At 45.7% G+C, this 47,686-nt stretch carries 51 protein-coding genes, 1 tRNA gene and 1 pseudogene; 28 read left to right on the plus strand and 25 right to left on the minus strand.

Annotated features, from left to right (window positions below; all coding sequences use genetic code 11):
- The 5 genes and pseudogenes from B0H50_RS13340 to B0H50_RS08725 form a co-directional block, all read left to right on the plus strand.
- A pseudogene (locus tag B0H50_RS13340) lies at positions 1 to 579 on the plus strand (IS5/IS1182 family transposase); the annotation flags it as partial.
- A gap of 23 nt (positions 580 to 602) precedes the next feature.
- The gene (locus B0H50_RS08710; protein ID WP_106198302.1) at positions 603 to 1,370 is read left to right on the plus strand and encodes an ABC transporter ATP-binding protein; all 768 of its coding nucleotides are present in this window, start codon (positions 603 to 605) and stop codon (positions 1,368 to 1,370) included.
- On the plus strand, positions 1,367 to 2,581 hold the full coding sequence (locus tag B0H50_RS08715; RefSeq protein WP_106198301.1) for an ABC transporter permease: 1,215 nt from the start codon (positions 1,367 to 1,369) through the stop codon (positions 2,579 to 2,581). Before B0H50_RS08710 ends, B0H50_RS08715 begins: the two co-directional genes overlap by 4 nt.
- Positions 2,582 to 2,653: 72 nt before the next feature.
- Entirely contained in the window at positions 2,654 to 3,163 is a 510-nt protein-coding gene (locus B0H50_RS08720) for a DivIVA domain-containing protein (protein WP_233244669.1), read from the plus strand.
- Between the two features lie 8 nt (positions 3,164 to 3,171).
- Positions 3,172 to 3,390 (plus strand): DUF167 domain-containing protein, encoded by a 219-nt coding sequence (locus B0H50_RS08725; RefSeq protein ID WP_106198299.1) that lies wholly within the window; start codon positions 3,172 to 3,174, stop codon positions 3,388 to 3,390.
- A gap of 5 nt (positions 3,391 to 3,395) precedes the next feature.
- On the opposite strand, the gene B0H50_RS08730 is transcribed toward B0H50_RS08725, so the two are convergent.
- Positions 3,396 to 4,844: a hypothetical protein gene (locus tag B0H50_RS08730; protein WP_106198298.1), complete on the minus strand. Its 1,449-nt coding sequence runs from the start codon at positions 4,842 to 4,844 to the stop codon at positions 3,396 to 3,398.
- A gap of 109 nt (positions 4,845 to 4,953) precedes the next feature.
- Here B0H50_RS08730 and B0H50_RS08735 point away from each other — a divergent pair, with 109 nt between their 5' ends.
- From B0H50_RS08735 to B0H50_RS13345, 3 genes are all read left to right on the plus strand, one after another.
- The gene (locus tag B0H50_RS08735; protein WP_106198297.1) at positions 4,954 to 5,463 is read left to right on the plus strand and encodes a RidA family protein; all 510 of its coding nucleotides are present in this window, start codon (positions 4,954 to 4,956) and stop codon (positions 5,461 to 5,463) included.
- Positions 5,460 to 6,461, plus strand: coding sequence for a dihydroorotase (gene pyrC, locus B0H50_RS08740; protein ID WP_106198296.1), 1,002 nt, complete (start codon positions 5,460 to 5,462; stop codon positions 6,459 to 6,461). The genes B0H50_RS08735 and pyrC overlap by 4 nt, the downstream gene beginning before the upstream one ends.
- Positions 6,462 to 6,542: 81 nt before the next feature.
- The gene (locus B0H50_RS13345; protein WP_158275896.1) at positions 6,543 to 6,719 is read left to right on the plus strand and encodes a hypothetical protein; all 177 of its coding nucleotides are present in this window, start codon (positions 6,543 to 6,545) and stop codon (positions 6,717 to 6,719) included.
- A gap of 412 nt (positions 6,720 to 7,131) precedes the next feature.
- Here the strand turns inward: B0H50_RS13345 and B0H50_RS08745 are convergent, their stop codons facing one another.
- The 7 genes from B0H50_RS08745 to B0H50_RS08775 all read right to left on the minus strand — a co-directional run bounded on the left by B0H50_RS08745 (position 7,132) and on the right by B0H50_RS08775 (position 12,732).
- A complete protein-coding gene (locus B0H50_RS08745) occupies positions 7,132 to 8,730 on the minus strand; it encodes a biotin attachment protein (protein ID WP_106198294.1) in 1,599 nt (532 codons plus the stop codon).
- A gap of 64 nt (positions 8,731 to 8,794) precedes the next feature.
- Complete coding sequence (locus B0H50_RS08750; protein WP_106198293.1) at positions 8,795 to 8,986, minus strand: hypothetical protein; 192 nt, start codon at positions 8,984 to 8,986, stop codon at positions 8,795 to 8,797.
- Between the two features lie 200 nt (positions 8,987 to 9,186).
- The gene (locus B0H50_RS08755) at positions 9,187 to 9,483 is read right to left on the minus strand and encodes an HU family DNA-binding protein (RefSeq protein WP_106198292.1); all 297 of its coding nucleotides are present in this window, start codon (positions 9,481 to 9,483) and stop codon (positions 9,187 to 9,189) included.
- Between the two features lie 106 nt (positions 9,484 to 9,589).
- Positions 9,590 to 10,801: an AI-2E family transporter gene (locus B0H50_RS08760; RefSeq protein ID WP_109587571.1), complete on the minus strand. Its 1,212-nt coding sequence runs from the start codon at positions 10,799 to 10,801 to the stop codon at positions 9,590 to 9,592.
- Positions 10,779 to 11,513 carry a hypothetical protein gene (locus B0H50_RS08765; protein WP_106198290.1) on the minus strand — a complete coding sequence of 245 codons (735 nt, stop codon included), beginning with the start codon at positions 11,511 to 11,513 and terminating at the stop codon, positions 10,779 to 10,781. The genes B0H50_RS08760 and B0H50_RS08765 overlap by 23 nt, the downstream gene beginning before the upstream one ends.
- The gene (locus tag B0H50_RS08770; RefSeq protein WP_158275897.1) at positions 11,510 to 12,205 is read right to left on the minus strand and encodes a CIA30 family protein; all 696 of its coding nucleotides are present in this window, start codon (positions 12,203 to 12,205) and stop codon (positions 11,510 to 11,512) included. Before B0H50_RS08770 ends, B0H50_RS08765 begins: the two co-directional genes overlap by 4 nt.
- Positions 12,205 to 12,732 (minus strand): TFIIB-type zinc ribbon-containing protein, encoded by a 528-nt coding sequence (locus tag B0H50_RS08775; protein ID WP_106198288.1) that lies wholly within the window; start codon positions 12,730 to 12,732, stop codon positions 12,205 to 12,207. Before B0H50_RS08775 ends, B0H50_RS08770 begins: the two co-directional genes overlap by 1 nt.
- Before the next feature lie 29 nt (positions 12,733 to 12,761).
- On the opposite strand from B0H50_RS08775, the gene B0H50_RS08780 reads away from it, so the two are divergent.
- Genes B0H50_RS08780 through hemE form a run of 12 tightly spaced genes read left to right on the plus strand, consistent with a single transcriptional unit; the run spans position 12,762 to position 26,195 of the window.
- The gene (locus B0H50_RS08780) at positions 12,762 to 13,586 is read left to right on the plus strand and encodes a tetratricopeptide repeat protein (RefSeq protein WP_109587572.1); all 825 of its coding nucleotides are present in this window, start codon (positions 12,762 to 12,764) and stop codon (positions 13,584 to 13,586) included.
- Positions 13,587 to 13,592: 6 nt separating this feature from the next.
- Positions 13,593 to 15,047: a M16 family metallopeptidase gene (locus B0H50_RS08785; protein WP_106198286.1), complete on the plus strand. Its 1,455-nt coding sequence runs from the start codon at positions 13,593 to 13,595 to the stop codon at positions 15,045 to 15,047.
- Complete coding sequence (locus B0H50_RS08790) at positions 15,048 to 16,565, plus strand: M16 family metallopeptidase (protein WP_106198285.1); 1,518 nt, start codon at positions 15,048 to 15,050, stop codon at positions 16,563 to 16,565.
- Between the two features lie 7 nt (positions 16,566 to 16,572).
- The gene (locus B0H50_RS08795; protein WP_109587573.1) at positions 16,573 to 17,523 is read left to right on the plus strand and encodes a hypothetical protein; all 951 of its coding nucleotides are present in this window, start codon (positions 16,573 to 16,575) and stop codon (positions 17,521 to 17,523) included.
- Positions 17,524 to 17,532: 9 nt separating this feature from the next.
- Complete coding sequence (locus tag B0H50_RS08800) at positions 17,533 to 18,216, plus strand: TrmH family RNA methyltransferase (RefSeq protein ID WP_233244671.1); 684 nt, start codon at positions 17,533 to 17,535, stop codon at positions 18,214 to 18,216.
- Positions 18,217 to 18,233: 17 nt separating this feature from the next.
- Positions 18,234 to 19,142, plus strand: a complete 909-nt coding sequence (locus tag B0H50_RS08805) for an MlaD family protein (protein WP_109587574.1) — start codon at positions 18,234 to 18,236, stop codon at positions 19,140 to 19,142.
- Positions 19,143 to 19,160: 18 nt separating this feature from the next.
- Positions 19,161 to 19,436 carry an HPr family phosphocarrier protein gene (locus B0H50_RS08810; protein WP_106198282.1) on the plus strand — a complete coding sequence of 92 codons (276 nt, stop codon included), beginning with the start codon at positions 19,161 to 19,163 and terminating at the stop codon, positions 19,434 to 19,436.
- Positions 19,417 to 21,240: a phosphoenolpyruvate--protein phosphotransferase gene (gene ptsP / locus B0H50_RS08815; RefSeq protein ID WP_109587575.1), complete on the plus strand. Its 1,824-nt coding sequence runs from the start codon at positions 19,417 to 19,419 to the stop codon at positions 21,238 to 21,240. The genes B0H50_RS08810 and ptsP overlap by 20 nt, the downstream gene beginning before the upstream one ends.
- Positions 21,233 to 23,473: a transglycosylase SLT domain-containing protein gene (locus B0H50_RS08820; protein WP_109587576.1), complete on the plus strand. Its 2,241-nt coding sequence runs from the start codon at positions 21,233 to 21,235 to the stop codon at positions 23,471 to 23,473. Before ptsP ends, B0H50_RS08820 begins: the two co-directional genes overlap by 8 nt.
- Positions 23,474 to 24,343, plus strand: coding sequence for a DMT family transporter (locus tag B0H50_RS08825; protein ID WP_106198279.1), 870 nt, complete (start codon positions 23,474 to 23,476; stop codon positions 24,341 to 24,343).
- Positions 24,330 to 25,175, plus strand: a complete 846-nt coding sequence (locus B0H50_RS08830) for a 50S ribosomal protein L11 methyltransferase (RefSeq protein ID WP_106198278.1) — start codon at positions 24,330 to 24,332, stop codon at positions 25,173 to 25,175. The genes B0H50_RS08825 and B0H50_RS08830 overlap by 14 nt, the downstream gene beginning before the upstream one ends.
- Positions 25,176 to 25,178: 3 nt before the next feature.
- The gene (gene hemE, locus B0H50_RS08835; RefSeq protein WP_106198277.1) at positions 25,179 to 26,195 is read left to right on the plus strand and encodes a uroporphyrinogen decarboxylase; all 1,017 of its coding nucleotides are present in this window, start codon (positions 25,179 to 25,181) and stop codon (positions 26,193 to 26,195) included.
- Here the strand turns inward: hemE and B0H50_RS08840 are convergent.
- Together B0H50_RS08840 and B0H50_RS08845 are read right to left on the minus strand one after the other, a co-directional pair.
- Positions 26,192 to 27,076 (minus strand): rhamnan synthesis F family protein, encoded by an 885-nt coding sequence (locus B0H50_RS08840; RefSeq protein WP_106198276.1) that lies wholly within the window; start codon positions 27,074 to 27,076, stop codon positions 26,192 to 26,194. The two genes, hemE and B0H50_RS08840, sit on opposite strands and share 4 nt — an antisense overlap.
- A gap of 3 nt (positions 27,077 to 27,079) precedes the next feature.
- On the minus strand, positions 27,080 to 29,425 hold the full coding sequence (locus B0H50_RS08845) for a ribonuclease R family protein (protein WP_109587577.1): 2,346 nt from the start codon (positions 29,423 to 29,425) through the stop codon (positions 27,080 to 27,082).
- Between the two features lie 141 nt (positions 29,426 to 29,566).
- On the opposite strand from B0H50_RS08845, the gene B0H50_RS08850 reads away from it, so the two are divergent.
- Positions 29,567 to 30,208 (plus strand): bifunctional 4-hydroxy-2-oxoglutarate aldolase/2-dehydro-3-deoxy-phosphogluconate aldolase, encoded by a 642-nt coding sequence (locus B0H50_RS08850; protein WP_106198344.1) that lies wholly within the window; start codon positions 29,567 to 29,569, stop codon positions 30,206 to 30,208.
- On the opposite strand, the gene B0H50_RS08855 is transcribed toward B0H50_RS08850, so the two are convergent.
- A complete protein-coding gene (locus B0H50_RS08855; protein ID WP_106198274.1) occupies positions 30,205 to 31,023 on the minus strand; it encodes a menaquinone biosynthetic enzyme MqnA/MqnD family protein in 819 nt (272 codons plus the stop codon). The genes B0H50_RS08850 and B0H50_RS08855 overlap by 4 nt on opposite strands.
- Before the next feature lie 24 nt (positions 31,024 to 31,047).
- Between B0H50_RS08855 and B0H50_RS08860 the strand changes: the two genes are divergently transcribed.
- On the plus strand, positions 31,048 to 31,332 hold the full coding sequence (locus B0H50_RS08860; RefSeq protein WP_106198273.1) for a hypothetical protein: 285 nt from the start codon (positions 31,048 to 31,050) through the stop codon (positions 31,330 to 31,332).
- Positions 31,333 to 31,387: 55 nt separating this feature from the next.
- On the opposite strand, the gene B0H50_RS08865 is transcribed toward B0H50_RS08860, so the two are convergent.
- Genes B0H50_RS08865 through B0H50_RS08885 form a run of 5 tightly spaced genes read right to left on the minus strand, consistent with a single transcriptional unit; the run spans position 31,388 to position 35,306 of the window.
- The gene (locus tag B0H50_RS08865) at positions 31,388 to 33,019 is read right to left on the minus strand and encodes a glycosyltransferase family 2 protein (RefSeq protein ID WP_233244673.1); all 1,632 of its coding nucleotides are present in this window, start codon (positions 33,017 to 33,019) and stop codon (positions 31,388 to 31,390) included.
- Complete coding sequence (locus B0H50_RS08870) at positions 33,004 to 33,477, minus strand: thioredoxin family protein (RefSeq protein ID WP_106198271.1); 474 nt, start codon at positions 33,475 to 33,477, stop codon at positions 33,004 to 33,006. Before B0H50_RS08870 ends, B0H50_RS08865 begins: the two co-directional genes overlap by 16 nt.
- Positions 33,474 to 33,830: a hypothetical protein gene (locus tag B0H50_RS08875; RefSeq protein ID WP_146129153.1), complete on the minus strand. Its 357-nt coding sequence runs from the start codon at positions 33,828 to 33,830 to the stop codon at positions 33,474 to 33,476. The genes B0H50_RS08870 and B0H50_RS08875 overlap by 4 nt, the downstream gene beginning before the upstream one ends.
- Positions 33,811 to 34,713 carry a signal recognition particle-docking protein FtsY gene (gene ftsY / locus B0H50_RS08880; RefSeq protein WP_106198269.1) on the minus strand — a complete coding sequence of 301 codons (903 nt, stop codon included), beginning with the start codon at positions 34,711 to 34,713 and terminating at the stop codon, positions 33,811 to 33,813. Before ftsY ends, B0H50_RS08875 begins: the two co-directional genes overlap by 20 nt.
- Positions 34,713 to 35,306 carry a ClpP family protease gene (locus tag B0H50_RS08885; RefSeq protein WP_106198268.1) on the minus strand — a complete coding sequence of 198 codons (594 nt, stop codon included), beginning with the start codon at positions 35,304 to 35,306 and terminating at the stop codon, positions 34,713 to 34,715. The genes ftsY and B0H50_RS08885 overlap by 1 nt, the downstream gene beginning before the upstream one ends.
- Before the next feature lie 125 nt (positions 35,307 to 35,431).
- Between B0H50_RS08885 and mnmE the strand changes: the two genes are divergently transcribed.
- A complete protein-coding gene (gene mnmE, locus B0H50_RS08890; RefSeq protein ID WP_233244675.1) occupies positions 35,432 to 36,775 on the plus strand; it encodes a tRNA uridine-5-carboxymethylaminomethyl(34) synthesis GTPase MnmE in 1,344 nt (447 codons plus the stop codon).
- An 84-nt stretch (positions 36,776 to 36,859) separates the two neighbouring features.
- On the opposite strand, the gene B0H50_RS08895 is transcribed toward mnmE, so the two are convergent.
- Positions 36,860 to 37,684: a sigma-70 family RNA polymerase sigma factor gene (locus B0H50_RS08895; protein WP_106198266.1), complete on the minus strand. Its 825-nt coding sequence runs from the start codon at positions 37,682 to 37,684 to the stop codon at positions 36,860 to 36,862.
- A gap of 186 nt (positions 37,685 to 37,870) precedes the next feature.
- On the opposite strand from B0H50_RS08895, the gene B0H50_RS08900 reads away from it, so the two are divergent.
- Positions 37,871 to 39,058 carry a sensor histidine kinase gene (locus tag B0H50_RS08900; protein WP_109587579.1) on the plus strand — a complete coding sequence of 396 codons (1,188 nt, stop codon included), beginning with the start codon at positions 37,871 to 37,873 and terminating at the stop codon, positions 39,056 to 39,058.
- Between the two features lie 80 nt (positions 39,059 to 39,138).
- Here the strand turns inward: B0H50_RS08900 and rplT are convergent, their stop codons facing one another.
- Genes rplT through infC form a run of 3 tightly spaced genes read right to left on the minus strand, consistent with a single transcriptional unit; the run spans position 39,139 to position 40,307 of the window.
- Positions 39,139 to 39,492: a 50S ribosomal protein L20 gene (gene rplT / locus B0H50_RS08905; protein WP_106198264.1), complete on the minus strand. Its 354-nt coding sequence runs from the start codon at positions 39,490 to 39,492 to the stop codon at positions 39,139 to 39,141.
- A 13-nt stretch (positions 39,493 to 39,505) separates the two neighbouring features.
- Positions 39,506 to 39,703, minus strand: coding sequence for a 50S ribosomal protein L35 (gene rpmI, locus B0H50_RS08910; protein ID WP_100425384.1), 198 nt, complete (start codon positions 39,701 to 39,703; stop codon positions 39,506 to 39,508).
- Positions 39,696 to 40,307 (minus strand): translation initiation factor IF-3, encoded by a 612-nt coding sequence (gene infC, locus B0H50_RS08915; protein ID WP_106198263.1) that lies wholly within the window; start codon positions 40,305 to 40,307, stop codon positions 39,696 to 39,698. The genes rpmI and infC overlap by 8 nt, the downstream gene beginning before the upstream one ends.
- A gap of 151 nt (positions 40,308 to 40,458) precedes the next feature.
- Between infC and B0H50_RS08920 the strand changes: the two genes are divergently transcribed.
- Positions 40,459 to 40,530 (plus strand) — tRNA-Gly (locus tag B0H50_RS08920).
- A 71-nt stretch (positions 40,531 to 40,601) separates the two neighbouring features.
- Here B0H50_RS08920 and B0H50_RS08925 read toward each other — a convergent pair.
- The 5 genes from B0H50_RS08925 to B0H50_RS08945 form a co-directional block, all read right to left on the minus strand.
- Entirely contained in the window at positions 40,602 to 40,946 is a 345-nt protein-coding gene (locus B0H50_RS08925) for a hypothetical protein (protein WP_106198262.1), read from the minus strand.
- Between the two features lie 124 nt (positions 40,947 to 41,070).
- Entirely contained in the window at positions 41,071 to 42,264 is a 1,194-nt protein-coding gene (gene fabV, locus B0H50_RS08930; RefSeq protein ID WP_106198261.1) for an enoyl-ACP reductase FabV, read from the minus strand.
- Positions 42,265 to 42,278: 14 nt separating this feature from the next.
- Positions 42,279 to 43,529 (minus strand): beta-ketoacyl-ACP synthase II, encoded by a 1,251-nt coding sequence (fabF, locus tag B0H50_RS08935; RefSeq protein ID WP_106198260.1) that lies wholly within the window; start codon positions 43,527 to 43,529, stop codon positions 42,279 to 42,281.
- Positions 43,530 to 45,215, minus strand: a complete 1,686-nt coding sequence (locus tag B0H50_RS08940) for an AMP-binding protein (protein ID WP_109587580.1) — start codon at positions 45,213 to 45,215, stop codon at positions 43,530 to 43,532. It abuts the gene before it with no gap.
- A 23-nt stretch (positions 45,216 to 45,238) separates the two neighbouring features.
- Positions 45,239 to 46,069: a DUF2334 domain-containing protein gene (locus B0H50_RS08945; RefSeq protein ID WP_109587581.1), complete on the minus strand. Its 831-nt coding sequence runs from the start codon at positions 46,067 to 46,069 to the stop codon at positions 45,239 to 45,241.
- A gap of 504 nt (positions 46,070 to 46,573) precedes the next feature.
- Between B0H50_RS08945 and B0H50_RS08950 the strand changes: the two genes are divergently transcribed.
- From B0H50_RS08950 to B0H50_RS08960, 3 genes are all read left to right on the plus strand, one after another.
- Positions 46,574 to 46,783, plus strand: a complete 210-nt coding sequence (locus B0H50_RS08950) for a hypothetical protein (RefSeq protein WP_146193718.1) — start codon at positions 46,574 to 46,576, stop codon at positions 46,781 to 46,783.
- A 31-nt stretch (positions 46,784 to 46,814) separates the two neighbouring features.
- A complete protein-coding gene (locus B0H50_RS08955) occupies positions 46,815 to 47,225 on the plus strand; it encodes a hypothetical protein (protein WP_109587583.1) in 411 nt (136 codons plus the stop codon).
- A 108-nt stretch (positions 47,226 to 47,333) separates the two neighbouring features.
- Positions 47,334 to 47,686, plus strand: a 353-nt coding sequence (locus B0H50_RS08960) for a DUF4372 domain-containing protein (RefSeq protein WP_146193719.1), incomplete at its 3' end; no start/stop codon positions are given.

The following is a 47,686-nucleotide window of genomic DNA, read 5'->3' on the forward strand; positions in this document are numbered from 1 at the left end:
AAGGACAAGGTCTATTCGCTACACGAGCCCGAAGTGAAATGCATCGGCAAGGGCAAGGAACACAAGAAATACGAGTTCGGCAACAAGGTGTCAATCGCCCGGAGCTACAGCGGCATCATTGTCGGCGCGGTCTCGTTCCGGGACGAGTATGACGGACATACGATAGACGATACGCTTGACCATGTTGAACAAATGCTTGGATTCAGGCCGAGCCAGGCCGCATGCGACCGAGGCTACCGCGGACAAAAGGAATCCGGCACGACAAAGATCGTGATACCGGACGTTCCGAAGAAAAACGCGACTTACTACCAGAAGAAAAAGGCTCACAAGCTTTTTTGCAAGAGGGCTGGCATCGAACCAATCAATGGTCACTTGAAAAGCGATCACCGCATGGGTCGCAACTTCTACAAGGGAATCTTTGGCGACATGCTCAACGCAAAGCTTGCAGCAGCGGCGTTCAACTTCAAGAGGGCCATGAGGCGTTTTTTTGTCCTGTTGGAATGGCTGTACTGTTGCTTCCTTTGCCGGGAAGGGGTGAATAAAAACGGCGAACCTCCTTATCCTGCGCTCGCGAAGTGACTTTTTAAGGGTCAACTAAATACATGATGGATCCAATTCTTTCGATTCGGCATTTGCGCCGCGATTTTAAAATGGGCGACGAAATCGTTCACGCTTTGCGAGGCGTGAGTTTTGATGTGCACGCCGGAGAATTTTTAACCATCATGGGAACGAGCGGATCAGGAAAAAGTACCATGCTCAATATTCTCGGTTGCATGGACAAGCCCACCGCGGGCGAATATATTTTAGACGGCGAACATATTGAAAAATTAAAAACGGAATCGCTTGCGACAATTCGCAGCCGCAAATTGGGATTTGTTTTTCAGAGTTATAATCTGCTTTCGAGAACAACCGCCGTCGAAAACGTAGAACTTCCGCTTCTTTACAATTCAAAAATTCCCGCAGACGAACGCCGCGAACGCGCTGTAAATGCATTAAAACGCGTCGGACTGGAAAGCCGATTAAATCATCTTCCGAATCAACTTTCTGGCGGGCAGCAACAACGCGTCGCCATTGCGCGCGCACTCGTCAACGATCCCGTCATCATTCTCGCGGACGAAGCAACCGGCAATTTGGATACGCGGACAAGTTACGAAATCATGGAAATTTTTCAAGAGCTCAATTCCCGCGGAAAGACAATTGTATTCGTCACCCACGAGCCCGATATCGCAACATTTAGCAGCCGCACATTAGTTCTGCGCGACGGACAAATCAAACGCGACAGCCGCAACGAAAATATTCAAAATGCCAAGGCTGCATTCGAAGCGCTTCCGCCGCCCGAAACTTTTGAAGACGAATCGGATGAGTCATGAGTCCATTTACTTTAATCAAAATTGCCTTCCGCGCTCTTCTTCGCAATCGTATGCGCACTTTCCTTTCGGTTTTAGGAATCGTCATTGGAGTCGCTGCCGTCATCACGATGGTCGCGATGGGCGAAGGTTCCAAGCAATCGATTAAAGCAAAAATTACCGCGATGGGCACAAATGCAATCGTCATCATGCCAAATGTCGAACGCCGCGGAGGCATCCAACTCGATGCGAGTTCTTCTACGCAAACTCTCGAAGAAGCCGATGTCATCGCACTCCGAAACGAAGCGCATTACATTAACGGAGTCTCGCCCGTGGTAAACGCAAACGGTCAAGCTATCGCAGGAAATCGCAACGAAGCGGTTTCTCTCACCGGCGTCAGCGCGGACTATTTGAAAATTCGCAATTACGAAATTGAAGACGGCATTTTATTTGACGATGAAGCGGATCGCATCGCAAAAGTTTGCGTCATCGGACAAACCGTTGTGAATACGCTTTTCCCCGGCGAAGATCCCATCGGAAAAACCATCCGCTATAAAAATATTCCCTTAAAAGTCATCGGCACATTAAAAGCCAAAGGCTCCGGCGATTTCGGGCAAGATCAAGACGAAGTTATTTTAGCGCCCTATCAAACGGTGATGAAACGTTTCAATGCGACGACCGACATTCGCACCATTTACGCAAATTCAATCGGCGAAGGATTTGCGACAAAAGCGAGCGAAGAAATTCTCACGATTTTAAAAGAGCGACGTTCGTGGACAAGTGAAAAAGAACCTTTCCGCGTTCACACGCAAGAAGAAATGATCGAAATGATTACGAGCACTTCGGATTTACTTTCTCTCGTTTTAACAGCAATCGCAGGCATCAGTCTTCTCGTCGGCGGCATTGGCATTATGAATATCATGTATGTTTCCGTCACCGAACGCACCCGAGAAATCGGGCTTCGCATGGCGATAGGCGCCCGCGGGCGCGACATTCTTTTGCAATTTCTTTTTGAATCGGTGATGATTAGTTTACTCGGCGGACTCGCTGGAATTTTACTCGGCGTCGCTGCCGCATCGACAGTCAAATTCATTTTAAATTGGCCGATGAGCATTACCATTTCAAGCGTCGTCGTAAGTTTCGGCGTATGCTTTGCCACAGGAGTTTTCTTCGGTTGGTATCCCGCGCGGAAAGCGAGCCGTTTAGATCCGATCGAAGCTTTGCGATTTGAATAATTCAAAAATCTGCGTTTTCATTTTATCGCTGCATTTTTTTCGTTTGAATTATTTAAATTTTTTAACGATCATTTGACAAAGGCTGCAATTATGGAATTGACTCCGCTTGACATTCGCAATCAAACATTTCACTCCAAGCGCTTTGGCGGTTTTGACCCCGAAGAAGTCAAAGCATTTTTAGAAACTGCAGCCAAATCTTTTGAAGAATCTGGACGCATCCGCACCGATTTAACGGAACGTTTAAAAATCGCCGAAGAACGCGTGAACTATTACAAGCAAATTGAAAAAACGATTCAAGACGCTGCCGTAACCATGCAAAAAACGATGGACGAAATCAAACGCAACGCCGAAAAAGAAGGCGAGCTCATCGTCGCCGAAGCGAAAACGCGCGCCCAACACGAAATTGAAAACACCAAACACGAAGCCGAAAAACTCCGCGCCGAAATCGAAGAATTAAAACAACTTCGCACAAATTATTTCATCCGCATTCGCGCAATGGTCAAAAGCCAAGCCGACCTTTTGAACGCGATGGAAAAAGAACAAAACCCCGAAATTTCTGAAAACGGTCCAGTCGTTTTTTAATTTTTTACATGCGCATCGAAGTCAAAGTTCACGCCAAAAGCAAACGCGAAAGCGTTGTGCCGCAGCCTGATGGCTCCTATAAAGTCGATGTAAAAGCGCCGCCCGTTGAAGGCAAAGCAAACGAAGCCGTCTGCGAAGTCATCGCAGAATTTTTCAAAAAGCCAAAGCGCTCTGTCCGCGTTGTAATGGGTTCTACAAACAGTCGCAAAGTCGTTGAAATCGACTAAATAGATTACAATTCACACGGAAAATTTTTCAGCGAAAAAGTAATCGTATCGCCGAAGAATTGCGAATACGGTTCCCGCTTAAAAGCGACTAAAGAATTTTCAAAAAGCAATTCATTGGAATTTTTAAGAATCGTCGCGCACTTTCCATTCGAAAGTAAAATCGGTTTCTGCGCACTTCCCGAATTCAATTCCAAATAAACTTCGCTCGCATTTTTATACGTCACCCGTTCCAAAAAATTGAGGAAAATCGTTCCCGGAACGCGTCGCAAATAATGACAAAAAACTTGTTTCTGATTCGGTTCACAATACATCGCCGAATCCGGAGAAGAACGGAAAAATTCATCAGCGGTGAGAGACGCAAGCGAAGGCTTTTCCTTGGACGAAACGGAATTTTCTAATTCTTCGCCATAATAATGAATTTCGCGGACAATGCGTTCGGCATCATACGATTCCGCAGTGCCGTCTGCGCCTTCATAAACAAAGGAATCAAAGGTTTCTGCAAACGTAGCGTTACCCAAAGAATCATAAACAATTGACGATTCCAATTCACCGTGACGATAAGTATTCTTCGTCGAAAAATCGGCGCTATCTTTATAAACATAACGCACCGTATCATTTTGCGGCGACCACGCTTTGGAATGTTTCGTCACAATTTGCACAATTCTTCCCTTCGAATCGTACTCGTAATTTTTCGTATAATTCAAAAGATCGGGATAAAAAATACGTTCGTCAAAACGGAATTTTTCGGATTGCAAAAAATGATTTTTAAAAGTGCGTTCAAACGATCCGCGTTTTTTCCCCGCAGCATCGTAAGCGATAATGCGCACAAGCGAATCATTTTCATCGTATTCGTAAATGTGGCGATATTGCACACTCGGCGTTACGCCCGTTGCCGCAATAATTTGATGTTTGCTGTTTTCTTCCCACGAGAAATGTCCATCCGCAGAATTCCACGAACCATCTACAGGACTTTTGCGATAAAACGGATTTGTTTCTTCTTCGATGACGCGATTATCATTTGCTAAATAATAAACGTAATCTCGATTCGATTCAAAAAGATGCACATAAATTTCGCGGCGATTTGCTTTGTGAATGACGAGCGCAAGCGTGTTTAACATTCCCGTACTATCGTAACTTGCAAAGTCCGCCATTTCTCCGCTAGGCAAATAATGAATTTTCACAGTTCCCGAAAAATGCGGATCCAAAAGATTTCCATTTTCATCTTTTTGAATCATATAACTTTTCTGCAAAATCGATTCGACGGGTCCGTGAATATTCTGATATTTTTTCGCTTCTAAATTTCCTAAAATCACTTCATACGCCGACTTAATATTCGGCGGTGTCGTATAACTAAACTGCAATCGTTCTGCGCCCCGCGTATCAAATTCCGTACTGCAGCCGAGCAAAAATGCAGTCACCAAAATCGCGGGAATTTTCACAAACGAAAATTTCATCGCCTAGAATATAAAAAATTCCGAACGCCTGTTACAAAGAAAGGAAAGTTTCCTAAAATTATAAAGCGGAGATTGATTCTCCCTAAAAATTTTTTCGAAGGATTTGACAATGACAGAAATTCAGAAAAAAGTTCAAGAACTCGGGCTCGTTCTCCCGAATTGCCCTGCTCCTCTCGCTGCATACGTTCCCGCCACTCGCTTTGGCGATACCATTATCGTTTCGGGGCAACTTCCTTCGGTCAACGGTGATTTTTCTGCGTTCTGCGGAAAAGTTCCCACAGAATTAAGCGTTGAAAAAGCAAAAGAAGCCGCAGCCATTTGCCTTTTGAATAATCTCGCTGCAGCGATTAGCCTTTTAAAAGACGGCGAAACTTTGCGCCTTGTGCAAATGCAAGGATTTGTAGAATCCGCAGAAGATTTCCACGAACAGCCCGCAATTCTCAACGGTGCTTCGGAACTCGCCGTAAAAATTCTCGGCGATTACGGTCGTCACGCGCGCACCGCAGTCGGCGTTTCTTCTCTCCCGAAAAATGCCGCAGTCGAAATCAGCTGCACCTTCCAAGCGGTCGCAGGAAAACTCACATTTAACGGCCGTTACAACTGGATTGAACAAAAATGAAAACTTTAACTCTTCCGCTTCCCGATGATTTTCATGTGCATCTGCGCCAAGGTGAACTTCTCAAAAATTATGCAAAAACTGTCGCCAAAGAATTCGGGCGCATTCTCGTTATGCCGAATACGGTTCCACCGATTGCAAGCGCAGAAAACGTCCGCGATTATTACGCACAAATTAAGTCAGCCGCACCGCAATTAGATTTGCTGATGACTTTCAAATTGAATGCGAAAATTTCTGCCGATGAACTCGTGAAAATGAAAGAAGCCGGAGTTGTTGCGGGAAAATATTATCCCGCGGGCGTCACGACAAACAGCGAAGATGGCGTCTCGGAATTTGAATCCATTTTCCCCGTCGTCGCCGAAATGGAAAAACTCGGACTTGTTCTCTGCATTCACGGCGAAGAACCGTCTGCATTTTGCTTAGACCGCGAAAAAGAATTTATTCGCCGCGTAGAAATTTTAGCCGAACGCTTCCCGAAATTGCGTATCGTTTTCGAGCATCTTTCAACCGCTGCCGCAGTCGAAGCCGTTAAACGTTTACCCGCAAATGTCGCTGCAACAATTACCGCCCACCATTTAATTCACACTCTCGACGATGTTATCGGCGGCTCTCTGCAACCGCATCATTTTTGCAAACCGCTTCCCAAGCGCCCCGAAGATAGAAAAGCTCTCCGCGAAGCCGCCTTCAGCGGGAATCCCAAATTCTTCTTCGGTTCAGATTCCGCCCCGCACGCCCAAAGCAAAAAAGAATGCTGCTGTGGTGCTGCCGGCGTGTACTCTGCCCCCGTCGCCATTCCCGTCTTAATCCAGCTTTTCGAAAGCGCAAACGCCCTCGACAAACTGCCCAATTTCATCGCCGGCTTCGGCGCCGACTTCTACGGCATCCCTCGCCCCACCAAAACCGTCACCTACATCAACTCCCCTTGGACAGTCCCCGCAAACGTTGACGGCGCAGTTCCCCTCTTCGCCAACCAAACCCTAAATTGGCAAAGAAAAGAATAACACCAAGCCCAAAGCCAAAATGAAAAATTTTCGCCGAGCCAAAGGCAAGGCGAATTCCCACAAAACAAGCCAAGCGAAGCGATGACGAAACAAAAAAGCGAAACCGCGCAAGATGACGAAATGAACAACCCGAAATCGCCGAGCCGAAAAGGCGAGGCGAATGCCCGCAAAACAAGCCAAGCGAAGCGCTGGCGTAAAGAAAAAGTTTCGTCAAACGAAGTGACGACGAAACTAAAAAAGCGAAACCGCGCAAGATGACGAAATGAACAACCCGAAATCGCCGAGCCGAAGGCAAGGCGAATGCCCACAAAACAAGCCAAGCGAAGCGCTGGCGTAAAGAAAAAATTTCGTCAAGCGAAGCGATGACGAAACAAAAAAGCGAAACCGCGCAAGATGACAAAATGAACAACCCGAAATCGCCGAGCCGAAGGCAAGGCGAATTCCGCAAACAAGCCAAGCGAAGCGCTGGCGTAGAGAAAAAGTTTCGTCAAGCGAAGCGATGACGAAACAAAAAAAAGCGCCGAGCCGAAAAGGCGAGGCGCAAAATTCTGCGGTTAGCAGTTACAGTAATTTGGCTTAGAGGCGAGCAAGACTAGGCGCGTGCCCCGCAGAACATACTCACGTATGTCAAGGGGCGCGCAACGACGTATTGCGAAGCCTATAAGACAAATTACTTGAGAGTGCTGACTTGGACGTCCCAACTCTGTCCGTTCAAAGCCACACGATACGTATTCGTACCTTGGACTTTCATGCCTGCCGTATTGACGGCAGCAGCAGCCGGTTTTGCAGCGGCAGCCGGAGCAGCGTTCGGGTCTTTTTTCGGAACGCCGATATGACGATTTCCCTTGAGGAAGTCGATACCCTTGTTTCCGCCCTTCGTTTGGAGGCAGCCGGTGATGAAGATATTTTCATCGTTCACCGGAAGGTTATTTTCTTCCAAAAGTTTCTTCGCTTTCGGAATGCCCGGTTCGAGAATTTCTGCAGCGCACTTGACGCCCGGATAAGCTTCAGCAAACGGCTTCTTCTTCATCTGGTCTGCAGCGATCTTCACGAGTTCTGCATCCGGTTCGCACGGAGTCTTTCCGAGATAGCCGAGAATCATGTTGCCATAACCTTCGGTCATCTTATGCCACGTATCCAAGCCCTTCGACTTGTTCACGGTATTCACATAAGCTTGCTGGAAGTAGTACTGCGAAACCGGCGTCACCGACGAAGCAAAACCACCACGACGAACGCATTCGCTCATATTCGCAATCACCTGCGGATACAAGTGGAAAGTCTTCGTTTCGCGCATCATAAGAGTGTTTGCGGTCAAAGCACCCCCCGGCATCGGGGAGAAGATAACTTCCGAAGAAGTCTGGAGAGCTTCTGGCGGGAAGTTGTAATCCTTCAAGCATTCCACAGCCACATTGTTCGCTTCCATGAGCTTAGGAATTGCATTGTCATCAACAATACCATCTTCGCCGAGAGCAAGCGCGTAATCTGTACCCTTGAGCGCATGATACATGCTGAAAAGATCCGGCTGAGAAGTTCCACCCGAAAGCGGTTTACGAGCGAGGTCAATACCATCAGCACCGCCTTCAATAGCTGCGACATATTGACGAAGACCCGTTCCACAAGTTTCGTGCGAGTGAATGCGAAGTTCCACTTTATCGCCGAGGAGTTTGCGGGCACGCTTAAAGGTTTCGTAAACTTTCATCGGGTTTGCGGTACCCGAAGCATCCTTAAAGCAAACAGAAGCAAACGGAACGCCTGCGTCCAAAATGCTCTTCAAAACTTTTTCATAGAAATCCGGATCGTGTGCGCCTTTGCAACCGAGCGGAAGTTCCATCATCGTCACCACGACTTCGTGTTCCAAACCTGCATCGGTAATGCACTTACCCGAATAAATGAGGTTGTTCACATCGTTCAACGCGTCGAAGTTACGAATGCGGGTCATGCCGTGCTTCTTAAACATCTTTGCGTGGAGATCGATCATATCATACGGCTGCGGAGCGAGAGCCACCACGTTAATGCCGCGGGCAAGAGTCTGCAAACGAGCCTTCGGGCCGACAGTCTTGCGGAAAGTATCCATCATATCAAATGCGTCTTCACCGCAGTTTTGGTAAAGAGCTTGGAAACGAGCACCGCCACCTGCTTCGAAGTGAGTAATGCCAGCTGCAGCTGCTGCTTCAACCGCCGGCATAAAGTCTTTCATAAAGACGCGGGCACCGAAGATGGACTGGAATCCATCACGGAAAGAGGTATCCTGAAAAAGAATTTTCTTCATAGGTATTCCAATGGGGGAATCACACCCCCTGTCTGAGGGTCAATTTTTTGGGCAAATATAAAAATTAAATCTCTTCATTATTCGAAGGTTCTTCTTCGGCGCAGTTCGGGGAACCCGGATCATTTGCGCATTCATCCGAAGTATTTGAAGAACTGGACTTTGCCGAATCATCTGAACTAGAACTGTTATCGCAAGCGGTAAAAGCGAGCGCTGCGACAGAGAGAATTAAAAATGCAAGAGTATAGATTTTTTTCATGTTGCTATTATAGATTTTTTTCTTCCAAAAAGCCCGCCGCCCATCCGAAAATTTCCGTTATTGACGCTTGAAAATTGATGAATGCGCCAGAAAAAATTCCATATTTGTCACAAGTTCACTTTTTCGTTTTCCCGAGAAAATTTTTCCAACAAAAAAGACCCGCACAAGCGAGCCTTTTTTGCATTTCGAAAATCGTCGAATTACTTCTTCGGAGCCTTGGACTTCTTAGCGGTTTCCTTGAGTTCGGAACCGACCTTGAAGGAGACAGCCTTAGTAGCCTTGATTTTAATCGTTGCGCCAGTAGCCGGATTGTGGCCAGTGCGAGCCTTACGTTCCTTCACGCTGAAGGTGCCAAAGCCGATGAGCTGAACCGGGCCACCCTTCTTGATGCCTTCGGTGATGCCGTCGAGGACAGCGTTGACAGCAGCTGTTGCAGCCACTTTCGTTTCGATGTTTGCAGCCTTCTGAACGAATTCAATGAGGTCTTGCTTATTCATAGGATTGTTTCTCCTTGATAGATTTTGGATTTTGATGTATTTATTATACCTTTTTTCTGCCGTAAATCAAGAGTTTTTCGCAGAAAAATTGTATAAAAGCCTTATTTTATGGGGATTTTGTGTCCTCTGTTACGCTAGAATCCTTTCTGCGACGCGGAAATATGCGATGTTCCACGTATTCTTGAACCACAGCGATGACGATACAAGTAAACGGAATTGCACAAACGAGCCCGATAAATCCCAATAATTTTCCCCAAACGGAAATGGAAAGCAGGATTAAAACCGGCGGTAAATTCATCTCGGTGCCGACGATGCGCGGAATAATCAACATATCTTCGATGATTTGAATGACCAAGTAAATTGCCGCAATCATGAGGATAACTTCCCAGAACGGAATGCCCGTATCAAAGGAATAAATGATTCCGAGGAAAAACGCCACCGGCATACTTGCAATTTGCAAATACGGCACCATATTCAAAATGCCGATAAAAAGTCCGAAGACAATGCCCATCGGAAATCCGAGGACACCAAATGCGATGGAATATAAAATGCCGACGATGAGGGCGACCAAACTTTGACTGCGAAAATACGCTTTCATCAACTGATTTGTTTTGCGGAGAAAATCCGGTTTTTCGTTGTTTTCAATCGGCATTAAAACGCGAATTTTGCGGGCAATTTTCGGCATATCCATCATCAAAAATGTGGTGTACATAATGATGAAAACAATGCTCACCAAAGTGAAAACAATTGACGCTGTTCCCGAAAGAACTCCCATTGCGCCCGGTAAAAGTTTTCCAATCATCGACTGCGCAGTTTCCCAAAAGTTGATATCTTGCAACGATTCTAAGAAGCGCGCGCCCGCTGTAAAGTTCTGCAATTCTCCGCGCCAATCCGATGGAATGAGAGCAAGAATTTCTTGAATCCACGCGGTATCGGACATAAATTTTTTGATGAGATAACCGAAGTGGCTAAATTCTTCGCTGATTTGCGGAATAAAAATTAAGCAGAAACTCGTAATCACCGAAGCGACTAAAATGAGAGTCACAATCGTCGCAAAAATGCGCGCAGCTCGTTTCGGAATGCGGCGCAGTTTTGGTTTTCGCAAAAGGATACGGAACCATTCTTCAATTTTATCGACGACCGGATTTAAAATGTAGGCGATTAAAAATGCCCCGACAAAAGGAGCGAGAACATTTCGCAAATAATACAATAACGCCGAAGCGCAAATCGCCACAATTAAAATGGTGAAATACTTTAATTTGATTCTTGTGTTGAGCGACGAATCTGTAGTTTTTTCAACGCTGTTTTTTTCTTCCATAACGAATCATCCCCAGTATGTAAAGACCTGTGAAAAGAATAAATAAAACAAGACTTGTCCCGATGACAAATCGATTGGGTCCAAAAAATTCTAAATGAGAAATTTCAATTTCGGACGGAAGCCCAAGAAGTGTTCCTCGTCCAGTTTCGACGGCGACTTGCACCACATGATTCATATACAAATTCGAATCCGGTTCTACGCCGTGAATGTCAAACCAAATTTTATTCGGACGAATTTTTGCAAGCGATAAACGATGCTCCGTATAATAACGCGTCGCAGGGATGTCTAAGCGGAGCGGGCGAAGAGAAAGCGGATCGCCGATGTGAGATGCTACGGGATCCGTCACGCCGAGAACGAGCGCAATATCCGAACTCGCCCGAAAACGAATTATCACCGAATCCATATTGGAAAAATCAACGCCGTGAAGCGAAAGCGCATTCATTCCTCTTCCCATCGGAAATTCCACGCCTGCATGCGGATGATAAATGCCCGAATTTAAAACGATTCGAAGCGCAACCGCACTATCGCTTTCAAAAAATTCCGCAGTCGAAAATCCCTCTTCGCGACTATCCGTATAAATTCGCGGAGGATTATATTCTGGCTCTTTTGGCCAAACGCAAATATGTTCTTCGCGAAAAACAAAAAAGAAAACGCCTAAGAGAAGAAACGCAACCGCATAAACGACCGAAAATTTAACTCGATTATTTTTCATTTTTTCTTCTTCAAAAATCCGAGAGCGATGACGACGATGACGACGCACGCGATTAAGAAAATCGCTAATTCAATAGAGCCTGTTCCCTTCGCAGCAATTTTCGTAAAGCGGAAATGCATCGGTTCGCCGCGTTTTACATCCCAGCCCGGAGTCACTTCAAACCGCGAAACATGTTCTTTGTGACGTTGCATCAATTCTTTGGCAACGCCATTTTTCTGGAACCAAAAATCGGGAACGTAAAATTCTTGAAAAGGAATTGCGATGTGATTTTCGCCTTTTTTCAAAGGGATTTCTTTGAGCAGTTGACGAAAAGTGGTGAGAGAATCTTTGTTCGTCACATCGGGATCATACGTCCAAACTTTTGCGATAATTTCTGTTTCGGTTTCCGAATAAACATCTAATAAAATCGAATCGACAAGGCTCCAATTTTCATAATTGAATTGCCAAATGACGCCGCACCAAGCGCCTTTCGAAGTATCCATTCCTAGTGTGCAGCGAAAATCTAAAACCGAATCCGACAATTCCATTTTTGCTTTCGAAGATCCACCGTCCGAAAGGTCGTCGTAAGCCATCAATTTTTCGGTCGCGGAAAGCGGAAACACTTGCACTAAAAATTCACGCTTCGGAATTAACACGTAAGCGATGAACATACAAATAATGGCTAAGGAAAGGATTGCGAGTTTTTTCGCCATCATTTCTCCGCGGGCTTTTCGAGAATTTCCTGAAATTTCATTTTGTATTGCATCGTTTCAAATGCATCTTCTTCGGGTGCGCCCGATCCAAAAATTTTATCCACGATTTTGGAAAGGAAAACGATAAAACCAAAATGATGTTTTTGTTTGGACGAAAGAAACATTTCGTCCGAAGGCGAGCCGACCATTCTGCGTAAAATCGTATGCATCGTCGATGCGGGAAGCTGAAACATTTCGCAGCAAGAAGCGACTTTTCCCGGAATGCCGTAATCGGGCAATTTTCCGTCGACGAGTTTTTCGCCGTGATCAATGCAAACCGAATTTTCATCGGCTTCGACCCAATCCGCATTGCGTTCTTCTAATGCTTTCAGCCAAAGTTCGCGAGTTTTATCATAAACTTCTCGCCGAAATGCCATCGTTTTATCGCTCGGAAAAAATGTTCCTAGGCAATGCGGACAAATGCGCAGGTCAAAGCGGGAAAGTTCGACTTTTTTCGTTTCGGATTTACAGAAGGGGCATTGGCTCATCGTTCTTAGAAAATAGTAAATTTTAGTCTATGGCAAAAGTAATCTCTGTTACAGTTCAAAATTTTCAGTCCGAGGTGATGACCGAAGCGGAAACACGCCCCGTTGTTTTGACCTTTGCATCTTCTCAGATGCCCGACTGCGCTTCTTATAATCAAATTCTCGAAAAACTTTCTTCGGAACTCGATTTCACTTTAGGCGAAGTGAGTTTGGATGAACCCGATAATATGGCGTTCGTGCAATCTTTCCGCATTCAAAATTTACCGTTTGTCGTCGTCCTTTCAAAAGGCGAAATGGCTGATGCCATTCAAGGCGCACTCCCCGAAGATGAACTCAAAAAGCGCTTGTCAAAATTTTTCATTTCCGATGAAGAGCGCGCAAAAATGGCGATGGAAGATGCAATCGCCGAAGGAAATTATGCGGAAGCGCTTCCGCTTGTGCAAAGCGAAATGGCGAAAAATCCAAGCGATGATCATCTGAAAATTCTTCTCGCCAAATGCGAACTCGGGCTCGGTAACGCCGAAAACGCCAAAGAAATTTTGCAAAAAATTTCGGAAAATAGCGCAGAATTTGCAACCGCAAAATCTCTGCTCGATTTGATGGATTTACTCGTCGAAGCGGCGAAAACAAATCCGGTCGAAGGCGATGCAAAAAAATTCCGCGACGCCTGCAAAGACGCTGCCCGCAAAGATTATCGTTCTGCGCTCGAAGGATTTTTTCAGCTGGCTCTTTCGAATCCCGATTTTCAAGATGGCGCACCGAAAAAATCGATGCTCGTTCTCTTCAGCGCTCTCGGGCCCAAAGAACCGCTCACTTGGGAATATCGCAGTAAACTGAACACATTCCTCTTCATTTAATTTTTTATGCGTCTTCAACTTCTTCTCTCCGCTTTGATTTTTCCCGCAGCCATTTCGGCTGTGGATTTTCCGATTCACAAAGAGGTTCTGGATAACGGTTTAACCGTTTTGCTTTACCCCAATTCTCAAGCGCCTACCGTGAGCTGCCGGCTGTTTTATGTCACCGGTTCTGTAAACGAAGTGCCTGGGAGTTCGGGGCTCGCTCACATTTTGGAGCACGAACTTTTCAAAGGAACGAAAAAAGTCGGCGTAACGGATTTTGCAAAAGATTCCGTTTTGATGGCGAAAGAAGATTCGGTGATGGCGCTTTCGCAAGCGTCCGCAGTCGCTGGCGATTCGATTTCTGCAAAAAAATTCCGCGCCGAATACGATTCTTTAGTGGAAGAAGAACGCAAATTCATGGTCAAAGAAGAATTGTGGAGCGCGTATCAGCAAGCGGGCGGAACAGGATTAAACGCTTTTACAACGGATCTCATGACAGCGTATATCGTAACGCTTCCGAAAAATCGCGTTGAACTTTTTCTGTATCTCGAATCCGATCGAATGCAAAATGCCATTCTACGAGAATTTTATTCGGAACGCGATGTCGTCCGCGAAGAACGTCGTATGCGCTACGATGACAGGCCTTCGGGCCGTTACTTTGAAACGCTGAACGGTCTTATTTACGAAGCGTTTCCATACCGCGTTCCCACAATCGGTTGGCCTTCGGACATTATGAATCTCACGCGAGAACAAGCCGCCGAACATTATCGCAAATATTACAAACCGCGAAATGCAATTCTCGTTTTAGCAGGCGATTTGGATACAACGCAAACGATGAATTTGGTGAAAAAATATTTTGCAGAAATTCCTTCGGGCGAAGCCTTTGCACCGATTACCGTTCGCGATCCAGAACCCGCCGGAGAAAAACGTTTAACCGTTTACCGCCCCGATGCACCGCACCGAATGGATTTTTGCTTTAAAACTCCTGGAGTTGGCGACAGTTCTCTTTATGCGCTCGACATCGCCGAAGGCGTTTTGAACGGACGCTCCGGAAGACTTTACAAAAAACTCGTCGAAGAAAAAAAGTTAGCCGTTTCAGCAAGCGCAGGCAATAGCGTCAACAAATACGTTTCTGAATTTTACATCTCCGTGACGCTGCGCCCCGATGCAAATCCCGATTCTGTCGAAGCTATCGTTTGGAGTGAACTTGAAAAATTGAAAAATGAACCGGTCTCTGCCCGCGAATTAGAAAAGGTGAAAAATCGGGCGATGATGGGACTTGTCGAAAGTTTCCTCGATATGGAAAATGTCGCAACGCAACTCGCTTGGTATGAAATGTTCGGCGATTACAAAATCCTTTTAAATTGGCCGGATCAATTAGGAAAAGTTTCTCCCGAAGCGGTACAAAATGTGGCGAAGAAAACTTTTAAACACAAGAATGCCACCGTGGGACTTTTGCTCAAAGGGGAGGAACGCTAAATGAAAAAAAATTCTCTGATGTTATTGTCGGCGGCATTTTTCGCTGCGTGCTCGGGCACAAAACAGCAAACCGCCGAAAAAGTTTCTGTTGAAAATCCGCAGAAAATTTCTGCAGATACTTCTGCAAAAAATTCTCAAGCATCGATTGAAAAATCCGCCGAATTTCCAGCGACTTATAAAGACATCGCTTTCCCCGAATTTCATTATCAAGCGCCGTATCCCGCAGATTCGCGCGTGAAATTTTCCGAAAAAATTACCGGCTACGTCATCGAAGATAGAACTCTTCCTCTCATTCATTTTAACATCTTTTTTGATGAGCCGTTCGTCACCGATAGCATTCAAAATGAAGCCGCACATTCGCTTCTTTCGGCAATGTTCCGCCGCGGTGGTTCACAAAAACTTTCGCCGCAAGCATTGGACGATTCGTTAGAATTTATCGCAGCAACTCTCGCGGGATCTGTCGGCACATTTACCAGTGCGATTAGCGTTGAATGTATGACGAAAGATTTTCCGCAAATGATGAATTTGACAAAAGAAGTTTTCTTAACGCCAGCGTTTGATTCTTCTGCGCTTGAAATTCAAAAGGCAAATGCGGCGAACGCTTACGAGCATCGCTACGACACGCCTGCGGCAATTCTTTCGGCTTTAGATGCAAAAGTGAATTACGAAAATAATCCGCGTTTGTGGAGCGCAACCGCTGACGAATACCGCAAAGTTTCGCGGAATGATTTGTTGAAAATTGCACAAGGTCGTTTTCGCAATGGACGCATCGTCTTCGCCATCGCGGGCGATTTTCCGCGGGATTCGATGACTATAGAACTCAAAAAATATTTTGCGTCTTGGCCCGCAGATAATCCAAACAATATTTCGATTCCGCCAATTCAACTTTCAAAGAAAACGGGAATTTTCCTCGTCGATAAAGAGATTACGCAAGCGAACATTTGCATGAGCGCGCCATTTGTCAAGCGTCCGCATCCCGATTATTATCCGACAGCAGTAGCGAGTTTTATTCTCGGCGGTGGCAGTTTTTCTTCAAGGTTAATGGCGAAAGTGCGTTCGGATAACGGACTCGCTTACAGCATTCACAGTTACGCTGAAAACGATTATCGCGATCAAGGCCGCGTTCTCATTTCCTTGCAAACCAAAGTAGAATCCGCAGCCAAAGCAATTGACTTAATCCAAAAAGAAATTGAAAAACTCGCACAAGAAGGTCCAACCGAAGACGAATTAAATCAAGCGAAAAAAACTCTCATCGAAAGTTTGCCGAGTTTATTTGATTCGCCAGCGAGCACAACCGTTCTCTTCGCCCGCGATGAATTATTGGGCAAAAAAGATTCGCACTACATCGATTATGTCAAAGCGATTGAAGCGGTAACGCCCGAACAAGTGAAGCAAATGATCGCAAAATATTTCAACAAAAATGCGATGACAATTTCGATTGTCGGCCCCGCCGAAAAATTAAAAGATGTCGGAAACTTTACCGTAATTCCGCTCGACAGTTTAGACTTTAGAAAGTGAGAATTTTTTGAAACGCATCGCTCTTTGCATTTTCGTTTTTTCGCTTTCTCTTTTTGCAGCAGACAAAGAAGATTTGTCGCACAATGCGTGCGCCGCGGCGAAAAAATGTTTGAACTTCATTCTTCCGCGCTGTTCAGAAGCAGAATTTGAACCCGTTCCCGATGTAGAATATAATGCGGAATTTTGTTCTGCATTTTTGGATTTACAAAAACGCGGAATCGATTTAAAAAGTCCTGTAACCAAAGAAATTTTCGGGCATCTCGGAGGACGTTACCGCGTCACTTACGAAACCGATGGCGAGCTTCCTGTCAATGGACCGATGATGAGTTATCTCTTCGATCATTTTCCATTTACAACCGCACTCGTCAACGCCATTCAAGAAACGAATTATACGATTCATTACAATTCTCCAGATCAACGCATTTTTAGCGGCGACAACGGAGGAAATCTTTTCGGCGATTTTTATTGGACTTTGCAAGATAGTGCAGGAACCGGACTCGGATTTCACAATGTCTTTTACGGCAGCGGTCGCTGCAAAATTCTGCGTTGGAATTTACACGGAATCGCCATCGCCATTTTAGATATGTATCCCAGCGGAAACAAAACGCGTTACCGTTTTAAAGCAATCGTTTTCCCCGCAAATGCAGTTCTCAATTCGATTATGAAAATGGGATTTTTCCGCGATGTGGTCAAATCTAAAATTTCTGAAATCATAAAAAATATTTCGGAATCGTCGGAAAGTTACGTCAACGGAAATCATGAGCCCGTAAAAAAATCCGAGACGATTAAAAAATATTACACAAAAAATCTCGAAGAATTTCAGCAAGTGGACGCGGGAAAAATTCCGTGGACCGTCGGCGATGCGGTGAAGAAAAAACGCGAAGAAAGTCAACGGCAAAAGCCGCAATTCGTCACCGAAACCCAAATGATTTTTAAACAAAATTTCCCAGCAAAATAAAGGGCAATTATGATTGAGTATTCTTATTCTTCTCCCGAAATGCAAGCAAAAATCGAAGCGCTTCTTCCCAAAATTACGGAACATCGCCGCGATCTTTTGATGAAAGTGGTGCAAAATCGCACGCGACATTTTTGCATGGTTCTCGAAGATCTTTTTGATCCGCACAACATTTCTGCAGTCATCCGCACCGCCGAAGTTTTCGGGCTCGAAGATGTCCACATCATCGAAGAAGTGAATCCGTATAAAGTGAATAAATCCATTTTAAAAGGCTCGATCAAATGGATGAATCTTTACTTGTATGAAAAGCGCAAAGCGTGCATGGAACATTTGCGCAAAAAAGGTTACCGCATCGCTGTCGCAAGCACGAATACGGAAAATTCTGTTTTGGATTTGGATTTATCCCAGCCGACTGCATTCTATCTCGGCAGTGAATTTACGGGAAATCATCCGGACACTTTGGCGGCTGCCGATTGTGAATTTAAACTTCCGCAATATGGCATCACCGAATCGATGAATGTTTCGGTTGCCGGCGGCGTTCTCATGTGTTACTTGGATCACTTTATGCAACAACATGGAAGAAAGAATTTTACGCTTCCGCCCGCTGAACGTGATGCGCTTCTCGTCGAATGGCTCGAAAGACATATAAATGACGATACCGCATCTAGTTCCATTACGCGAATCGCCTGCGAATAAACTAAATTGAATTTGAGATGAAAAAATATACCGGATTATATCTCGCTGTCGGTCTTGTTGTCCTTCTGGCAATTATCATCCTGATTTTCGGTCTGTTCTTTTTGAACGATAAGGACCCGCGGGAAGTTTTTGACACATACTATCTGCGCTTTCCGCAGGTGAGCACATTAACCCTCGACGACCCCGTAAAAATTAACGGCGTTAAACTCGGCAAAGTTGAAGACATTCACTTGGCAGGTCACCGCGTTCTCGTGGTCGTGCGCATTCGAAACGATGTCAAAATTCCTGTCGGTTCCGAAATCCGCGTGCAAAATATCGGCATCATGGGCGAACGTCAAATCGGAATTATCTTGTGCGATTCGGCAAAAAATTATGCGCCGCACGATACGATCGACGGTCAATTCGATGCGGGCATCGCCGAAGCTCTCGGTCTCGCAGGCGAAATTATCGATTCCACAAAAATTCTCATTACTTCAGTTCATCAGGTAATGGATTCGACGATTGCGAATCCAGAATTCCGCGACAAATTCCGCGTGATGATGAACAAAGCAGAATCTTTGGAAGATCGTTTAGCAAAAATGCTCGCCGATACCGATCCGCAAATCAAAACGAGTTTGAACAATTTGAATACCGCAACAGTGAAAGTGAACGCATTGCTCGATACGGTGCAAACGCCTATCAGCGGGCTTCTTTCGCAAGCGAGCGGCCTCATGCAAGATGCGGGCGGCGTCATTTCTAAATTGGATTCGGTGACGAATCGTTTATCCGCAATCACCGCAAAGCTTCAAACCAAAGACAATACGGCGGGAATTCTTCTTAACGACAGAACTCTTCACGATGATTTGGTGAAAACATTACATTCTGCAGATAGTCTTTTCCAAATTATCCTTCACGATGGTTTGGATGTCAACGTAGATATTTTCTAATCCGGAAATGGTATCGCTATGCATAGCAAAGAAATTGTTGTTACAAATAAACTCGGAGTTCACGCCCGCCCCGCAGGCATGATCGTCGATATCACGGGAAAATCCGAAAGCGATGTCACGCTCGAATACGAAGGCACGAAGGTCAATGCCAAAAGTATTTTGAATGTGATGATGCTCGCAATTACTCCCGGTTCCACGGTGAAATTCACCGCCGAAGGAAAAGACGAGGAACAAGTGTTAGATCAACTGGAACAACTTTTCCGCGAAAATTTCCATGAAGAACAAAACGACTAGCAAACAAAAGACCCGCACCGTTTTGGTCGGCGTCGCAACATCTCCGGGTTACGCTTACGGTCCTGTCCGGAAAATTGAAACGCGGAAATATTCGCTAGATTCTTCTGCGCTCCCGGCGAGTGCGCTCGAAGCAGAAGAAGCGCATTTTTTAAAAGCGGTCGATACCGCCGCCAAAGAAATTGAAAAATTAAAATCGGTTACAAGCGAACGCTTGGGCGAAGAAGAAGCTCGCATTTTTGATTCGCATTTAATGATGCTTCACGATTCGATGGTAATAAATCCAATCGTTCAAAGCATCCGCAAAGAAGGTCACAATGCACGTTGGGCGGTACACAGCACACTCTCTGCGCTAATCGCTCAATTTGAAAGCAGTAAAATGGAACTCATGCGTGAGCGCACCATGGATCTGCGCGAAATTTACAGCCGCCTTCTCGCCGCTCTCGACGAAGCCGCGCCCAAAACAAAGCGCGAAAAATTTTCGGAACCGGGAATGATCGTTTCGCACGAACTCACTCCGGGCATGCTCATGTCGATTGAGAAAGATGAAGTGCTCGGATTTGCGACCGATATCGGCGGCCGCACAAGCCACATTTCCATTTTGGCTCGCGCGATGCAGCTTCCAGCAGTTTCTGGTCTCCGCAATATTTCCGTCATCGCAGAAGACAACGATATGCTCTTCATCGACGGAACCGGCGGCATGGTCATCGTCAACCCGAACGAAGATGACTTAAATCGCTACGAAGAAAAGCTTGCTGTTTACAATAAGCAAAAGCAAGAACTTTTCACGATGCGTCAATTAGAGCCGATGACTCTTGATGGCAAATACATTACTCTTCATGCGAACATCGAACTTCCGATGGAAGCGGATACCGTTTTGGATTTTGGCGCAACCGGCATCGGGCTTTATCGTTCCGAATTTTTATTCTTCCGCAAAGGAACTCCGACTTGCGAAGAACAAGCAAAAGCTTACTCGCACATTTTGAGCAAACTTTCACCGCATCCGGTCGTCATCCGTACATTAGACGCTGGCGGAGACAAACTCGTTTCTGATATTTCTGTCGCCGACGAAGCGAATCCATTTATGGGTTGGCGCTCTATCCGCGTTTGCTTAACGCGCAAAGATATTTTCCGCGAACAGTTGCGGGCACTTCTTCTCGCCAGTCGCTCGGGACATTTACGCATTATGTTCCCGATGATTAGCAGCCTCGACGAACTGCACGAAGCGAAAGCGCTTTATCAAGAATGCCGCACGCAACTTTTGAACGAAGGCGTTGAACTGCCCGAAGTCAAAGTAGGCTGCATGATCGAAGTTCCTGCTGCCGTGATGATGGTCGAAGCCCTCGCCAAAGAAGTGGATTTCTTTAGCATTGGAACGAACGACTTAATTCAATTTACTCTCGCCGTGGACCGCACAAACGAACTCATTGCGAATATGTTTGAGCCGCACCATCCCGCGGTTTTGAATATGATTCGGCGCACGGTCCGCGCAGCGCATCGCGAAGGAATTCCTGTTTGCGTTTGCGGTGAAATGAGCTCGGATCCGCTTTCAACTCTTGTCCTCGTCGGGCTCGGAGTCGATGAACTTTCCATGACGCCGTGGAGCATTATGGAATGCAAAAAAATCATTCGTTCTGTGAACTACGAAGATGTAAAAGCGACGGCGAATGCGGTTCTCAAAATGGATACCGCAGCAAATGTCAATCGCTACTTGCGTCAAAAGTATTTGCAAATGATTATCGATCTCGGCATTTCGAGTTTCATCACTTCTCACGAAGTCAAAAATCCATTGGGGAAAAATGCTTAAAAAAATTCTTCTTGTCGGATGTCTCATCGGCTCGGCTTGGTGCGCGACAGATTCTGCGCAAGCGCTTATTCCTGGCTATGACTTTCAAAATAAAGTTATCCGATATGAACGCAACAAGAAGAATTGCGATTCTCTTTCGACGGGACTTGACAAAGAATTTGCATGCGCTGCAGCCGCTTACTATAACGGCGAATTTGCAAAATCACTTTCCCAATATCAAAAACTCATCGGCAAAGATTCGAGTTTAGACAAAAGCATTCTTTCGCGAATTGCTCGCTCTCAATTCGAAGAAAAAGAATTTGCCAAAGCCCGCAAGACTTTGTCCACGGGAGATTCTCGTTTTCAAAATGACGCCGAATGGAAAGAATTTGCAGACCGCATCCGTTTGGATTTGACACTCGAAGATCCGAATATTAAACCAAAAGCGAAAGCAGATTCCATCGACATTTTTTTGAAGAATTATGGCAACGATCCTCGCGTTCCTCTTTTGCGTTATAAAAAAGGAACTCTCCTCGAAAAAGCGAAATGGTATAAAGCGGCGAAGAACGCTTACCTTTACGTCATCGCGCATCCGTCGGAATACGGAGACGCAGCGTGGAAAGCCTTGCGCCGCATCCGTTCGGAATCGATTAACGAAACCCTCGACGAAAAAATCACTTATTCCGGAAAACTTTGCAGCAAAGGTTTTCACGAAGAATGCATCGCCCTAATTGATTCCATTTTCGTCATCGATCAGGCGAAGGCACCTGCCCGCGATACAACGAAAAAGCCAAAGCTCAAAACGAGCGAAGATTCGTTGAATTTTAAATTGCCGCCGAGCACGATTACATTAAAAAATCGCATTTCTCTTTGGGAAAATCGAGCCGCTGCGTATAAAAATTTGAAGAAAGATTCCGCGGCCATTTCCGCTTACGAATTTTTAACCGATAGCGTCGAAGCCCGCGCGAACTGGCTGCAATCGCTGATTCGCCTTTACCGCGCAAACGGTATGGATTCTCTCGCTGCAAAAATCGATGATTTATTCCAAACAAAATTCCGTTTCACTTTACAAAATGCGAATAACATTTGGGTGCGCGCTTTTGAATTGGAACAAGCCGGAAAATTTGACGAAGCCATCGCCAGCTATGATTCGCTTTCTAATCCGCGTTTTAAAAACAGCAACAAAGTCAAATGGGTTTCTTTCCGCATCGCACTTTGTTATTTGAAACAAAATAAAATTGATTCGGCGATTGCCGCATTCCAAAAAGCGAAAAGCGAAGATTTCTTGTGGAGTTCAAGCGGCGCACGGATGTTCCTCGGAAACATTTACCTTGCACAAGGAAAACTCGAAGAAGCGAAAGCCGAATATCTCGATTGCATTAAAGATTTCCCTGTCGGCTATTACGCTCACCGTTCCCGCATAAAACTCGTCGAAAATAAATTGCTCGATTCTGCAGCCGTTCCTTGGCTTGCGCCGCAAGATATTTCGGACTCGGCAACTCTTGCGTGGATTCGTTCCATTCAAAATGGTTCCGCCGATTCTTCGCATAGCATTGGCCGTTACAACATGGTGAAACGCCTTTTGGATTTAGGCTTTGCCGAAGAAGCATTTGACCTTTTCACCTTTGCGAAAAAGAAAAATAGCGGGCGCTTGGATTTCTTGTATTCTTACGGTTCTCTTTTCCAAACTTACGGAGAACTCATCCCCGGTTACGCACTCGCTAGAAATTTTCAAAATGCAATTCCGCGGGCTTATCTCGGCGAAGCGCCGCGCAGCGTGATGAAATTTTTATACCCGAAACCATTTGAAGATAAAGTTCTCGCCGCGGCAGATACATCCATCGATCCGTTATTTGTTTACAGCGTGATGCGTCAAGAATCGACCTTTAATTATCTCATTACAAGTCCCGCCAATGCGTGCGGACTTTTGCAAATTATTCCGCCGACCGCAAAAAAATTAGCAGCCGCCGAAGGCATTCAAAACTTTTCGCAGAATTTACTTTACAATCCTTATATGAATATTCGCCTCGGCGTGCGTTATTTAAAAGATCTTCTCGTCGAATACGAAAATGATCCGATGTATGTTCTCGCCAATTACAATGCAGGGCCGCGTCCCGCCAAGCGTTGGCAAGCCGCCGGCAAAGAAATGACTTGGGATTTACGCGCCGAAGAAATCAGCTATTGGGAAACGCGCGATTACGTAAAACGCTGCATCGGCAATTATTGGGTTTATTCCGAAGTCTGGGCACGTTAAATGCTGTTCTTCATTTTAACCCTCGGCGCTGCCGTTTGCTTTGCCTTTGGCAATGTGCTTTCCAAATCCGGCGTCGCCAAGTCCGGAGAAAAAGCCGACATTCATCATCCTTTCAAATTTATTCTCAGCTTTCTTACTTCGAAACGTTGGTGGACAGGATTTTTACTTTCGGCGTGCGGAAACGCAGGCAATTACACGGCGATGGCTTTATACAATTTAAGCCTTGTCAAACCAATTTCTGCGCTCAATCCCGTTCTCACCGCAATCTTCGGCAGAATCTTTTTGAAAGAGCCCATCAACCGTCGCGTCATCGCGGCTATCGTCTTCGTTCTTTGCGGGCTTCTTTTTGCATCCGCAGAAGTGGGCGAAAAAGCGGGCACGCAAAATATTCCTGCGCTTTGGATTTTCTTTTTTATTCTTCTTGCCTTTGCATTTACAAGCCATTTTATTTTTCACCGCGATGAAGTCAGCGATTCACTCGTCATGGGAACTTGCTACGGACTTTCCGATGTGATTTATAAAAGTTTAGCGATTGATGCGACAGCCAAAGGCATTGAACTTTCTGCAAATGAACTCGCGTATTGGCTTTCGGACATTCGCGTTTGGGCGTTTGCTGTAACCTATCTCACCGCATTTGTTTTTACGCAAGTTGCATTTTCTCGCGGGCGCGCACTTTTTGTGATTCCCTTTAGCGCAGCCATCGGCGCGGTCGTTCCCATTCTTGCGGGTGCACTCATTTTTGCAGAGCCTTTCCCACCGATGAAAATCGTAAGCATCGCGATGGTCATTTTAGGTTCTAGTTTATTCATCGCAAGTCCGCGGCAAATGCTTCGGAAAACATTCAAAAGGAATTCTCATGCAAACAAATGATGTTTGGTTTAAAGCAACCGGTCATTGCAAACCCGAAGATTATGAACTGGCGACTTATTTTTTAATGGAAGCCGGCGTCGGCGCATTAGAAGAATTAGAAACATCCACCGCTGAGCGCACCGATTTTTGCTTTTACACCGGCGAAAAAAATGCCCGCGATGCAATCGTCAAAAAATTTCCCGAATATCATTTCACCCCCGAAGACGAAGAAGCTAAAGATTGGGATCGCTGGTGGCGAGACCGCGCAACTCCCGTCCACGTTTCCCATCGCGTTTGGGTACGTCCGCCTTGGGTTGAATTTACTCCGCCCGAATCCGACGCCATTCTTCTCGTTCTCGAAGCGAAAAGCGCTTTTGGTACAGGCGATCACGCAACCACAGCGCTCATCTCGGGCATGATGGAATCGCTCGATTTGAAAAATAAAACCGTTCTCGACATCGGCACCGGAACCGGAATTCTTTCGATGATTGCGGATAAACTCGGCGCAAAAAAAGTCATCGGAACCGAAATTGATTTGCTCGCACTTCCTTGCATTGCGGAAAATTTTAAGCAGAATCACTGCGAAAATTCGCGGGCAGTTTTCGGCTTTTTGGACACATTCCAAGACGATGCTCGCTTCGATGCAATCGTCTGCAATATGATTCGCACCGAATTTTGGCCGATGAAAAAAGACGTCGAACGCATGCTCAAAAAAGGCGGGCATTTCCTTTTAACCGGTCAACTTACCGCTGAGAAAAATTACGTTCTCGATTGGTTCCAAGAAGCGGGCTTTAAAACTCTCCGCGAAGAAACCCGCGACGAATGGTGGTGCGTTGACGCTATCCGCGAATAAAAAATGGAAACTCTCTTTGTCAAAAGTGCCCTCGGCAAGACGACCGAAAAACCAGTTTGGATGATGCGCCAAGCGGGACGTTACTTGCCCGAATACCGCGAACTGCGCAGTCGCTTTCCAGACTTTCTTTCCTTTGTCCGCGATGCCGATGCCGCCGCCGAAGCGACTCTTCAGCCGACAAATCATTTTGACATCGACGCAGCAATTCTCTTCAGCGATATTCTCGTAACGCTGCCGTATATGGGATTTGATTTGCGCTTTGAATCGGGAAAAGGTCCGATGATTGCAAATCCTTTCCGCAGCGCAAAAGAAATTTCTCAATTAAAAAACGTTTACTTAGACCGCGATTTAATTTACACGAAAAATGCACTGCAAAAAGTTCGAAGAAAATTATCCGAAGAAAAATCGCTTCTCGGTTTTGTCGGCGGTCCGCTGACGATTGCTTCTTACGCCATCGAAGGCGGCACATCAAAAACTTTACAGCAAACAAAAACTCTTTTTTACCAAGACCCCGAAGCTTATTCTGCGTTGCTTTCTCACATTGCAAAAATCACGGGCGAATATCTCGTAAAGCAAGCGGAATGGGGCGCAGACGCGCTCGTCATCATGGATTCGTGGGCCGGAAATTTATCGTTACGCGATTATCAGCAAATGGCGAAACCCTTTACCGAAATCGTCATTCAAAAAGTCCGCGAAAATTCAAACGCTCCGATTATTCATTATGCAAACGGAGCAGCGCATCTCATTTCTGCTTTTGCAAATCTCTCGGTCAATGTCATCGGAGTCGATCACCGTTCCGAACTTTCGGATTTATTGACTGCGTATCCGCAGAAAATTTTCCAAGGCAATTTAGATCAAGCGTTATTGTTTGCGCGCCCCGAAATTATTTGCGCCCGCACCCAAGAAATTTTAGAGCTCACAAAAAATCGCCCGCACATCATGAATCTCGGGCACGGCATTCTTCCCGAGACGCCGATTGCAGGCGTTCAAGCTTTTGTAAAAACGGTTCGCGGAATTTAAGCGCTTTTGCGTTTCGCTTTCCACGCCGACAAAATCCAGCGGAATTTATAATACGCAAAGCGGAGAGAATCCGCCAAGCGATCGCGGGAATTTTTCGGCGGCTCCTCGAGCCATTTTAAATCAAAGTCTTGATCCGGCGCACCTTTTTCTCGAATCCAACGCGGATAATCGAGCATTAACGCTTCGCCTGCTTGATTATCCCAAAAGAAATAAGCTTCGCCACGCGTCCAACGCTTTTGCAAAAATTTTCGTTTTACAAATCCATGTTTTTCTGCAATCAAATCCGGATACGAAAAAAGCACTGGTTTCGGCGTATGAATCAACGCTTGCAGAGAAAGCCCCGCTTGACGCAGCGCAACGCTCGAACCGATTTCCATCCGATTCACGGTATCGTAAAAATTTTTTCCTTCTTCTTCGTGCAAAAGCCGTTCGCAAAATGGTTTAATCGCTGACGGTTTTAAATACAAGAAGAATGATTGCAAATGCGGCGCCACTTCCGAATTTTCCGTTAACGAAATCATGTCAGCAGACATTTCTTCGGCAGCGCTGAAAATTTTGACAAATCGATTTTGAAAATAAATTACCGAATCGTTAATGAGAACCAAACGTTCCCATTCTTCGCGGCGGAACTGCGCCGTATATGTCAAATAACGACGCCACATTCCGAAATCGTAGCCGTGATTTTCGGTAAAGAAAAGTTCGATATGATGTGAATCCAAAAACGCATGCGACGATGCGTCTAAATCTCGCCCGTTCGTCAAATAGACAACAGAAAATCCCGTTTGACAAAGACCTTCTAATGCATATCGGATGTAACCGGGCAGAGATTCTCCAGTTTGAAAAGAAGCGTAAAGAACTTTTTTCAGGCTAGTTCCGCTCATCGTTTATCGCTTTTTCGAATTGATGCGTCCGGAGTCGCGACGAGAATTTCCAAACGAAGATTTCTTTTTCCGGGCAAATTTTTTCCCGCGAGAATTTTTACGTTCTCCGTCCTCTTCGCGGAAATTTTTTCCGCTGCTCTTTCCGCGTGTGCTGCGACCACGTCCGTATTCTGCGCGTTCCGATTTCCGCTTGTTCGCTTTGCGATCTGCGCCATACGATTCACGGATTTTGCGACGTTCACTCGGGCGAATCGATTCGTATTCACTTTCATCGGGCTGCGTCACAAGTCCTAATTCTTCGGCGGCTTCGGCGCGGTCTTTTTCCATCATCTTCGAAGTCCGTCCATCCGAAATCTTTTCGAGAATGGCAAAATCGGCTTCTCCGCGGACAGGATTTGCGCGTAAAAGTCTCACGCGCACTTTATCGCCGCGCGCAAAAGTTTTGCTGCTGCGTTTTCCGCAAACGATTCCTTTGTCTGGATTAAAGACGTAATAGTCCGAGCCTGCAATATCGCGGAAACGTACAAGGCCTTCGGCTTGCGGGTCATCAACGCCCACATAAATGCCCCATTCTTGCACGCCGGTGACAGTCGCTTCAAATTCTTCGCCCAAGTGTTTCCGCAAAAGCCAAGTCGCACAAACTTTGAGCGACATGCGTTCGGTCTTTTGATTCTTCACTTCGTTCGCAGAAATTTCGGAGCAGACAGCAACCACATCCCACGCGCGTTTTGCATCGGTTTCATCCGGCGTTTTACGCGAAAGTTCGCGGTGACACCAAAGGTCGGCATAACGCCGAATCGGACTTGTAAAGTGCGCGTAATCTTGCCAATTCAACGCAAAGTGTCCAAAGCAGTTGCTATCGTAATGCGCTTTCTGCATACTGCGCAAAATTCGCATCACAATTTCATCATCGCCTTTCGCACGTTCTACCAAATGCTGATACAATTTGAAAATTTCCGGATTCAAATTCGTATCACCGCGGCGCGGTTTACCGAGTTCACGAAGAGAAATCGGACTATCCTTAAACAAATCCGGCATCTGGTAATAAAGTTCCATAATGTCTTTTGTATCAGGAGCTTCATGAATACGATAAACGCCTTGTAAATGTCTGCGCTGGAGTTCTTGGGCGCAGCATTTATTGGCGATCAACATGCATTCTTCAATCCAATGATCCGATTCATTTTCTTCGCGCGGAACGATTTTTTCTGGTTCTCCATTTGCATCAAATTTACAACCGAGTTCGGTGCTGCCGAGTTCCAAGATGCCCGTTTTTTTGCGGTTAGCGCGCAAAAGGTCTGCGACTTCTTGAAGAGCTTTTACATGTTCATCGCCCGCTTCCAAACGGCGAACGGCTTCGGCATACGTAATGCCCGCAGTGATGTTGACCAAACTCTTTTTGAATTCAAACGATTCCACATTTGCATCTTTATCGAGTTCCATCATGCAGCTGAACGCTAAGCGGTCAACGCCTTGATGCAATGAACAGAGATCGCTCGAAAGACGATCGGGAAGCATCGGCACAGCCGTCCACGGCAAATACTGCGTAAAGCTACGCGTAAGCGCTTCGTCATCGAGTTCGCTGCCTTCGGGCACATAATGACTCACATCGGCGATATGCACGCCTAAGTGGAATCCGCCATCGGGACGCTTTTCCACCGAGATAGCATCGTCATGATCCATTGCTCCATCAGGGTCCACGCAAAGGATGTAAAGATTCCGCATATCCACGCGGCCATCTTTCAAATCAGCTTCGGTCGGTTCCTTTTCACTGTTCACAAAATCCATAATCGCATCCGAGAATTTCGCCGGAAGCGATGCGTCTTTCATAAACTGTTCCGTCACTTCTTTCCAAGTGAGATCGCCTTCCATCGCCGAATGGTCAACTTTGGCGAGCATTGAATGTTTGAGTTTCGGATGCGGATAAAGTGTAAACGCAATCGTATCGCCATCTTTTCCAGGAGCTATACTGCGATGCGCCATCGGATAAACTTTTCCGGTTTCGACTTCGGTGACCTTCCACCAATCATTTCCATCGGGCGAAAGAACGCCGCGATGCACACGACTTTCGTCATCGTCGTAAGTTGCCTTGCGACGACTCGTTGCAGCCGGTCTCCGGTTGTCTTCTTCGAAATCTTCATCTTCTTCAAACTTCGGTTTTCCTGTTCCCGGAGTATACTGCTTATTGCTAGTGCGGGCGAGAGATCCTTCGCTCACCATTTCGGCAAGCAACTGCTTAAAAGCGAGTTTCTTGTGTTTTGTAATGCCCATCGCACGACGTAACTGACTGCCAACCATCGGTTCATCGCGTACAACGGCGATAATCTGTTCTTTAGTGGGCAAATTTTCCATAACAACGTCTCCTACTTACATTTAGAAAATATGAAAAATTTTGACAAAAAGGAAAATTTTCCATTTTTTGTTTTTGCGGGCTTTTTCATTTTCTTTGGAAAAAGAGTATCCGAAAAACTTGCAAAATTCTATTTTCATTGTATGCAAAAATTTTTGAATTTTTTACACGATGTTCCTGTCGTAGGAATTCTCCGCGACATTCCTCAAGGCGCCGAAGAAGCTTGCGCCAAAACCGCTGCCCAGTGCGGCCTCAAAGCAATTGAAGTCACGATGAACACAAGCGCCGCTGCCGAAATCATCGCCAAGCTCAAAGCCTGTGCAAAGCCTTACGGCATTCAAGTGGGCGCAGGCACAGTTCGCAATCTCAAAGATTTAAAAATCGCACTGAACGCGGGCGCAGAATTTATCGTCTCGCCCAATACCGTCGAAGCCGTAATCAAAAAATGCGTCGAAGAAAATATTCCCGATATTCCAGGCGCGCTTTCTCCGACCGAAGTGCAAAACGCATTTGATTGGGGCGCAACCTGCGTGAAAATTTTCCCCGTCGGAAATGTCGGCGGACCTTCTTACATCAAAGCGCTGCGCGGACCTTTCCGCGATATTCCGCTTCTCGCATGCGGTGGCGTTTCAACCGATAATGTCGCCGATTATTTTAAAAGTGGCGTAAACCTCGTCGCCTTTGGCGCAAGCATTTTTAAGCCCGCGCTGATGCAAGCAAACGATTGGGAAACGATTGGCAAAAATTTGTCAGCGTTTTTAGAAAAAGTCAAAGCGTGCGTTTAAATTTTGGGAAGAAATTCTAAGCGCGGTTCTTCCGGAAGAATTCCCTCCTTTACACACAAATTAAAGTATAGCGAAAGGGAACGTTTGCGTTCTTCGGTAAATTCGTAATCCAAAGAATCGTAGTAAAACTTTAATTGTTCTGCGCTAAAAGGAACCGGATAAATTTTCTTCCACGCAGAAATTGCCTTCGTTGGATTCTCACGAAATTCGGCAATCGATTGCCGTAAATTTTCCAAAAAAATTTTGAGCAGCGGGAGAAGTTCTGCGCTTAACGCAGAGCGATGAACACTCCAAGCGCCGAATACAAACGGCAAATTTTTCCATTCACGCCAAAGCTTCGCCAAGTCAAAACAATACGGCCAATCGTTTTGCATTTTTCTTTTTAACGCTTCGTCGCCGATGAAAAGGGCGGCGTCGGCATCCGCTAGATCGCTTACGTATTCGGGTTGAATTTGAAAATATTGCGAACAGAGAACGCGTAATAACGCAACCGACGTTCCACTTTGCGCGGTCAAATAAATGCGTTTCTTCGAAAGTTTTTCCATCGGATATTTTGAAAATAATTCGACGGAATGCACTTCGAGATTGCAGCTTGTGCAGATATCGGGAACAAGAATTAATGACTTCGGATCTTTTGCGTAGGCGATGGATGACGCTGGCGCCAAATGAATTTTCCCGGTCCAAAGCATTTGATTGAGCGCACTCGGAACGCCATCGACAAAAGAAATGCCCTCGAATCGGCGGTTTTCATCCAAAAAATGATGAAAAAACGGAGCACACACTAAAAAAGGAATCTTTCCAACTCGCAAGTCCATGAGAAAAATTTAACTTTTCTGCGTATGGCAAAATTTCATGTTAAAAGAACACTATTTGGTGAAGACCAAAAAAGTCTAGTTTTCCGTGGAAACATCTTGGACGGCGATGTCCAGAAAGGGATGTCCATAAAAATTCCCGTTACCGATAAAGCGGTCATCGACGTGCAGATTGACGACGTCGTGGAATTAGAATCGCATGAATCGCCCGAGAAGCGAACAGGTTTGGTTGCTCGCTTCTTAGAAGAACCCGAAGCATTAGAAATCGTCGCCTCGTTAAACGTCGCCGACGAAGATTTAACCGTCGAATAAAAAATCTTTTTGCAAAAAGAAAAGCCCGAATTGATTCGGGCATTTTTTGTTGGCTTTATAATTCTAAAAGTAATCCGCAGCGAAAGTAAACGTAATCACCGGTCTTCTTTAAATTTTGATAGCCGCTTAAAAGTAAAATCGAAGAATAGCGTCCGAGCTTAATGTCAAAGCCTCCGCCAGCTTTCCACATCATCTGCGAATCGTCGCCGAACGCATACCCGAAGTCAAAGGTGCCGACAGGCATCATCACGCTTCCAAACGGAAGCCGCACATAAGCGCTCGCAAGCGCCGGCACCAAAGTAACATCGCCAAAGCGCTGATAGTCCAAGCCCACGCCGAGGAAAACCATTTGATCGAGCGGATACCAAAGATGAATTGATGTCGAAAAATTGAAGTCCGAAAATTCTTCGGTAAAATTCGTAGAGCCCACGCTGAAATCTGCAGTCAAAGCTTCTGCCGGTTTAAAAGTTAGCAGAGACAAAGATACAATTGCAGCAAGCAAAAACGAAATCGTTTTAGAAGCGGGAGATTCTTCATCGCCGCGAGCTTCGCGTTTCCAACCGCCGCCGTGTTCTTTCTTAAACGAAAGTAAACTGCCTTTGAGCATCGCAAAATTCATGAGCAAAAAATAGTAAGCGCTCGAAGAAATTTTAAAGAGCGCAAGAATAAAGAAGAGCGCAATAAATCCAAAAGTCACATAGTAAACCGGCTGTTTCGCCGAAAGTAAAATCGCATTCAAAATAATCGTCAAAATTGTGATATGTGGAGTTAGCCAGCGAAGAAGTTTATGCGAAAGAAACAGATACGCAGTAATCGGACGCAGCGGATTTAAAAGTGGAATATACGAAAGCAAGTAATTGAAATTGGCGCGTCCAATGCGCACTTTACGACGATATTCGCCAATGCCTTCTTTCGAAGTTTGTTCTGTTCCAATTGCGCTCGAATCAAAAGTGCAAAAGAATCCTTTTTGCAAAACTTTCACCGCGATAAAGAAATCATCCATCACGCTTTTCTTTATCGGAAGTTCTGTATAAAGCGATTTGCGGATAGCGTAAAGCGCGCCGTTTCCGCCGACAAGCCGATCTAAAATGCCTTCAAATTTTTTGATTTCCGATTCCAAATCCCAATAGCTGCGTTCACCCGAGCCGAGCGGACTTCCACTTTTATCGGTTAAAATCAAATGCCCGCAGACACAACCGATTTTCGGATCGCAAAAAGGTGCGACGAGTTTTCGCACCACATTCGGAAAGAACATCGTATTCGCATCGCAGAACACGAGAATTTCTCCTTGCGCTAATTTCTGCAAACGATTTAACATCGCCGCTTTTCCCGCATTCTTCGGCGCTTTCACCAAAGTAATTCCGCGGTCTGCATAACGCGAAATAATTTCTGCCGTTTTATCAGCCGAGCCATCGTCGCCGATTAAAATTTCGAGCAATTCTCGCGGATAATCCAATTCCAAAAAATTCTGAATTTTCTTTTCGATAACAGCTTCTTCGTTAAACGCCGAAACGAGAATTGAAACTTTGGGAAGTTTTCCTTTGCCTTCGACTTTGCGATCTTTGCGACAAAAAATTTCGCTCACAAACGGAAGCGTTACCGGAAAGAGCACGTAGCAGTGCACCAAAAGAAAAAGCAAAATCCAAAAAGCGATTTCTAACGGCAAATAATTCATTGAGAAATCCATTCCTTTTCCTTTTCAAGGAATTGCATCAAAAGCATGCGCAGTTCATCGGAAGAAAGTTTCCCCGAATACGTGAGAATCGAAAGTCCCTTCGGCGCAATGAGCACGTAAGAGGGAACTGCTTGCAAATTCCAAACATCGAAGAAGCAACGATTCGCGGGCAATTTTTTGTCATCGCAAATAATCGAATCTTGAACTTCTTGATTTAAACGCACCGCGTGAAACCGCGAATTTAAAAGAGTAATCACCGATTTATCGCGATAAGTCGTCTTATCCATTTCGCGACAAGGCACGCACCAGTCCGCGACAATGTCCACGAAAATCAATTTATGATCGCTTTTCGCAGAGGCGAGCGCTTCGCTATAATTTTCCCAGCGCACAGAATCCGCAGAAACTTTTCCCGATTTTGCAGCAAACAAAATTCCGCAAAAAACGAAAATGCAAAAAACGATGCGTTTCATTTTTTTCCTTTCGAAGGAGTTGGCTGAGGCCGCGGCGGCGTAATCGCATCTGCAGCAATCGCTAACGAATCGATGTATTCCGAAACCGCGACTTGAAACGGTTCCCACAAATCCGAATGCGTTTGAATTCTTTCTGCAATCGAATCAAAACGTTCTGCGGTATAACCGTATTTTTCGAGGATTCTCACCCGCACAATGCGACCATCGGGAGAAATTTCTCCAAACTCGCGTTCTGCAACCCGCAGATCACCGTATAAGCGAACAAATTCCGGCGGAACAGAAGCCCGATCGGAACACGCTGCGTAAAAAAGCGCAAGCGCTCCGAAAACGAGTTTATTCCTTAAAGAGCCCATCGACATATTCCGCCTTATTAAAAGGCACGAGTTGGTCGATGCGTTCACCCATTCCGACCCAAAGGATAGGAACTTTGAGCGAGCTCGCAATCGAAAGGACAGAACCGCCATGAGCTGTGCCGTCGAGTTTCGTTACCACGAGTCCCGTTAACGGAAAACTCTGATTGAAAATTTTAGCTTGATTAATCGCATTCTGTCCGGTGTTACCGTCGATGACGAGCAGCATATCGTGCGGATAAGCAACGTCTTGCTTTTTCAAAACGCGGACGACTTTGGCGAGTTCTTCCATCAAGTAATCTTTGTTCTGCAAACGTCCAGCCGTATCGATGAAGACGATGTCGCAGCCACGGGCTTTTGCTGCAGCGCAAGCGTCAAACGCAACCGCCGCCGGGTCTGAACCTTCTGCGTGATGCACAAATTCTGCGCCCGCTCGTTCCGCCCAGACTTGAAGCTGTTCAATTGCCGCCGCGCGGAATGTATCGGCAGCAGCAATCATCACCTTATGACCTTCGTCTGCGAATTTTTTGGCAAGCTTTCCAATCGTCGTCGTTTTCCCTGCGCCGTTCACGCCGATGACAAGAATAACGTGCGGATTTCCTTTAAATTCAAACTTCGGCGGATCCATTAAAAAACGTTCCGCTTCAGAGCGAAGAATATCCAACACTTCATCTTGAGAAAGCGATTTTCCGAGCGCTTCTTCGCGGAGGGCATCCGTCAGCGTGAACGCAGCGCTTGTGCCCACGTCCGCTTTGATCAGACGCTCTTCCAAATCTTCGAGCATTTCATCGGTGACTTTGCCTTTGCCAGCAATGCCTTTAATTTCGCCGAGAATTGCATTGCGGGTTTTCGCGAGCCCGCTTTTAATTGCAGAAAAAAATCCCATTAGAGAATGCTCTTCACTTCATCGACAAGACCGTAAGCTTTCGCTTCTTCTGCCGACATAAAATTATCGCGTTCCGTATCGCGGTCCACTTCTTCTGCGGTTTTGCCTGTTGTCTTCGCAATAATTCCCGATGTAATCGAACGGATGCGAAGCATTTCTTCGGCTTGAATTTTAATATCGCTCGCCGGGCCTTCCATTTGACCTTGAATTAACGGCTGATGAATCATAATCCGCGCCGACGGCCAAGCGTAACGTTTTCCTTTTGCGCCTGCGGTTAAAAGGACTGCGCCCATCGAAGCCGCTTGTCCGCAGCAAACCGTAACCACATCGCTTTGGATGGCGTTCATGCAATCGTAAATGGCGAGGCCGCTCGAAATCACGCCGCCCGGGCTATTGATGTAAAAAGTAATGTCGTCGTGCGAAAGCGAATCGAGATAAATCAACTGCTTTACAATTTTTTCTGCGCTTTCATCATCGACTTGATTCCACAAAAAGACTTTGCGACTATTCGAAAAATACTCTTCGGCTTTTTTCATAAAGTCTGGAAGTTGTTCTTTCGCTTGATCTTTTTCTGTTTTCTTCGCGGCGTTCATAAGACTCCATCTGAATTGTTTTTTCTTCAATTTAAAAATTTTTCTTTTTTTGTTTTGGGGATTTTCTGCGGCGCTTTGCGCTACAAGGAAAATTTAGCCGTTTAATTAAATCTAAATTTCATCTCGTGGAACAAACAATCGTCGCCCCTGCAACTCCGAACGGAACTTCTGCGCTTGCCGTGATTCGCGTAAGCGGAAATGAATCGCGAACCATTTTGCAAAAAATGCTCGGCGTAAAAAACGCAATTCCTCGCACAGCAAATCTCGCCGAGATGCGTCATCCCGAAAGCGGAAAATTGTTGGATTCTCTCGTTTATATTTTTTATCAATCGCCGCATTCTTATACCGGCGAAGATTCTTTAGAACTTTTTCCGCACGGAAATCCGTTAATCGTTCGCAATATTCTTCAAGCGATGTGCTCAATTCAAAATGTGAGAATCGCATATCCCGGCGAATATACGAAGCGCGCTTTTTTAAATGGGAAAATGGATTTGGTGCAAGCGGAATCCGTCGCCGAAGTCATCCACAGTCAAACTCTCGCGGGCGTTGAAAATGCGCACAAACTTCTCTCCGGAAAATTTTCTTCCGACATTCACGCTCTCGCACATCAGCTGAAAAATTTATACGCAAGCATTGAACTCGACGTAGACTTTGTCGAAGAAGAAGCGGACCCCGATGTTTCAGGCTGGAAAGAACGCTTTGACGAAATTCAAAATCGCATTCAAAATTTAATTGCGCATTTTAAAAATTCGGGAACGCTTAATCGCAATCCGCGCGTCGTTTTTTACGGAGCCCCAAACGCCGGAAAATCCAGTTTGCTCAATGCGCTCTTAAAAGAAAATCGCGTTCTCGTAAGCAATATTCCTGGCACAACTCGCGACTTCATCGAAGCGACGTTGCATCTTTCTTCGGGCGATGTTACTCTCATCGATACCGCAGGCATCGCAGACATTCCGCAAAACGAACTCGATAAACGTTCGATGGAACAAAGCGAATCGGCAATTGAATCCGCCGATCTTTCCATTTGTCTCGTAGACATTACAAGCGTTCAAACCGAAGAATCGCAAAAGCTTTTGGCAAAAGCCCGCGCTAAAAAAAGTTGGATTATTTATTCCAAAAAAGATTTGAAGGAAAATTTTTCCGAGACGAATTCTGCTGATGAAATTTTTCTTTCGGCAAAAACGGGCGAAGGCTTGGAAAATTTTTGCAAAAAATTAGAAGCCACACTTTTCCCACAAGGTGAAAGCAGCGACGAATATTGGATTACAAGCGAACGCGAATGCGCCGCTTTGAAAGAAGCCTCCGCGGGAATTGACCGCATCCAAATTCTTTTACGCGAAAATCCCGCAGCAGAACTCATCGCTTTTGAAATGCGACAAGTCACAAATGCGCTCGCATCCATCATCGGAGAAATTTCTTCCGAAGATGTTTTGCAAACGATTTTCAGCGGATTTTGCATCGGCAAATAAATTCTCCCCAAATGGAAAAACCCGGCCGAAGCCGGGTTTACTAGAAAGGAGAGAGATGAAAAACGTTTGGGTAAAAAGACGCAATTAAGCGGCGTCTAACACTTGGTCAATTTTTGTGCTGCGGAGCTTTGCCAATGCGCGTTCTTTCACTTGGCGAACGCGTTCCTTCGAAAGTCCCACCATTTTGCCGATTTCTTTCAAATTCAAATCAGCGTCCATGTCCAAGCCATAATAAAGTCCGAGAACGCGATGTTCTTGTTCCGTCAAATTTTCTTTTAACAAATTGTTGAGAGAAGCTTGTTCGCCGTTCTTGGCTGCGAGCGCATCTGTCGCTTCGGTATCTGCCGGCAAGCATTCGCCGAGAGTCGAATCGCCATCTTCGCCGACAGGAGAATCGAGAGAAGAAGAACGTGCGCCCATCTGCAAAATTTTTTCAATTTCTTTTGCATTGTAACGGCTTGCGCCTTCGAGGCTTTCGGGGTCAATTACCATTTGACCGCCGACAACTTGACGCGTCTTTGTCGAAAGACGATTGAAGCGACGAAGCACCAATTCTTTTTCGGCGCTAATGCGCACCAAGCGAGCTTTTTCCGAAATGGCGCGGATAATATTTTGACGAATCCACCAAACCGCATAACTGATAAATTTGATTTTCTGATTCGGATCAAAACGGCGAGCGGCTTCGATTAAGCCCATATTGCCTTCGTTAATGAGTTCGCCAATGTCCAAGCCTTGGCCTTTATACAAGTTTGCAATGTTAACAACAAATTTCAAATTGGATTTTACAAGGAGATCAATCGCGCGACGATTGCCTTGATGGGCAAGAGGAATTAAAACTTTTTCTTGTTCGCGTGTGAGGAGCGGATACTTTGCGATGTCATTCAAGTATTGAAAGTAAATAGAATTCATCTGTCGTTACCTCTTTATTTTTTATAGCGACCTTTTCGCTACGCCTTGAATTTAAAGCCAAAATCCGGGTGAAGTGTCAGAAAGAGCCCTAGTTTTGGCAAAAGCTTCATCGCCTTTTTGTCTTTGTTTATCGTTTTTTTGTCATTATTCTGTCATTTTCCAAAAAAAAGTCCCTATATTGTGGACATGAAAACGATTAAGCAGAAAGAAAAATTGTCTTTGAGCGATTTTGAAAATTTTAATGCGATCAATTCTCGCCGAAAAATTCCCGAATGGCTCAGCGGAAGAAAGCCCGTTTCTGCGACATCGATGCGCATCATGATGCTTTTATTCTTTTTAGCGGTGGGTTATGTGGCAGCTTCTGCGGGAAGCATAGAGCCTTCATTTTCCAATAAAAATATCATCGCCGCATTTATCTGCGTGTTAAATTTTTTCCTCGGATTTTTTCTCAACCAAACTTTATTCGTTCCCAAATTTTTCTTTAAGCGAAAATTTGTCCTTTTCGCCTTTGTCAATGTTTTATTTCTCGTAGAATCTTCTCTCGTTCAAGATTTATTCATCCTTTGGGTAAGCGGATCTTGGGGACCTTTACTCGGTTCTTTTTACAGAATCGATTCGGTTGGACGCGCTTTATTTTTGTTCTTAATTTTCTTCATCATCACATTAATCGTTTGCACATTTAATGTGCTCTTCCGCTTAGGTGGTTTACATGCGCAAGAAGTATTCCAAAAACGCATCCAAGAAAATTTTTATTTGCAAGCAGACCTCGCATTCTTAAAGCAACAGCTTTCGTCGCACTTTCTTTTTAACACATTAAACAACATCACCGCTCTCGTTGATATCGATCCGAAACTTGCGCAAAAATCGATGATTCGCCTTTCTTCGGTTCTGCGGCAAATGTTACACGAATCCAAAGAAGAGAACGTTTCTCTTGAAACCGAACTTGACATTTTGCAAAAATATTGCGAATTAGAAAAATTGCGATTTGGTCCAAATATGCAATTCTCATTTACAACCGATGTGAAAGATCCCGAGAAACAAGTAGCGCCACTTTTCATGATGCCGCTGATTGAAAATGCGATTAAATATGGCATGCATCCCTCTGCGCCCTGCCGCATTGAAATTGCGATTTTTGAACAAAACGATGTTTTAAAATGTCACGTGGAAAATACCATCGCCCCGAAGACGGCCTCGACTCAAGTGAAAAGTGGAATCGGACTTTCCAATCTCAAGCGCCGCCTCGAAGTTTGTTATCCCGGCAAATACCTTTACAAAGCGGATAATTCGGCGGGCATTTACACGGCGGATTTACACATTGAACTCAATGGCTTTCAAACGCCAAGTGTAAAAGACTTTTCAATTTATAAAAATTAAAGCCGTCAATTCCTGAAAAATTTCCAAACAAAAAATACCCGAGCTTTTGGCTCGGGCATTTTTAGAATCACTTCTCTTCGTTAAGCAGAAGCCTTCACCTGGTTCACGACGGCAGCAAATGCTTCCGGATCGCTCACAGCGAGGTCAGCGAGAACCTTACGGTTGATGCTGATGTTCGCCTTGGACAACAGATGGATGAATTGGCTGTAGCTTAAATCAAATTCACGCACAGCTGCGTTCAAGCGGGTGATCCACAAAGTGCGGAATGCGCCCTTCTTGTCGCGACGGTGAGCGTATGCATATTGACCAGCATGAGCAACAGCGTCTTTCGCAAGACGAATGTTCGACTTACGACGGCCGTAGAAGCCCTTTGCAGCTTTGAGAATGTTCTTGCGGCGTGCGCGAGAAGGAACTCTAGTCTTAGAACGTGGCATTCTTACTTACTCCTTATGCTTTGACAAGCAGACGCTTGACTCTGTATTCATCGGATTTCTTGACGGTTCCGGCTTTACGCAAATTGCGCTTACGCTTTGTCGTCATCTTGGTAAGAATGTGGCGAAGACCAGCGCGTTTGAACTTCACGTGGCCGCTGCCGGTCACGCGGAAGCGCTTCTTAGCACCACCGTGGGTTTTCATCTTAGGCATTGTTTACCTCTTCGGTTTGTTGTGTAGCCTCACCTGCTGCCTTTGGCTCGGTTGCGGGCTTTTGCGGTGCAGCCTTAGGAGCTACTCCGCGACGTGGACCGTAGATGTAGAGAAGAGTATTCCCTTCCATCCGCGAATCCGTTTCCAATTCGCCGACATCTGCCAAATCTTCTTTGGCGCGTTCCATCAGTCGGCGGCCGTAGTCCATGTGCGCCATTTCGCGTCCACGGAACTGCATAATCAAACGAACTTTCATGCCATCTTCGAGGAAGCCGCGAATTTGCTTGATACGATACAAGTAATCGTTTTCTGCGGTCTTCGGATGCATTTTAATTTCTTTCAGCTTGACCACATGCTGCTTTGCTTTTGCAGCCTTTGCTTTCTTCGCTTGTTCGAACTTGTATTTGCTGTAATTGATAATACGGCAAACTGGCGGTTTCGCATTCGGCGAGACTTCCACCAGATCCAGTCCGGCGTTCTTTGCCATCTGCAAAGCTTTGCGCGTATCAATGACTTCTTGGGTTCCGTCTTCTTTGATTACGCGAACCGGAGAAATGTGAATGGCTTCGTTGATACGGGTGCCGTCAGCAGGACGGTTCGGCATTTGCCTCAGACGCGGATTAGGAAACAAGTTCTACTACCTCATGAAAATGGTTGAATTTGTCCGAAAATTTAGCAAAGATATGGAAAAAGTTCAACTTTTTCTTCTCTTCCCCTTTGGAATTTACCGTTTTTTTTGTATAATTGTGTTCGCTGCGGCGGTAGCTCAATGGTAGAGCTTTAGCCTTCCAAGCTAATGGTTGCCGGTTCGATCCCGGTCCGCCGCTCGAAAAAGCCCTCGGAAATTCTCCGCGGGCTTTTTTATTTTCCCTTTTCATTTTGCAGCGCTTTGCGCCCGTTAATTCCGAATCATCGGTTTTTCGGTTTTTACCACCGTAAACGATTCCAAGACTCCCGATTTCCAAACAAAGAAAACGGCGAGGAAAAATAAAAGCACCAAAAGAATTGTGCCGAAATTTGATTTCTGCGGTTCAAGTCCGCGAATGCGAGCGGTTTGCACTTTATTTTTGAATCGAGAATCGACAGCGTCGATCGTCACATAATCGCCGATGATAGGCTCGCGCGGAATACGCCCAAAGGCGCTTTTTGTAACGCCATAAGTTTTGTGAGTTGCCTCGGAATAAATCGTCCCCGTATGATTTGACGCATTCCAAGATGAAATTTTACCGATATCGACAACCATAAATGTCCTCCGTACTTTTTTACAATATACAAAAGCATTTTTGTGGGCATTTTATTCTCGGGAAAAAGCACAAAAAAAGCGGCCTTCGAAAAGACCGCTTTTTGCTTGGAAATGTTTCCGAAAATTAGATCGTATCCATTCTTTCGACGTCTTTTTCGTAATCGACGCCAGCGATGTCAAAGCCATTTGTCGCGAGGAAGTCGTGACGATAACCTTGAAGGTCGCCGAGTTCTGCGATGTTATTTTCGTTGACAATCGCCATATATTTTGCGACTTCTTCTTGCACCTTCGGATCCAATTCGAGTTCGTCGATGCGGATGCGCTTTTCGTCATCGGTCGGCACCGCTTTACCCGTGTAAAGGCGTTCTGCAAACAAACGTTCCATCTGTTCGATGCAACCTTCGTGAGTGCCGTTTCTCTTCATAATTTTGAAGAGAATGGAGATGTAAAGCGGAATCAGAGGAATCACCGCCGAAGAACGGGTGACAAGGCCTTTGTTCACCGAAATGTAAGCTTCGCCGTTCAAAGACTTCTTGAGAGAAGCGTCAATTTCGCGGGCAGTGCGTTCGATATCTTTCTTCGCAGCTCCGATCGTACCGTCGCGGTAAATAGCATGCGTATAAGTCGGTCCAATGTAAGAGTAAGCAACCGTCTTCACGCCTTCGGCGAGAACGCCCGCTTCCGAAAGTTGTTGAATCCAACGTGCCCAGTCTTCGCCGCCCATGACTTTTACCGTCTGACGCTTTTCTTCTTCATTTGCCACTTCTGCGGTAATAATTGAGAACTTTCCGGTCACCACGTCCATCGTTGCGCCCGAGAACGTTTTCGTTAACGGCTTCAAAACGCTGCGGTATTTTTCGCCCGTCACCGGATCCACGCGGACAGCACTTGCCACACTGTAAATCACGAGGTCAATTTTTCCGAATTGCTTCGAAGCTTCGATAACTTGTTTCCGCATTTCGTCGGAGAATGCGTCACCATTAAATGTGACGCAGCCAAGACCCTTTGCCTTTGCAGCACGGTCAAATGCCATGTTGTTGTACCAGCCCGGGGTTCCGCTCTTCGATTCTGTGCCTTCTTTTTCGAAGGAAACGCCAATCGTATTTGCGCCGCATTCAAAAGCTGCAGCAATACGACTTGCAAGACCATAACCGGTGGAGCAACCGAGAACGAGGACGTTCTTCGGAGCACTCGGAAGTTTGCCGCGTTCTGCCGCCTTCTTTTCGACATAAGCGATTTGGTTTTCCACTTCTTTCGCACAGCCAATCGGATGAGCGTTAATGCACATGTTGCTGCGGATGAGAGGCTTGATAATCATAAGGTTGCTCCTTGTTAATCCTTAAACTTTTTGATGATAACGACGCCGTTGTGCCCGCCGAATCCAAGAGATGCGGACGCTGCACAATCGATGTTTCCAGCAATTCCCACATTCGGCGTATAATCCAAATCGCATTCCGGATCTGGATTTTCCAAATTGATTGTTGCAGGGTAGAATGAATTGGTAATGGCGAGAGTCGTGATAATCGCTTCAATTGCGCCAGCAGCACCGACGCAGTGACCCGTCATACTCTTCGTACTCGAAATTTTGATTTTCTTTGCGTGATCGCCGAGCGCAATTTTAAGCATTGCGGTTTCGGTCAAATCATTCAAATGCGTCGATGTACCATGCGCATTGTAATACTGAATTTCTTCGGGCTGAATTCCCGCATCTTGGATGGCGCGAGTTAATGCTTTCGCACAAGTTTCTCCACCCGGACGCGGACTCGTAATGTGATACGCATCCGCAGATGCACCGTAGCCGGCGAGTTCTGCATAAATGCGAGCACCGCGAGCCTTTGCGTGTTCCAATTCTTCGAGAACTAAAATGCCTCCGCCTTCGCCCATCACAAAACCGGAGCGGTCTTTATCAAATGGGCGCGAAGCTTTTTCTGGTGCGTCGTTGAATTTATCGGTAAGCGCATGCATTCCCGCAAAACTCTTGATGGAGAATTCGGTAATGCCACTTTCCGAACCACCCGCAAGACAAACATCTAAACGTCCAGAACGAATTGTGTCAAAAGCAAGGCCAATCGCATCGGTTCCCGAAGCGCAAGCGGTCGCAATCGTCCACGCGCAGCCGGTAATGCCAAGCGCAATTGAAACATTTGCGCCCGCTTCGTTTGCGATTAATTCGGGCATCGCAAGCGGCGATGCACGACGCTTTCCGCATTCGATGTACTTGGCATACGAGGCGTCAAAGACATCCATTCCGCTGAGGCCGTTTCCGGCAACGATTCCCGTTTTTTCGGCAGCGAGATCTTCTTTCGAAAGCTTTGCGTCGGCAACAGCTTCATTGGCTGCAGCGAGCAAAAACTGCGTAAACCGAGACATGCGGCGCGCTTCTTTCGGATCAATCCCGTGTTCTTCGGGCTTAAAATCCTTGATTTCTGCCGCAATTTTCACCGGGCAATTACTTGCATCAAAAAGCGTAATCGGAGCGACTCCGCTTTTTCCTTGTTGAATGGCCTTCCACAGCGAAGGAACCGTTTTTCCAATCGGAGAAACTGTGCCCATTCCCGTGATTACAACGCGTCTTTTGCTCATTTAATTCGCCTTGTCTTTCGGTTGTTCCTGCTTGTCTTTTTCACGAATCGCCACCCGCCGGATTTTTCCGCTGATGGTTTTCGGAAGTTCTGTGACAAAGTCAATGATACGCGGGCTCTTGTAAGATGCCGCCACTTTCTTTGTGAACAGTTGAATGTCCTTTGCGAGTTCCTTGGATGCGGTATAACCGCTCTGCAGAACGATTGTCGCCTTAATCGCTTGTCCGCGCGAAGCGTCTTCGACGCCCGTCACCGCGACTTCCAAAACCGCCGGGTGCTTCAAAAGAACTTCTTCGACTTCAAACGGACTGATGCGATAGCCGGAACTTTTAATCAAATCGTCCGTGCGCCCGACAAACCAGCAATAACCGTTCTGGTCGCGCCATGCGGTATCGCCCGTATGATACACGCCGCCTTCGAAAACTTTCTGCGTGCGTTCTTCGTCACGGTAATAACCGCCGAACATTCCGAACGGTTTTCCGCCATCGATGCGAATAATGATTTCACCGACTTCTTCTGCTTTACACGGCTTTCCTTCGGTATCCACGATATCGATGCGATAACCCGGAGACGGCATTCCCATCGAGCCCGAACGCGGATCTTTCCACGGATAATTTCCCATGGTGAGAGTGAGTTCCGTTTGACCGTAACCTTCGTACAATTTGATGCCGGTTTTCGCAAGCCAGCGATCGTAAATATCCGTGTTGAGAGCTTCGCCAGCAGTCACGCAATATTTGAGACTCGACAAATCATACTTCGCAGGATCATGCTGCAAAAGATAACGATAAACCGTCGGCGGAGCGCAGAATGTCGTGATTTTATATTCGGACATTTTTTCCAAAAGTTTGCCCGGAATAAAAGTGTTCATATCATAAGTGAACACAGCGCTTCCCGCGATCCATTGCCCGTAAATTTTTCCCCAGAGAGCTTTTGCCCAACCGGTTTCTGCAACGGTTAAATGACGCCCGTCATCGACGACATTTTGCCAATACTTCGCTGTCACAATGTGGCCAAGCGGATACGTAAATGTATGCGCCACCATTTTCGGATTGCTCGAAGTTCCGCTCGTAAAATAGATGACCATAATGTCATCATTTTTAATGGCGTCTTCGCCTGTCGGGCGTTCAAATTTCGAAGAGCAAATTTCGTAATCATCGTAGAAAGAAATCCAACCCTGACGCGGTTGACCAATAGCGACAAGGCTTTCGAGCGAAGGCGCTTTTTCTTTGGCAACTTCGATTTCTTTTTGCAAATTCGGATCATCGTATGCGACGACCATTTTAATTTCTGCCGCATTAAAGCGATATTCCAAATCCGCAGAAGTTAACATATTCGTTGCCGGCACAGCGATAGCGCCGATGCGATGCAAAGCCAAAAGGAAGAACCAGAATTCATAACGGCGGCGGAGCATTAACTGCACCCGATCCCCTTTCCGGATTCCGTGCTGCTTTAAGAAATTCGCAGTCCGCTTTGACGCAAGCGATAAATCCTTGAACGTAAAAATATGACGTTCATCATTATCATCGCACCAAACGAGAGCTTCTTTTTTGGGGCAAGTCTGCGCATAGTCGTCAACGACATCAAACGCAAAGTTAAAGTTTTCAGGAACGTGAATTTTGAAGTTCTCGTATAAATCTTCGTAAGAACTATATTCCACGCGATCGATAAATTTGAGAAGTTGATTCATAAAAACCCAGTAAAATTAAAGGATCAAAGATCTCTGTAAAAGATTTTTTCGCGTTTCGAAAGTGCATAGCGCACCAAATTCAAGATGCGTTTTTCACCGATGGAAGTAAAGTCCACATGGTGAATCGTAAGGCGCGGCGTTCCCAGCGGCGCTTGAATCGTAAGGCACGCAGACGTTTGCGCAATTCCCAAAGAAATATCCGGAAGACCTGCAAAGCTAATTCCCATCGAAAGGAATTTTTCTACCGGCTTTTCTTCCGCTTTCTTTTCCGTCGATTCGTCGGCATCTTCATGGACCGACACAATCAAATCGCGCTTTTTATAAATCGTCGTGCGATCTTCGTAAGTCTTAAATTTTTCAAGAATTTGATCTTTCAAATAATTGTTATCATACCACGCCGGCGGGACGTAACCAATCGGCAATTCTTCTTGGCCGAGCGCATACCAAAGCGCAATAGAACGATCGAGAAGAGTCTGCGATTCTTCTTTCGAAAGTCCCGCAAATTCGGCGACATTGCTCGAAAGCATCAAAGCGCTTTTACCAAACACCGAGCGTTCTTTGCTCAAGTTTGCAGCATGACGCGCACCGTGCAACAAAAGTTCGTGGCCGTCTGCTTTTAATTTGGCAACCGCTGCGCAAAAATTTTCGCGTTCTTCTTCGGGGGCAGCTCCCACAGCGGGCACAACCGCAACCGAAATCGGGGAACCAGCAGTGCTTGAAATCTGATCGATTTGCACTAGAGCTTTTTCAAAGTTCCGAATGTTGAAATCGTGGTAGCAAAGAATAAATCTTTTGCCTTTAAAATTTTCTGCCTCAGCTGCAGAAATGTCGGCGATATCTTTGTTCAGTTCCATTCAAATTCTCCTTTTTGCGGTAAAATAGAAAAAGCTGCAAAAAAGCGCCTTCAAAATAAAAACACATTCCACTTGCAAAAGCGTTTCCCGTCCCTTTTTCAAAAACGGCGGGATTATTTTCGCCGATTTCGCAAGCCGCATTTCCAAAGAACAGATGTAATTAACGAAGGATTTAATTAACGGGGATTTAGTAAAGGTCTGAAAAAAATGAAGGATTCACAAATTCTACTGGAACCATTAAAAACCGCTCCTTATATCCTAAAAAAGCCACAATCCCTTCAATAATGGACGGTTATGGAATTTCAGTTCACGAGTCTGCCGAACTAGTTGAAGAATAATCGATAAATTTATCAAATTCTCTTCGCCATAATGGTTCACGCTAAAGATGGCTTTATGAAAGCAATTTCAACACGATCATTGGCAAAATAAACTTTTTTGCTATTTTTTGAAACGTTTTTTACGGCGTATGGAATGACAAAACAAATCCTGTGCATTTTTTTGACAATGTTCGCTTTTTCCTTTGCGGAAAAGGATTTTGACAACGCAAAAGAGGAATTTGTAAGCGAACCGAAAAGTGGCGAAGAGGCGGCGAAATATATGACAGATTCCGAAGGAAATGTCTTGTTTGGAAAAGTTCCTTCGGTGGAAGAATGCAAATCCTACGATGGTCCCAAATTGCTGACCGAATTTGCATGGGGAGGGGACGAACGGTGAAAAATTAAAGTACTGCGTGACGTTTTTGTTTATGCTCGCCATTTTTGCTTGTTCTGAAAATACAGGCACGTCGCCCGGCAAGGTTGAAGACAACACACCCTTCGGATGGTTGGAAGGGGGATTTACTCCCGAGACAAGGTTCGATCGCGGCGGGGGTCTTCAAAAAGTAGCCCATTCCGGCGATTGGATTGTGTTAATGGATGCCTGGACAAGCCCGGTGGACAGCAACGATACCCTGTTTGGAAATTATACATACACGCCCAGACTGTTTATTTCCAAGATTGGCTCCGATCCGGTCGTTCCTCCACCAAAAACGCGCGTCAGAATGCTTTACGCTGATGAGGGAGGCATCTATGTGGGGACGTATGCCTCTGCCGAAATTCTTCAGTATCATCCTTTTGAAAAATTATGGAACATAAAAAAAATTATTAGTGTCCGGTAAAACTTTTTAATTCAACCTGAAATCTAACAAAAAAGGCGACTTCCGTTTCCGGGAGCCGCCGCTTTTGACTATAGTTTCTTTTGCACATAAAACAAATTCAAAAGCACTATGGAATGTAGAAATTTTACCGGACAGCCGATATACGCACAAATCACAAAATACCTCTCTAAAGGCGAAATTCTGGGGCAATCCCGCAGCGTTGGCGGGGAACGCTATGTCAAGAAGTTCGACGGGTTCCAGCACCTGCTCGTGCTGTTGTTCGCTGTATTCAAAAATTACAGGTCCCTGCGCGAAATCCTTACGGGAGTGAACACGGAAGCGAGGCACCTGTGGCACGCCGAGTTCACGGGACCGCTGAAGATGAGCACTTTCTCAGACGCGAACAACAGACGCCCCTGCAAGTTCTTCGAGGCCGTCTACAAGTCGCTCTACGAAAAGTTCGGCCGTTTTTTACCGGACAG

Source organism: Hallerella porci, from assembly GCF_003148885.1.
Classification (GTDB): Bacteria; Fibrobacterota; Fibrobacteria; order Fibrobacterales; family Fibrobacteraceae; genus Hallerella; species Hallerella porci.

What these genes read in the sequence shown, in the direction of transcription:
- B0H50_RS08710 (WP_106198302.1), top strand. Translation starts at nt 603, where the DNA reads ATGATGGATCCAATTCTTTCGATTCGGCATTTGCGCCGCGATTTTAAA.
- B0H50_RS08715 (WP_106198301.1), top strand. Translation starts at nt 1,367, where the DNA reads ATGAGTCCATTTACTTTAATCAAAATTGCCTTCCGCGCTCTTCTTCGC.
- B0H50_RS08725 (WP_106198299.1), top strand. Translation starts at nt 3,172, where the DNA reads ATGCGCATCGAAGTCAAAGTTCACGCCAAAAGCAAACGCGAAAGCGTT.
- B0H50_RS08730 (WP_106198298.1), bottom strand. Translation starts at nt 4,844, where the DNA reads ATGAAATTTTCGTTTGTGAAAATTCCCGCGATTTTGGTGACTGCATTT.
- B0H50_RS08735 (WP_106198297.1), top strand. Translation starts at nt 4,954, where the DNA reads ATGACAGAAATTCAGAAAAAAGTTCAAGAACTCGGGCTCGTTCTCCCG.
- pyrC (WP_106198296.1), top strand. Translation starts at nt 5,460, where the DNA reads ATGAAAACTTTAACTCTTCCGCTTCCCGATGATTTTCATGTGCATCTG.
- B0H50_RS13345 (WP_158275896.1), top strand. Translation starts at nt 6,543, where the DNA reads ATGACGAAACAAAAAAGCGAAACCGCGCAAGATGACGAAATGAACAAC.
- B0H50_RS08745 (WP_106198294.1), bottom strand. Translation starts at nt 8,730, where the DNA reads ATGAAGAAAATTCTTTTTCAGGATACCTCTTTCCGTGATGGATTCCAG.
- B0H50_RS08750 (WP_106198293.1), bottom strand. Translation starts at nt 8,986, where the DNA reads ATGAAAAAAATCTATACTCTTGCATTTTTAATTCTCTCTGTCGCAGCG.
- B0H50_RS08755 (WP_106198292.1), bottom strand. Translation starts at nt 9,483, where the DNA reads ATGAATAAGCAAGACCTCATTGAATTCGTTCAGAAGGCTGCAAACATC.
- B0H50_RS08760 (WP_109587571.1), bottom strand. Translation starts at nt 10,801, where the DNA reads ATGGAAGAAAAAAACAGCGTTGAAAAAACTACAGATTCGTCGCTCAAC.
- B0H50_RS08765 (WP_106198290.1), bottom strand. Translation starts at nt 11,513, where the DNA reads ATGAAAAATAATCGAGTTAAATTTTCGGTCGTTTATGCGGTTGCGTTT.
- B0H50_RS08770 (WP_158275897.1), bottom strand. Translation starts at nt 12,205, where the DNA reads ATGGCGAAAAAACTCGCAATCCTTTCCTTAGCCATTATTTGTATGTTC.
- B0H50_RS08775 (WP_106198288.1), bottom strand. Translation starts at nt 12,732, where the DNA reads ATGAGCCAATGCCCCTTCTGTAAATCCGAAACGAAAAAAGTCGAACTT.
- B0H50_RS08780 (WP_109587572.1), top strand. Translation starts at nt 12,762, where the DNA reads ATGGCAAAAGTAATCTCTGTTACAGTTCAAAATTTTCAGTCCGAGGTG.
- B0H50_RS08785 (WP_106198286.1), top strand. Translation starts at nt 13,593, where the DNA reads ATGCGTCTTCAACTTCTTCTCTCCGCTTTGATTTTTCCCGCAGCCATT.
- B0H50_RS08790 (WP_106198285.1), top strand. Translation starts at nt 15,048, where the DNA reads ATGAAAAAAAATTCTCTGATGTTATTGTCGGCGGCATTTTTCGCTGCG.
- B0H50_RS08800 (WP_233244671.1), top strand. Translation starts at nt 17,533, where the DNA reads ATGATTGAGTATTCTTATTCTTCTCCCGAAATGCAAGCAAAAATCGAA.
- B0H50_RS08805 (WP_109587574.1), top strand. Translation starts at nt 18,234, where the DNA reads ATGAAAAAATATACCGGATTATATCTCGCTGTCGGTCTTGTTGTCCTT.
- B0H50_RS08810 (WP_106198282.1), top strand. Translation starts at nt 19,161, where the DNA reads ATGCATAGCAAAGAAATTGTTGTTACAAATAAACTCGGAGTTCACGCC.
- ptsP (WP_109587575.1), top strand. Translation starts at nt 19,417, where the DNA reads ATGAAGAACAAAACGACTAGCAAACAAAAGACCCGCACCGTTTTGGTC.
- B0H50_RS08820 (WP_109587576.1), top strand. Translation starts at nt 21,233, where the DNA reads ATGCTTAAAAAAATTCTTCTTGTCGGATGTCTCATCGGCTCGGCTTGG.
- B0H50_RS08825 (WP_106198279.1), top strand. Translation starts at nt 23,474, where the DNA reads ATGCTGTTCTTCATTTTAACCCTCGGCGCTGCCGTTTGCTTTGCCTTT.
- B0H50_RS08830 (WP_106198278.1), top strand. Translation starts at nt 24,330, where the DNA reads ATGCAAACAAATGATGTTTGGTTTAAAGCAACCGGTCATTGCAAACCC.
- hemE (WP_106198277.1), top strand. Translation starts at nt 25,179, where the DNA reads ATGGAAACTCTCTTTGTCAAAAGTGCCCTCGGCAAGACGACCGAAAAA.
- B0H50_RS08840 (WP_106198276.1), bottom strand. Translation starts at nt 27,076, where the DNA reads ATGAGCGGAACTAGCCTGAAAAAAGTTCTTTACGCTTCTTTTCAAACT.
- B0H50_RS08845 (WP_109587577.1), bottom strand. Translation starts at nt 29,425, where the DNA reads ATGGAAAATTTGCCCACTAAAGAACAGATTATCGCCGTTGTACGCGAT.
- B0H50_RS08850 (WP_106198344.1), top strand. Translation starts at nt 29,567, where the DNA reads ATGCAAAAATTTTTGAATTTTTTACACGATGTTCCTGTCGTAGGAATT.
- B0H50_RS08855 (WP_106198274.1), bottom strand. Translation starts at nt 31,023, where the DNA reads ATGGACTTGCGAGTTGGAAAGATTCCTTTTTTAGTGTGTGCTCCGTTT.
- B0H50_RS08860 (WP_106198273.1), top strand. Translation starts at nt 31,048, where the DNA reads ATGGCAAAATTTCATGTTAAAAGAACACTATTTGGTGAAGACCAAAAA.
- B0H50_RS08865 (WP_233244673.1), bottom strand. Translation starts at nt 33,019, where the DNA reads ATGGATTTCTCAATGAATTATTTGCCGTTAGAAATCGCTTTTTGGATT.
- B0H50_RS08870 (WP_106198271.1), bottom strand. Translation starts at nt 33,477, where the DNA reads ATGAAACGCATCGTTTTTTGCATTTTCGTTTTTTGCGGAATTTTGTTT.
- B0H50_RS08875 (WP_146129153.1), bottom strand. Translation starts at nt 33,830, where the DNA reads ATGGGCTCTTTAAGGAATAAACTCGTTTTCGGAGCGCTTGCGCTTTTT.
- ftsY (WP_106198269.1), bottom strand. Translation starts at nt 34,713, where the DNA reads ATGGGATTTTTTTCTGCAATTAAAAGCGGGCTCGCGAAAACCCGCAAT.
- B0H50_RS08885 (WP_106198268.1), bottom strand. Translation starts at nt 35,306, where the DNA reads ATGAACGCCGCGAAGAAAACAGAAAAAGATCAAGCGAAAGAACAACTT.
- B0H50_RS08895 (WP_106198266.1), bottom strand. Translation starts at nt 37,684, where the DNA reads ATGAATTCTATTTACTTTCAATACTTGAATGACATCGCAAAGTATCCG.
- B0H50_RS08900 (WP_109587579.1), top strand. Translation starts at nt 37,871, where the DNA reads ATGAAAACGATTAAGCAGAAAGAAAAATTGTCTTTGAGCGATTTTGAA.
- rplT (WP_106198264.1), bottom strand. Translation starts at nt 39,492, where the DNA reads ATGCCACGTTCTAAGACTAGAGTTCCTTCTCGCGCACGCCGCAAGAAC.
- rpmI (WP_100425384.1), bottom strand. Translation starts at nt 39,703, where the DNA reads ATGCCTAAGATGAAAACCCACGGTGGTGCTAAGAAGCGCTTCCGCGTG.
- infC (WP_106198263.1), bottom strand. Translation starts at nt 40,307, where the DNA reads ATGCCGAACCGTCCTGCTGACGGCACCCGTATCAACGAAGCCATTCAC.
- B0H50_RS08925 (WP_106198262.1), bottom strand. Translation starts at nt 40,946, where the DNA reads ATGGTTGTCGATATCGGTAAAATTTCATCTTGGAATGCGTCAAATCAT.
- fabV (WP_106198261.1), bottom strand. Translation starts at nt 42,264, where the DNA reads ATGATTATCAAGCCTCTCATCCGCAGCAACATGTGCATTAACGCTCAT.
- fabF (WP_106198260.1), bottom strand. Translation starts at nt 43,529, where the DNA reads ATGAGCAAAAGACGCGTTGTAATCACGGGAATGGGCACAGTTTCTCCG.
- B0H50_RS08940 (WP_109587580.1), bottom strand. Translation starts at nt 45,215, where the DNA reads ATGAATCAACTTCTCAAATTTATCGATCGCGTGGAATATAGTTCTTAC.
- B0H50_RS08945 (WP_109587581.1), bottom strand. Translation starts at nt 46,069, where the DNA reads ATGGAACTGAACAAAGATATCGCCGACATTTCTGCAGCTGAGGCAGAA.
- B0H50_RS08950 (WP_146193718.1), top strand. Translation starts at nt 46,574, where the DNA reads ATGTTCGCTTTTTCCTTTGCGGAAAAGGATTTTGACAACGCAAAAGAG.
- B0H50_RS08955 (WP_109587583.1), top strand. Translation starts at nt 46,815, where the DNA reads ATGCTCGCCATTTTTGCTTGTTCTGAAAATACAGGCACGTCGCCCGGC.